Genomic DNA, 57,671 nt, shown 5'->3' on the forward strand with positions numbered 1-57,671 from the left:
GCGTTACTGTCAATGTGATCTCCCCCCTTGTGGGGGAGATGCCTGACAAGGCAGAGGGGGGTGAGCGTCGCCGGTTCGTGGTTCGTGGTTCGTGGTTCGACAGGCTCACCATGAGGGAGAGTGGTGGATGCAAGGATAATCGCCCATATTGCAGATCACAAAGGCCGCAGAATTTAGCGCCCCTCATCCTGAGCCTGTCGAAGGGCGGACCACAAACCTCACATCAAACAAAAAGGGCGCCATCTCTGGCGCCCTGATGCAGAAGCATACCGTAATCAGATGCTGCGGAAGATGCCGCGACCCGCATAACGGGCCTGCGGTCCAAGTTCCTGCTCGATACGGATCAGCTGATTGTACTTGGCGACCCGGTCAGAACGGGCAAGCGAGCCGGTCTTGATCTGTCCGCAATTGGTGGCAACGGCGAGATCGGCAATCGTTGAATCTTCCGTTTCACCCGAGCGGTGCGACATGACAGCGGTATAGGCCGCACGGTGCGCGGTATCCACGGCATCAAACGTCTCCGACAGCGTGCCGATCTGGTTGACCTTGACGAGGATCGAATTGGCCACACCCATCTTGATACCATCGCGCAGACGCGCCGAGTTGGTAACGAACAGATCATCGCCAACCAGCTGGCACTTGTCACCAACCAGATCCGTCAGATATTTCCAGCCTTCCCAGTCATCTTCGGACATGCCGTCTTCGATGGTGATGATTGGATAATCGGCAACCAGCTTGGCAAGATATTTTGCCTGTGTCTTCGGATCACGGGTCTTCTTTTCGCCCTCATAGACATAATTGCCGTCCTTGAAGAATTCGGTGGCAGCACAATCCAAACCAATGGCGATTTCTTCACCCGGCTTGAAACCGGCCTTTTCAATCGACTCAACGATGAAGTCGAGCGCAGCCTGCGCGGTCTTGAGATTTGGAGCGAAACCGCCCTCGTCGCCGACATTGGTATTATGACCGGCATCCTTCAGACGCTTCTTCAGCGTGTGGAACACTTCCGAACCATAGCGCACGGCTTCGGCAATGGACGATGCGCCAACGGGAAGGATCATGAATTCCTGAAAATCGATCGGATTATCAGCATGCGCACCGCCATTGATAATGTTCATCATCGGAACGGGCAGGACGTGGGCGTTTGGTCCGCCGAGATAGCGATAGAGTGGCTGGCCGGATGCTTCGGCAGCAGCCTTGGCAACGGCAAGCGATACGCCCAGGATGGCATTGGCGCCGAGACGGCCCTTGTTCGGTGTGCCATCCAGATCAATCATGGTCTTGTCGATATGAATCTGGTTTTCAGCGTCGAGGCCACCAATGGCATCAAAAATTTCGCCATTGACCGCATCAATGGCCTTCTGAACGCCCTTGCCGAGATAGCGTGTGCCGCCATCGCGCAGTTCAACCGCCTCATGTGCACCTGTCGATGCGCCTGATGGTACGGCAGCGCGGCCGAGAGAGCCGTCTTCGAGAATGACATCGACCTCAACAGTCGGGTTCCCGCGACTATCCAGAATTTCACGGCCAATAATATCGACAATAGCAGTCATAAGGCTTTTCCTTCAATTTACATTGGGCAGCATTCGCAACTGGAATAGCGAATGAAGATGACAAGGAAAATCCCCATTGAGACGATTTGTCGATCAAAACAGAAAAAAGGCCGTCAGAGACGACCTTTTTCCATAATAGACGGTCTGGCCGTCCTAAAAAGACTGTTTACGCCGCTTTGTAATAGGAAGCAGAGAGATCGCGCGCCTTGCGCCCGTCATTCTCCGTCAATTCCTTGATTGTATGGGTCGGCGCCTGTTCCAGCTGAGGCCGTGTGAATGGCACGACATATCCATCATTATTGGTATCATAATCCAGCATGGACCATGGAACGGCATGATATTTTTCGCCGATTCCAAGGAAACCGCCGAAGCCAACAACGGCAAACATGATTCCATCGGCTGATTTGTCCAGCATCACGTCTTCAATTTCGCCGATCTTTTCACCGGTTGTATTGTAGACATTCGTGCCAATAACGCGTGTGGCACGGATCGCTGTTGTATGACCTGAATTGGTTGGCATTTGCTCACTCCTTTTCTGTTGTCACTGAAAGGGGAATGAACAAAGCCGCCCATGGTTGCATAAAAATTCAGGTTTTTTGCCCGGAACCTTTCAGAGGCCCTTGGCGATGCGGTCGAATTTCAACAGTGTTTCCAGAAGACGCGGCATCTGGTCGAGCGGCACCATGTTGGGGCCATCGGAAGGCGCATTATCAGGGTCCTGATGCGTTTCAATGAAGACACCGGCAACGCCAACGGCAACAGCCGCGCGGGACAATGTTTCCACAAATTCGCGCTGTCCGCCGCTTGAGCCGCCCTGCCCGCCCGGCTGCTGTACCGAATGCGTCGCATCGAAAATAACCGGTGCGCCAAAACCTGCCATGATCGGCAGCGAGCGCATATCAGAGACAAGCGTGTTATAGCCGAAAGACGCACCGCGCTCGGTGACCATGACATTCGGATTGCCGCTTTCCGTCACTTTGGCGATGACATTCTTCATGTCCCAAGGCGCGAGAAACTGACCCTTCTTGATGTTGACAATCTTGCCTGTCTTGGCGGCAGCGATCAACAGATCGGTCTGGCGGCAAAGAAATGCCGGGATCTGCAACACATCCACCACTTCACCCAGAATGGCGCACTGCTCTTCYGTGTGAACGTCGGTCAGTGTCGGCAGGCCGAATTCCTTGCGGATATCGGCGAAAACCGGCAGCGAATTTTCCAGGCCAAAGCCGCGCTTTCCCGTAAGCGATGTGCGGTTCGCCTTATCGAAGCTTGATTTATAAACCAGTCCGATGCCGAGCTTGCCGGTCATCTCTTTCAGAGCGCCAGCCATATCGAAGGCGTGCTGGCGGCTTTCCATCTGGCATGGACCGGCGATCAGCGAAAACTGACCGGTATTGGAAAAGGCAACCGGGCCGGCGGATACGGTGGAATTCAGGGACATCAGGCAGCCTCAAATATAATGGCAGCGCCCTGTCCCGGTGCCTTATGCACAATCAGGCGGGAGCCGCGCTTTTCGGTGGAGATATTGTTGTTGGCAAGCAAAGTTTCAACCGCAGCCAGATCGCGCACGCCGACCACAAAAGCCTGCAGGCGCAGACCGCGCTCGTTCTCAGAGGCATCAAGGCCGAGGAATGAACGCAGACCCGCAGGCGTGAGCACAGTGATATTGGCATTGGCAGCACGAATATCCATGCCGAAGGAGTGCGCATTCACATCGCGCTGATTGACTAGCTCCTGCAACAGATACTGGAAATCCGTCGGATTGACCTCTGACAGCACAATCTCGCGCAGAGCCAAAGCACCATTTTTGTGGGTCTGTAGTGCCGTTCGATCAATCTTTGGCGTATTGATCCGCTGGCAGGTGAAGAAGAATGCGTCAGGCGCACGCAGGTCTGCGGCAAAGGCAAGACGAAAACCGGCAGTGTCTTCCTTGCCCTCAGGCGTTTTGAAAGCCCTTGAAAAATCAAGAACCTCGCCAGCTGAAATACCTGACTTCACAAATTCCCTGTGATCCGCTTTCGCATCTTCCGTGCCCAGCACCAGTCCAGAAAAACCATCCTGCCCATTGCGGAAACGGTAGGCTTGATCCCGGGCAACGAAGACATTGCCCTTGCGCGCTTCAAGTTCGCACGTCTCCCGCTGGCCAATAGCAAGCGGTTCGAGAAACGTATGATCGTTGAAGTACACGCAGGCATTCTCAGTGCCAAACGGATGTATACCGATAGGCGCAACCGTAAAACCCAGTGCTTCAAGACGGGCGCGAGCGGTATCCAGTTCCACGACGGGCAGAACCAGATGATCAACGGGACGAGATGTGCGGGGAGAGATTGTGGTCATGGGTAAAGGGTGTGCCTCAATGCTGATTGCAATTCAAGCCACACCCTTCTTCTGATCAAACCAACCGGCTCTGATCCATTGCCGCCTGGATGAAGGAAGCAAACAACGGATGCGGTTCGAACGGGCGGGATTTGAGTTCCGGATGGTACTGAACGCCGATAAACCATGGATGATCAGGATACTCGATGGTTTCAGGCAGAACACCGTCAGGCGACATGCCCGAGAATACCAGACCACACTCTTCCAGACGGTCCTTATAGTCGATATTCACTTCGTAGCGATGACGATGCCGCTCGAAAATATCCGTCGACCCATAAATATCGGCAATGCGCGTTCCGGATTTCAGCATGGCTTCATAGGCACCCAGACGCATGGTGCCGCCGAGATCGCCAGCCTGCGTGCGTTTTTCCAGCATATTGCCCTTCAGCCACTCGGTCATCAGACCGACAACAGGCTCCGTGGTCGGACCAAATTCGCTTGACGATGCTTTTTCAACGCCAGCCAGTGAACGGGCCGCCTCGATCACCGCCATCTGCATACCGAAGCAGATACCGAAATACGGAACTTTTTTCTCGCGGGCAAATTTTGCCGCCAGAATCTTGCCTTCCGAACCGCGTTCGCCAAAGCCGCCAGGCACCAGAATGCCATGCACCTTTTGCAGATAGGGCGTCGGGTCTTCCTGTTCAAAGATTTCTGACTCGATCCAGTCGAGATTGACTTTTACCTTGTTGGCCATGCCGCCATGGTGAAGCGCTTCAATCAGCGACTTGTAGGCATCTTTCAGGCCGGTATATTTGCCGACAACGGCAATAGTGACCTCGCCTTCCGGATTGTGAATACGGCTGCTGACTTCGTTCCAACGCTCCATGCGGGGCTTTGGTGCGGGATCAATGCCGAAGGCTGCCAGAACTTCCGAATCAAGGCCTTCCTTGTGGTAGGCCATCGGAACATCATAGATCGTATCGACATCCAGCGCCTGAATGACCGCTGATGAGCGGACATTACAGAACAGCGAAAGCTTGCGGCGTTCAGATTCAGGAATCTCACGATCCGCACGGATGAGCAGAATATCCGGCGCAATGCCGATGGAACGCAGTTCCTTGACGGAATGCTGGGTTGGTTTGGTTTTCAGTTCGCCCGCTGCGGGGATATAGGGCATCAGGGTCAGGTGGATATAAACGGCGCTGCCGCGTGGCAGATCATTGCCGAGCTGACGGATTGCTTCCAGAAACGGCATCGCTTCGATGTCACCAACGGTTCCACCGATTTCGCACAGGACGAAATCATAGTCCTGATTGCCATCAACGATGAAATTTTTGATCTCATCGGTGACGTGCGGAATCACCTGAACAGTCGCGCCGAGGTAATCACCCCTGCGTTCCTTTTCGATGATATTCCGGTAAATGCGTCCGGTGGTGATGTTATCCTGCTTGTTGGCAGGACGCCCCGTAAAGCGCTCATAATGACCAAGATCGAGGTCAGTTTCAGCACCATCGTCGGTCACAAAGACCTCGCCATGCTGATACGGCGACATCGTGCCGGGGTCGACGTTGAGATAAGGATCAAGCTTGCGAATCCGTACACGGTATCCACGAGCCTGAAGGAGGGCTGCCAAAGCAGCTGCGGCGATGCCTTTTCCGAGGGAAGAAACCACGCCGCCAGTGATGAAAACATATCGGGCCATGGGCTTATCTCGTTAGTCCTTTGTGAGTGATTTGGCCACAAAAAAATCGGCATGAAAGCCGTTTTTCCCGTCCAAATATTTTTTCAAAACAAACAAAACGGCCAGACGCGATGTCTGGCCGTTTCAATCTGGCGGTAATTAATTCTTACAGTACAACCACTTCGGTGCCAACATTGACGCGGTTGTAAAGATCGATCACGTGATCATTGACCATGCGGAAGCAACCGTTCGAAGCGGAGCTGCCGATAGTCCAAGGCTGCACGGTACCGTGAATACGGATATAGGTATCCTTGTTGCCCTGTGAAAGGTACAGCGCGCGCGCGCCCAGAGGATTGCCCGGACCGCCATCCATGCCGTTCTCGTACTGGGCATAATGCTTTGGTTCGCGCTGGATCATTTCCTTGGTCGGAATCCAACGGGGCCATTCGCGCTTGGTGCGAATTTCGGCAGTGCCCTTGAATTCAAGACCTTCCTTGCCGACAGCAATACCATAACGGCGCGCCGTGCTTGAAGATTCAACCAGATAGAGGAACTTTTCCTTCGGATCGATCACGATCGTGCCTGGCTTGTACCCGGTGAAGGCAACATCCTGCGGCAAATATTTGGGATCGAGCGAATAGTTGCGCTTGGCAGCAACACGCGCTGGCTTGCGAGCCTGCGAAACCTTGGTGGGCTTTGCCGTGGATGCTGTTGGTGTTGCATCGACAGCAGGCGCCGCTGTCTCGTTGATTACAGTTTGCGCGGATGCTGGTCCGGCCAATGCCAGAGCAGAGATTCCAATAAGCAGAGAGCGACGTGAAATCATAGTGTTAGTTCCCGGATAGTATGCATGCGCCATCAGCGGCGCTTGCCAGGCCCTCTAGGCCAAACCTGATTATGGCGTACCTGAAGAGCGCATTCTTCTCAATGCAAATCACCGTGAAGAATGAGGCAGACTGATTCTTCACCCGCAAGGGTTGCGGAAGCGCAACACATTTGCTGCGCGTCCGCAAAGATTCACTTTTTCAGCCCGTTACTGGGAATTTGGAACAGGATTGGCAGGTTGTGCCGGAGTAACCGGGGCTGTTGGCGCAGGCGTCGTTGATTCGGCAGGTGCCGGCGTTGCTGGCGCAGGAGCGCCCGAAGCCGGTGCATTTGCATCCGATGCCGGTGGTGTCGTCGTTGTCGCGGCACCCGGAAGCTGATTGAGAATACCGCCGGAACCTGCTGGTTGTCCGCCCGTTGCGGGCTGGCCACCGGTTGTTGTCGGAATACGGTTCAGAATATCCGTTGGGCTTTCGGCATAACGCGACATGATGCCGAGCGCCAAAGACGTAATGAAAAAGCCCGTTGCAAGGATAGCCGTTGCCCGTGTGAGCACATTGGCTGCACCGCGCGCGCTCATGAAACCTGAGCCACCGCCAATTCCAAGACCGCCGCCTTCAGAGCGCTGCATGAGCACAACTCCAACGAGGGCAAGTACAATCAGAAGATGAATGACGATAACGACGGTTTGCATGGGGTATTTTCTGCTTTCTAGGTGTCGGACGCGGCTCTTTACACCGTATCTCGTAATAAACCAAGCCCGTGAATTGACAGTTTTCTCGGCTGTTGGGGCCTTTTAGAGCGAATGATATGCTTCACAGATGGCCAGGAAGTCCGCAGCTTTCAAGCTTGCGCCGCCAACAAGGGCGCCATCCACGTTCTCAATACCGAGAAGTTCAACCGCATTGGATGGTTTGACCGAGCCACCATAAAGGATGCGCAGCTTCGCACCTTCTTCGCCAAAACGCGTGATCAAAGCCGCGCGGATTGATGCGTGAACCTCGCGTACATCGTCAGCAGTTGGCGTCAGACCCGTGCCGATGGCCCATACGGGTTCATAGGCAATAACGGTATTTTGGGCCACGGCCCCATCAGGAATGGAGCCTGCGAGCTGTGTCGCGATCACATCAAGTGTCGCACCGGATTTGCGCTGCGCCTCGGTTTCTCCAATGCAGATAATGGCAACGAGCCCCGCATCCCAGGCAGCAACGGCCTTGGCATTGACCATTGTATCGGTCTCGCCATGGTCGGTACGGCGTTCCGAGTGACCGACGATCACATGCGATGCGCCAGCGTCCTTCAGCATATCGGCCGAAATATCGCCCGTATGCGCACCTGACTTTTTCGCATGGCAGTCCTCGCCGCCAATGGCCAGCGCCTCGCCTTCAACGGACTGAGCCGCGCGAAAGACAAGCGTGGCGGGCACACATATCAGCCCGTCGATCTTATCGCCGATTGCCGAATTCGGCCTGTTGACGATCATGCGCAGTTCATCCAGAGACTCTCCGGTCCCGTTCATTTTCCAGTTGCCAGCGACGAGTGGACGGACATCAGGGGTCATTCGGCGTTCCTCAAGACGATAGATTTGATGATTTCTCGGTTATTTGATTGTCTGACTAGCAAATTCACTTGATAAAGCAATCGACACAAGCCCTCCATGACGCTATTCCCCTATGCAATTCTTTTGAGCCTCATACTTGTTACGGTGACTTTCTATGCTCGATTCCCTGCGCGACGTGGCCCAGACCTGGGTAGCCAAGGTACTTCTTGGTCTTCTTGGCATCAGTTTTGTTGGCTGGGGCGTGTCCAATACAATTCTCAGTGCCGTCGGCAATGGTTCAGCCATTAGTGCCGGTAGCTCGAAAGTTTCCCCAGTCGAGTATCGCCTTGCCTATGATCGTCAGCTCGCATCGCTGCAACAGCGGTTTGGCCAGCGGTTCACCCGTGAACAGGCTGATGCCATTGGTGTGAGCAATCAGGTGCAGTCGCAACTGGTTGCTGGTGTTGTCCTTGATGAAGAGGCCCGCAAGATGTCGCTGGGTCTTTCCAAAGATCGTCTGGCACAGCTTGCCGCTGAAGACCCTGCCTTTCAGGGCCCCGACGGTCGTTTCAATCCTGCACAGTTTGATGCCATATTGCGCAATGCCGGCATGACCCCGCAGGGTTATCTCGATAGCCGCAGCAAGATTGCGCGCCGCCAGCAGATCGTCGAAGCCGTGGCTGACGGTATTACCGTGCCCGATACGCTGCTCAAGGCCGTTGCGACCTATAAGGGTGAATCGCGCACCATCGATTATATCTCGATGCCGAAATCATTCATCACCGACATTCCCGCGCCAAGCGATGCGGATCTGAAGACCTATTTCGATGCAAACAAGGAAGCTTACGGTGCTCCGCAGTACCGCAAGATCACCTATGTAAAGCTTGAACCAAAGGATATTGCTGACGAGGCGTCGGTTTCGCCTGAAGAAATCAAGGCTGAATACGACAAGAACATCGCCCGTTATACCTCGCCGGAAACCCGCACCATCGAGCAATTGACCTTCGCCAATGCCGAAGCGGCCAAGGCTGCGCATGACCGGCTTGCCGCCGGAACATCGTTCGAAGACGAGGTAAAAGCTGAAGGCAAGACCATGAACGATGTGGGCCTTGGCACCTTCCAGCGTAACGCCCTGCCCGACCAGACCATTGCTGATCCAATCTTCAAAATGCAGGCTGGCAATGTCAGCGATGTGATTACCGGTGCTTTTGGCCCGGTCATTGTTCGCGTAACCGCTGCGACACCCGAAGTGGTCAAGCCGCTGGCTGACGTCGAAAAGGACATTCGCGAAACCATTGCCCTGACCCTCGCCGCTACATCGGTCATGTCCGTGCATGACGCCTATGAAAATGCCCGGGCTGATGGCGCAACCATGGCGGATGCTGCGGCCAAGCAGAATCTGAAAATGGTGACGATAGACGCCATTGATCAGTCGGGCCGCGGGCCGGACGAAAAGGAAATTCCCAATATTCCGTTCGGAGAAAACCTGCTGACCGCCGCTTTCCTTGCCGATCAGGGTTTTGACAATGAACCGCTCAATGTCGGACCGAACAGTTTCCTTTGGTACGACGTTGCAGGCATTACGCCAGCACGGGATCGCACGCTTGATGAAGTGAAGGCGCGTGTGACGGAAAACTGGCGCACAGCCGAGCTTGAAAAGCGTCTGAACGAGAAAGCCGAGGAAGTGCGCAAGCGCGTTGCTGCGGGTACCTCGCTTGACGATATCGCTGCCGAACTCAAGTTCACCAAGGAAACCAAGCGTGGCATTACGCGCCAGTCCAAGGATACGGATCTGGGTGAAGGCGGCGTTGCCTCGGTATTTGATGGCGCGGATGGTCTGGTAGGTGTAACCGAATCTGCGGCGGATCAGTCGAAGCTGATCTTCAAGGTTACGGAATCAATTGAACCGATGAATGTCGGTGCGGATTCACTGAGTAAAGCCGAGAAAGATTCGTTCACCTCGCGGCTCTCCGATGATCTGCTCGACCAGTTGGTCATGCAGTTGCAGACTGTCTACCCCGTGTCCATCAACAAGACTGTTATTGATCAGGCGCTCGCCCGCCAATGATTGCTGTGAGATCGAGAAATGGCTGAACTGAAACGTTTCATCGGTATTGCGGCGGCGGGAAAGGTTCTTTCCCGCGAGGAGGCTGTCGAGGCTTTCGATATCATGATGTCCGGACAGGCCACCCCTGCACAGATCGGCGCCCTGTTGATGGCCCTGCGGGTGCGCGGTGAACAGGTTGACGAGATTGCAGGCGCCGTCTCCGCCATGCGCTCGAAAATGCTCACCGTAAAGGCGGTGCCCGGCGCTATCGATATTGTCGGTACGGGTGGTGATCAGTCCGGCTCCTATAATGTTTCAACCTGCGCCGCCTTTGTGGCTGCCGGTGCCGGTGTGCCGGTTGCCAAGCACGGCAATCGGGCGCTGTCATCACGCTCCGGTGCGGCTGATACACTGGCTGCGCTTGGGATTAATATCGAGATCGGTCCGGATCTGATCTCCACGTGCATCAAGGAAGCGGGTATTGGCTTCATGTTTGCACCATCGCACCATCCGGCAATGAAGCATGTAGGCCCTGCCCGCGTTGAGCTTGGAACCCGCACGATTTTCAATCTGCTCGGCCCCTTGACCAATCCTGCCGGTGTTACGCGCCAGTTGGTTGGTGTTTATGCGCCCGAATGGGTAGAGCCCATCGCGCAGGTGCTGAAGAATCTCGGTTCTGAATCCGTGTGGGTTGTGCATGGTGATGGTCTTGATGAAATCACTACCGCAGGTGTGACCAAGGTTGCGGCGCTTGAAAACGGTGTTATCCGTACATTCGAGATTGAACCGGAGACGTTTGGATTGCGCCGCGTTGATCCACAGGATCTCAAAGGTGGAACCGCCGATGAAAACGCGGTTTCGCTGCTTTCCGTTCTTGATGGTGCGCATGGCGCCTATCGCGATATCACCCTGTTCAATGCCGGTGCCGGACTGGTTATTGCGGGTGCCGCAGAAGATCTGAAAACCGGTATCAGCATGGCTGCCCATTCAATCGACAGCGGTGCAGCGCGAAATGTGCTAAAGAAGCTGGTCCACGTATCCAACAGCGAGGCAGTCTGATCATGGTCGATATTCTTCGCAAGATCGAAGCTTACAAGCGCGAAGAAATTGCCGCCGCCAAGGCGCAGTTTACCGTCGATGAGCTGAAGGCGCGGATCAAGGATCAGGAAGCGCCACGCGGTTTTCACAGGGCCCTGCTGGCAAAGCGTGCGGCCAATGAATTCGGTCTGATTGCTGAAATCAAGAAGGCCAGTCCTTCCAAAGGCTTGATTCGTCCGGATTTCAATCCACCTGCATTGGCAAAAGCCTATGAAGAAGGTGGTGCCGCCTGTCTTTCCGTGCTCACCGACGCGCCTTCGTTTCAGGGGGCACCGGAGTTTTTGACCAATGCCCGTGCGGCGGTAAGTTTGCCTGCGCTGCGCAAGGATTTTCTCTTCGACACTTATCAGGTGTTTGAAGCCCGCAGCTGGGGTGCCGACTGTATCCTGATCATCATGGCCAGTGTCGATGATGCATTGGCAAAAGCTCTGGAAGAGACCGCCTTTTCATTGGATATGGATGTGCTCGTTGAGGTACATGATGAAGCCGAGATGGAACGGGCGCTTAAGCTCACCTCGACGCTTCTTGGAATCAACAATCGCGATCTGCGCACGTTCAATGTTGATCTTGCCGTATCGGAACGGCTTGCCAAAATGGTGCCCGCCGACAAGCTGCTCGTCAGCGAAAGCGGTGTGTTCACCCATGCGGACTGCCAGCGTCTGGCGAAATCCGATATCGGCACCTTCCTTGTTGGTGAAAGCCTGATGCGTCAAAGCGACGTGGCCGCTGCAACCCGTGCGCTTCTGCATGGCTCATCGGAACAACAGACAAGCGCCGCATGAACACGACAAAGCTGACCCATCTCGACAGTTCTGGTGCCGCCCATATGGTCGATGTCGGTGACAAGGCCGAGACCGAGCGGGTTGCTGTCGCCGAAGGTTATGTGCGGATGCGGCGCGAAACGCTTGATCTCATCCTTTCCGGCAATGCCAAAAAAGGCGATGTGATCGGTACGGCCCGTATTGCCGGGATCATGGCCGCCAAAAAGACCCATGACCTCATACCGCTCTGCCATCCGCTGCTGTTGAGCAAGATCACTGTTGATATCGACGCGGATAGTTCCTTGCCGGGCCTGCATGTGCGCGCGACGGTCAAACTATCAGGGAAAACCGGCGTTGAGATGGAAGCACTGACAGCCGTTTCCATTGCCTGTCTGACCATCTATGACATGGCAAAGGCTGCCGATAAGGGCATGATAATCCAAGGTATTCGACTTCTGGAAAAATCCGGTGGCAAATCCGGCGACTGGTCAGCGGACGGGAATTGAACATGGCAGGCCTTCTTCCCGTTGACGAAGCGCTGCGGCGCATCCTTGCCAATGTTGATCTGCTGAACTCCGAGACTGTCGCGCTTGGTGAAGCGGGCGGCCGCGTTCTCGCTGCTGATCTGCATGCCAAACGCCAGCAACCACCTTTCGCGGCCTCCGCGATGGATGGTTATGCCGTGCGTGCTGATGATGTGGCCAATGTGCCCGTTCGTTTGAAACTTGTGGGCCAGTCTGCCGCCGGACATGCGTTTCAGGGCTCGCTGAATACTGGCGAGGCGGTGCGCATCTTTACCGGCGCGCCAGTACCTGATGGTGCTGATAGCGTGGTCATTCAGGAAAACACCATTGCTCATGGCGATGAAGTCGAAATTTCCGAGACCATTGCCTTTGGCCGCAACATCCGCAAAGCGGGTCTCGATTTTAACAGTGGCGACGTGCTGCTCGACGCTGGCCGCCAGCTTGACTCGTCCGCGCTTGCCCTCGCCGCATCGGCCGATCATCCGCAATTGTCCGTTATCAGGCGTCCGCGTGTAGCTATATTGGCAACCGGCGATGAACTCGTCAGCCCCGGTGAACCCTATCGCCCTGATCAGATCATCGCATCGAACGGTTTTGGTCTGGCTGAAATCGTGCGCAATGCGGGCGGCATCGCTATTGATCTTGGCATTGCAGAAGATCGTCTGGAAGCCTTGAGCGATGCGCTTGATCGTGCCATTGCCGCCAAGGCCGATATTCTGGTGACACTGGGTGGTGCTTCGGTCGGTGATCATGATCTGGTGCAGCCAGCATTGGCGGCGCGCGGCATGGAACTGGATTTCTGGAAGATTGCCCTGCGACCCGGCAAGCCGCTGATGTTCGGCCATCTGCAAGGCATGCGCATTCTCGGGCTTCCCGGAAATCCCGTTTCGAGCCTGATCTGCGCGCATATTTTCCTGACGCCGCTTATCCGCGCGTTCATGGGATTGCCACATGCGCCTGATCTTCGCGCTGCAGTTCTGGGCATCGACATGCCTGTTAATGACCAGAGGCAGGATTATATCCGCGCCCGCATCGTCACCGGCGCTGATGGCACACTGACCGCAACGCCGTTTCCGCTGCAGGATTCGTCCATGCTGAAATTTCTCGCCGACGCCAATGGCCTGATCATTCGCGAGCCGCATGCAACTGCCTTAGCGGCGGGTTCGCCCTGCACCATCCTGATGCTGCGATAAACCAGACCTCTGGAGTCATGGGTCAGTCCACAACTCCAGAGCGGCATTGCCTGAGAGCAACCCAAGGCAATTTTGGTACGAGAATCAGGCGGTTATCCGGTGCTCTTTCCGGTCGCTTTCCGTTACATTGGCAAGATCGATCGCCTTTTGCAACTTAGCCGCATGTCTAAATGATGGTTCCAAGGTCTTACCCTGTTTGACCGCCTCAACAAACCGCTGATAGTTCGTCGCAACCGGCTCAACCTCGACCTCTTTCCACGTTGCCGTTTCGATGTCCTCGCCAAGGCAGACAAGCAGTTTCGAACCGTCATGACGATGCACTACCTCGAACGCACCCTTGTCGCCATAGACGCGCAGACGCAGTTCGTTGACATGCCCCGTGGCCCAGCGGCTTGAATGGACAACGCCAAGCGCGCCATTGGTGAAGCTCACCGTCATGGTAAAACTGTCATTGGCATCGAGTTCATATTCGCCAATGCGGTTGTGGGGCGCCTTGTCGAAGGCTTTGAGACGGCAAAAGACCTCGTCGATTTCCGTATCGGTGCCATAGACAACGAAATCGAGAATGTGAACACCAACATCGCCGAGCGTGCCATTGGAGCCGTGCTTTTTCGACAGACGCCAGAGCCAGCGGCTTTCCGTCTGCCAGTCGCCCCACATTTTCGCGACAAGCCAGCTTTGCAGATAAGACGCTTCGACATGCTTGACCTTGCCGATCTGGCCACTTGTCACCAACTCGCGTGCTGCCTGCAACTGCGCGACATTGCGATAGGTCAGGTTGACCATGCCGACGAGGTTGGCCGCCTCGATCTTGTCGGCCATTTCCTTGGCATCCTCGTAATTGGCCGCAAGCGGTTTTTCGCAAAACACATGCTTTCCTGCCGCGATGCACTGCAAGGTTGTGGCGTGATGGATACTGTCGGGCGTCACATTGGCGACCGCATCAAACTCACCCCATGCAAGTGCTTCTTCGAGCGATGTAAAAGCCCGTTCGATATTGTATTCGGCGCGGAATGCTTCGGCACGGCCGGGATCGACGTCAACTGCGCCCGCCAGTGTTACCCCTTCGATAGCAGCGAAAGCCTTCGCGTGGGAATTGGCCATACTGCCGGTACCCAAGATCAAAAGACGCATTGGTCCAGTCCTTCAAATGAATGTGCCGCGCACTGAAGACAGGCGCAGGCATTGATATGACAGCTGTTTGAGGTGGCCGCGCAAACGGCCACCATGTCGGATCAAAATCCTAGCGGAAACCTTCCTCGCCAGCTTCATGCAGGCTGCCGCCGCGTGCGGTGATTGGCTCAATGGCCTGTTCAACCGGCACATTGGGCGCGGTGTTGAGCAGCGGATAGCGATTGGGGTTGTATGCCCAATTCACCGCATTGCGCAGCACCAGCCCGACATTTGCATCGTGATAGGTTGGATAGGTTTCATGGCCAGGGCGGAAGTAAAATACATTGCCCGCCCCCTTGCGATAGGTCAGGCCGGAACGGAACACTTCGCCGCCCTGGAACCATGACACGAACACTGTTTCAAGCGGCTCCGGCACGGAGAATGGCTCGCCGTACATCTCTTCGTTTTCCAGCTCGAAATAGCGTGGCAGACCCTTGGCGATGGGATGACCGGGATTAACCACCCAGAGCCGTTCACGTTCGCCAGCTTCACGCCAATGCAACGCGCATGGCGAGCCCATCAGGCGTTTGAAAATCTTGGAGAAATGGCCGGAATGCAGGACGATGATGCCCATGCCTTCCCAAACGCGCTTGGCAACGCGTTCAACGATTTCATCGGCAACATCACCATGGGCGCGGTGACCCCACCAGATCAGGACGTCGGTCTCATCCAGTGCCTTCTCAGTCAAGCCGTGTTCCGGTTCCTGCAAAGTGGTTGTCTTGACAGAGATATTGCCATCGGACTTCAGCAGCTTGGCAATCTGGTTATGCATGCCTTCAGGATAGATTTCGGCGACGGTCTTGTTCATCTTCTCATGAACATTTTCGCCCCAAACGAGCGTGCGGATAGTCATTTTGTCTTCCTATTCATTGCGTATGCGTGGTTGGGAGGATGCTTTGGTTCAGTCTTAGTTTGACGCCGCCGGCCTGCCCGATTGATCGAAGCGGTGGACATTGTCGTTGATCGGCGAAATATGGAGCAGTTCGCCGGGCTGCTGGCTTGCAGTCCCGTCTTGCCTGACGACAAGCGGGTCCTTCGCGCCAATATCGATGTAGAGATAGGTTTCAGAGCCGAGATTTTCGGAAAGGATCAGCTTGCCATTCCAGGCGCCATCCTTCGGCTTGATTTCAAGATGTTCCGGCCGCACGCCGAGCGTATGGGCACGATACGTATCCGCGTGCTTTTCCGTCAGGAAGTTCATTTTCGGCGAGCCGATGAACCCGGCAACAAAGACCGATTGCGGCTTTTCATAAAGCTCAAGCGGTGTACCGACCTGCTCGACTATACCGTCACGCAGCACGCAGATGCGGTCGGCAAGCGTCATTGCCTCCACCTGATCGTGGGTAACGTAGATCATTGTGGTTTCGTGCATCTTTGCATGGAGTTTGGCGATCTCAAGCCTTGTCTGCACGCGCAGCGCCGCGTCAAGGTTGGAGAGTGGTTCATCGAACAGGAACACTTTTGGGTCGCGCACGATGGCCCGGCCGATGGCGACACGCTGCCGCTGGCCACCGGAAAGCTGCTTTGGCAGGCGGTCGAGATAGGGGGTGATCTGCAGCATTTCTGCCGCTTCGTTCACCCGCCGCTTGATCTCGTCGGCACCGCCTTTGGCGAGCTTCAAACCGAAAGCCATGTTGTCGAACACGGTCATATGCGGATAAAGCGCATAGGACTGGAACACCATGGCAATCCCGCGCTGGGACGGGGTCAGGCTGTTGACCACCTTGTCATCAAAGGCGAGCGTTCCGGCGGTGATGTCCTCAAGCCCTGCAATCAGGCGCAGCAGAGTTGACTTTCCGCAGCCTGATGGGCCGACGAACACCATGAATTCGCTTGGGCTGATTTCGAGATCAACGCCCTTGATGACATCGAACGTACCGAAGGACTTGCGAACATTATTGAGATGAATAGCTGTCATTTGAATTACCCCTTCACGCCACCGGCTGTGAGACCGGAAATAATCTTGCGTTGGAAAATCAGGACGAGAACAACGAGCGGCACCGTCACAATGACGGAGGCGGCCATGATCGTGCCCCACGGGATTTCATGTGCGCTGGCTCCTGATAGGAGCGCAATGGTGACGGGCACCGTGCGCACCTCTGTCGAGGAGGTGAATGTGAGTGCAAACAGGAACTCGTTCCACGCCGCGATGAAGGCGAGCAAGCCTGTCGTCACCATGGCTGGCCACATCAGCGGCAGAAAGACCTTGGTGATGATGACCCATGGCGTTGCCCCATCGACAATCGCTGCCTCCTCAATTTCAATTGGCAGGTCCCGCATGAAGGTGGTCAGCACCCAGACGGTGAACGGCAATGTGAAAATCGTATAGGAGAAGACGAGGCTCCACAGCGTGTTGTAGAGGCCGAGAAAGCGCACCACTTCGAAGAGGCCCGCGAGCACCGCAATCTGCGGAAACATCGATACGGACAGGATTGTCAGCAGCAGCAGCGAGCGGCCACGAAACCGCACACGCGCCAGTGCAAAAGATGCGGTGATGGCAATCAGCAGGGCAAGCAGCACCACCAGAGTGGCAACGATAAGCGAGTTCAGCAGATTGCGGGTAAAGCTACCGGCGTTGATGACCGAAACATAGTTCTCCAGAGAGAACGATGTCGGAAAATACTCGACGGTGAAAAGCGCACTGCCGGTTTTGAAGCTGGTGATGATTGCGTAATAGAACGGAAAGACCGCCAATACGACAATCAGGGTGACGAGCGCATAAAACGCCGTGTTTTTGGTGAGATTCCAGATCATCAGCGGTCTCCTCCATCGAGGCGCACGCGGCCAAGCCAGATCGCCAGAACGGTCATCAGGGCAATCGTCAGGAACAGCAACGTCGATTGTGCCGAGCCATAGGCGAATTTGTCAAACTCGATCAGGTTTTCACGCGCCAGCACCGACATGGTTTTTGTCTGCGAACTGTTGGGCGTAAGCACATAGATCAGATCGAAAATGCGCATGGCATCGAGCAGGCGGAAAATGATGGCGACCATTAGTGCCGGCCTGATCAATGGCAGCGTAATGCGGAAGAACTGGCGGATCGGATGAACACCATCGATGTGCGCGGCTTCATAAATGTCCTTGGGCACCATTTGCAGGCCCGCTAGAATGAGCAGCGCCATGAATGGTGTGGTTTTCCAGACATCGACAATCAGCACTGCGGTCATCGCCGTATCGGCGCTTGCTGTCCAGGCAATGGGCTGGCTGATAAAGCCGAGCCGCAGGAAAAGATCATTGAGAATGCCGAACTGGTCGTTCAGCATCCAGCCCCAAAGGCGGGCCGACACGATGGTCGGGATTGCCCATGGGATGAGAATAGCAGCACGGACAATGCCCCTGCCCTTAAACTCGGCATTCAGCACAAGCGCAACGATCATGCCGAAGAAGGCTTCGAGCGCCACGGAGATGATGCTGAAGCGCACGGTATTCCACACCGCGTTCCACCATGTTGGATCAACCAGCAGGCCCGAAAAGATTGTGCGGCCGCTTTTCAGCTGTATCCATGAGAGGTAATTCTTGAACCCAACCCATTTCGCCGCGCTCATATTGGTGAGCGAAGCGTCGGTGAAAGAGAAATAGATCGTCCGAAGCAATGGCCAGCCGGCAACAATGGCAAGCGCAATGATCATCGGGATGAGAAACAGCTGCGCTGAACGGGCGCGCTGTCGCATAAGTTCTGAACGTGCGGTGGAAGGCGTCATAATCGTATTCCTGCCCGTAAGGTTCTGGTTGAAACGAAAACGTCAGGCAAACGGTGCGAAYGGGGTTCGGGAGGTGATGAATACCATCCGCACCGTGCCCTTCTGCCGGCAGATATCTACCAGCTGTCTCCTTTGAGTTCGGTCAGCTTGGCTTCCAGAACCTCAAGGTTTTCGGCCGCAGTGCCATTGCCCGACAATGTGTCGTGCACGGCGCTCCAGAACATGTTGGACACTTCGTTATACTTCACCTTCGTTGGTGCCGAAGGACGCGGAACCGAGTTTTCAAACACGGCTTTCCAGTTTGGGATCAGCGGTTGGGCTGCTGCGACATCCTTGTCATCGTACAGCGCCTTGATGGTTGGCATGCTGGCAAGAGCAATCGCCCGCGCCTTCTGCTGTTCGGGCGAGCCGAGGAACATGGCAAGCTTGATCGCCTCCTCGGGTGATTTCGAATATTTGGAAACCGCAAGATTCCAGCCGCCGAGCGTTGCCGCAGAATTTTGACCTTCCTTGCCGCTTGGCAAAGGTGCCACATCGAATTTGCCCTTGATCGTGCTGCCATCGGCACCGCCAAGCGCATAGGCGTAAGGCCAATTGCGCATGAAGACAGAATTGCCCGTCTGCCAGACCCCGCGTGCTTCTTCTTCCGTATAGGCGAGCACACCCTTTGGCGAAATGGAATCGACCCAGCCCTTGGCACGGTCTATGGCAGCGGCCGCGTCGGGATTGTTTATGGAGATGGTACCATCAGCCTCAACGATCTGTCCGCCACCTGATGATTTCACCCATTCAAGCGCATTGCAGGTCAGGCCTTCATAGGCATTGGCCTGAAATACAAAGCCGTAAATGCTCTTGTTACCGGCAGCGCGCTCGCCATCCTGAATTTCCTTGGCGGTAGCCGCCATCTCATCCCAGGTCTTTGGCACTGCTTTCTTGTACTTCTCAAGAAGGTCCTTGCGATAATAGAGCGCCGGAGCATCCGTGAACATCGGCAATGCTACCAGCTTGCCATCCACGGTCTGGCTTTCGATGATCGAGGGAATATGCTGATCAATGACGTCTTTGGCTGCGGGCTTCAGATCGAGAAACTGGTCGGCCAATTGCGGTGCCCAGATCACGTCGGTGCGGTAAACGTCAATATCGGTATTTCCGGCAGCAAGCCAAAGGCGGTACTGGCCGAAATTATCGGAACTATTGGCAGGCATGGCAACAATTGAAACCTTGTTGCCCGTTGCCTTTTCAAACTGGTCGAGCTGGCTGCGCAGAAACTCGCGTCCATTGCCTGTATCACCCGAGACGATCGCAAGATTTGCAGCGAATGCACCCGAAGCCAGCAAAGTGGTGGTCAAAAGGGTTGCAATAAATGATTTGGCTTTCATGATTTCCTCCCAAAAATCTGATGGAATCGGATCACTTGCATCGTGGTGACGCCAGTTTCCCCTCGTAAAACTCCTCCTGAAGCGCTTTGGTAAACTCTTTCAAATCATAAATTCAAAGCGCTTTGAATGAAAAATGGCAAAGCTGTTTTGAACTGTCAAGCCGCAAATTGGCTATTGCCTTGGAGCCTTACATTCCCAGATTGATCATTTTCCAATATTATTATTGAATAACAATGTATTGTATTGCGATGCTCACATCATAAAAAGCTGGTATTTGCCTTGTCGAAACTCGGGGCTGATAACCGTAGATCACAATGTTGCGAGAAATTACTCAAAGCGCTTTGAATTTTTGCTCTGGTTGTGTTTATTATTTGCAGTCATATCTGCGCTGCGGACATAGCGTTCCGGTCACCGGAATGTTTGGCTGCCTTGCCTGATCGTATTGAATACTGGATTGCTGCCATGAAACTTAAGGAACTGGCCGACCAATTGGGACTTTCGCAGACAACAGTCAGTCGCGCCCTGAACGGCTATCCTGAGGTTAACAAGGCAACGCGTGAGCGCGTCAGTGAGGCCGCTCTCAAATTCGGTTACAGTGCCAATGCCAATGCACGCCGCCTCGCCATTGGTCGCATCGGTGCTATCGGCATTTTGATGCCGCGCGACCGCAGCGAACGCTTTGGCCCGCACACGAGCGAGTTTTTCTCCGGTCTGGCCGAGCAGCTTTCCCTGCATGAGATGGATTTGCTGATGAGCCCGAGCATCAACAATGATGAACTGGCAGCCTACAGGCGACTGATTTCCAGCAAGCGCGTCGATGGCATTATCATAACCGGCCCTACCCTGATGGATGAACGGGTTGCCATGCTCACCGAGGCGAAGTTTCCTTTTGTGCTGCATGGACGCACCAACATAACAGCGCCGCATGCCTGGCTCGATATCGACAATGCCGGTGCATTCCGTCAGGCAACATCGCATCTGCTTGATCTTGGTCACCGTCATGTCGCGATGATCGACGGCCTCAAGGGACATACATTTTCCGAGCATCGCGAAATGGGGTATCGCGAGGCGCTGGTGGAACGCGGCCTTCCCGTTGATCCGCGTTTTATCGTGCATGAGCGCTTTTCTGATGAGACGGGCTTCCACGAGGCGCAGCGGCTTTTATCCTACGCGCCGCATCCAACAGCTATCCTTGCCGGTTCCATGATGACAGCGCTTGGCGTCTTCCGCGCCATTCGCTCCAAGGGTTATGAATTGGGCAAGGAAGTCTCTGTCATCGCCCATGATGACGTTTTTCCCTATCTCAACGCCAGCAACATGGTCCCTGCCATGACGACAACCCGCTCCTCGATCCGCTCGGCCGGTTCGCGCATTGCCGAATTGCTGGTACGGGTGCTGGACGGCGAGCCGGTGGAAAACATCCACGAGATATGGCCCGTCGAGCTTGTCCTGCGCCAATCCAGCGGACCGCCCATCGCCCCGCGCCGTTAACCCAGTCGATGATGGTTACAAGTTCGGAGCTCTGAGCGATTCTGACGATAGGTGTTCTGCAGTTGATGGATAACATTCCCGAAATTGTCACTTCCACGACGAAACGAACCTTCATTTTCGCGCAGAATTTTTGGCATCGGCCTCCGCCAAAGCTCGTGTAGCGTCAACATAATCTTGAGCAGAGGCTTTCTGCCATAGTTCCTTGGCTTTGACCTCATCCTTAGCTAAACCGTCGCCTTGAAAATACATAAGACCAAGGTTGTATTGAGCCATTGCCAATCCCTGATCAGACGCTTTACGTAACCACACTTCGGCTTGCTCATTATCTTTTGGGATATCGACGCCAGTGATATATCTGAGTCCGAGTTCGGCTTGAGCTTGTGCGAGACCTTGGTCGGCGGCTTTTTTCAACCAGCTGAGCGCTAAAACATCGTCTTTGGTGACACCTTGGCCGGAAAAGTAATGTAGTGCGAGGTTGGCTTCGGACATCGCCAATCCTTGTTCGGCGGCCTTACGGTATAGTTCCACAGCTTTTTCATCGTCCTTAGCTATTCCGGTACCGCTTTCATATCTTCGCCCAAGCTCATTTTGTGCCACAGAGAGTCCTTGTGCTGCAGCTCGCGCGAACCATGCGACAGCTTGCACGTCGTCCTTTGGGAGACCCTTGCCACTCGTATATTGCTGGCCCAGATTAAACTCCGCCAGGGCCACTCCTTGATCAGCGGCTTTCCGGTACCATTTCACCGCATAGACTTCGTCTTGGGATACGCCGAGTCCTCGTGAATAATAAAGGCCGAGATTAAGTTGCGCGAAGGCATTTCCCCGATCCGCAGCTCTTTGAAACCATTTGACCGCCTGTACAAAGTCTTGCAGCGTGGCTCGACCTTCTTGATACATAATTCCCAGCTGAAATTGAGCTTCCGGAAGTCCTTGTTCAGCTGATTTTCGAAACAGGTCCAATGCTGTATGAATATCGGCTGATACACCGGATCCTTTGTTATAGAACAAGGCAAGATTATACTGAGCTCGGGCATCGCCAGCATCTGCGGCTTTTTTGTACCATTCAGCGGCCGATACAAAATTCTGTTCTGTCCCTAATCCGCGTTCATACAAGACACCGATTGTAAACTGAGCGTCAGTATCGCCATTCTTAGCCAGCGGTTGCAGTTTGAAAAAAGCCTTGTCGTAATTCCCGGCAGCGATATCGTTATTTGCACCCGCTAATCCACCTGCTACTGCTGGGGATGATATGGCAAGCACCAACCCTATCATCAGAGCTGAGCGTATGGATTGCATAAAGCTTCCAACTGACTGTCGCCAGATCACCGCAAGGTTTGATTTCATAATGTCCCCCGACACATAGGTCCGCCACATGTGTTCAATTTGGCAGACCCATCATATATAACTTGGCGACCTATCCAGCCAATACCAAATGCTGCGGTATAAACTTTGCTGATTCTAGGCTTTCAGTGCGGTGTTTGTTCACGGCAAACGTTATGCCCCACGGACACTGAAACGAACTGCTGAACAGATCATCAGCGCCAGAATGAAGCTAATTGCAAATTGTTGACCATCACGCCGAGCGTATGCAACGGAATATTAAGCACTTGTAGAACAATGCTGGAACAGATAGTGTTTGTTCTGGTTTTGTTTTTCCGATTCCCTGCTAAAGGATCGCCGATGCTCACGCGTAAACAACATGAACTTCTTCTCTTCATTCATGAGCGTCTGAAGGAGACGGGTATCCCGCCATCCTTCGACGAAATGAAGGATGCGCTGGATCTGGCTTCCAAATCCGGCATTCACCGGCTGATCACTGCGCTCGAAGAACGCGGCTTCATTCGCCGGCTTGCCAACAGGGCACGCGCGCTGGAAGTCCTGCGCCTGCCAGACTCCATTGCTCCGGGTCTCAACGCCCAGAGAAAGTTCGAGCCAAGCGTCATCGAGGGCAGTCTCGGGCGCAATGTTGCGCCGCCAAAGCCGCAGCCGCGTGCTTCCAACGACATGGATATGCCTGCCAATGTCAGCATTCCTGTCATGGGCCGGATTGCTGCCGGTGTGCCCATTTCCGCCATCCAGAACCAGACCCATATGCTGAGCCTTCCGCCGGATATGATCGGCAGTGGCGAGCATTATGCGCTTGAAGTTAAAGGCGACTCGATGATCGAAGCGGGTATTTTTGATGGCGATACCGTCGTTATCAAGCGCGGTGATACGGCCAACCCCGGTGAAATCATCGTGGCGCTTGTCGATGATGAAGAGGCAACGCTCAAGCGGTTCCGTCGCAAAGGAGCATCGATTGCCCTTGAAGCAGCGAATCCTGCCTATGAAACCCGGATTTTTGGACCGGATCGCGTGCAGGTACAGGGTAAACTCGTCGGACTCATCAGGCGTTACTGATCCGGATCGGCATCCCGTTCGCCGCTGTTCGGGATGCTCGCTTTTGTTTTTGGCTTATGTACACGTTCCGGCATGTTGCGTGCCGCTCGTGAGTGAACACGGTAAGTGTTCCATGGCCGATCTGGCGGTCCAATGGCATAGGTCAGGCTGGCTGAGATCAACCTTTGATCGAATGTTTGTTCGATCCTGGAAGCATTCATCGCTTCCCCATGCCCCTGTGTGACCGGCCCCTGTGTGACCGGGCCCAAGCGGATTTCCGCGGCGCCATTCAAAGCAAGATCGTGCAATGTGACCACCAATGTGCCGGGATTTGTGCACGCCGCATCCCTCCCCGCAAAGGCCAGCACGACAATATTTCCTTCACTGCAGGCTGCATTCTTTTGCGCCGGTTTATCCGTATAGGCGATGATGAGCCCGCCGGGTTCGCGCGCCGTACAAAGCTTGTCTGCGCATTCAAACATGCCGTTTGCAGCTTGTGCATTGGCCTTGACTGGTTTGATGATCTGCGCAAGCCCATAACCTTGCTGCCAGTTGTTCAGAATGAATGCGCCACCTTGCGACCGATTGATCATCAATGTTTCGCCATTACGCAGTCCCACCAGTCTGCCATCCTCCGATATGACAATATCCGGCGGTACGCTGCGCATCATGACGAGCGCGCCGATGGCCAATAGTGGCAGGCTGCACAGGCGCAGCCATGACGACAGGAACAGGAGGACAATCAATCCCGCACTCAGGAACAGCAGGCTCACTTGCGGCATTGGACCGAGATGGCCGCTGGGCGAAAGAGCCGCGACATGATTGGCAATAACAGTGAAGAGTTCAATCCCGCGCTCCATGACACGGAAGGGTAGCCAGTCCATATCGAAAGGCATGAGCAGCAACGCCAGAACGGCAAAGGGCATGACAAGGATGGATACCACAGGCAAGGCCAGCGCATTGCCGATCAAACCCAGTGGTGCCGTATTGTTGAAATGATAGACGGCAAAGATCGCACTGGCTGAACCGGCGACCAAAGACGTCATGGCGATGCCATTGATATGATCGATGATCTTGTCCGGCAATTGCAGAAGCAAACCATTGCGGCGTTTGCGTCGATTGTTCCGGGTTGCTTTGCGGGGTGACCACCAACCATAGAATGCGATCAGCGCCGCGGTGGCCGAATAAGACATCTGAAAACTTGGTCCCAGGATTTCATGTGGTGCGATGGCGATTGTAACGAGTGCCGCCAAGGCAACATTGCGCAATGAAAGCGCGGCGCGGTCCGCGATCATCGCAATAAGTATCACCGCCAGCATGACGAAGCTGCGCTGGGCGGCGACATCGAGACCAGAGAGTAGCAGATAAAATGCGCAGGCCAGCAGCGCGACAAAGGCTGAAAACTTCTTGATCGGATATCGTGCGGCGAATTCCGGGAAGAAGGCCAAGGAGGCACGCAAAGACCCCATGACGATGGCCGCAACAAGCGCCATATGGAACCCGGATATAGACAGGACATGCGACAAGCCGCTGAGCCGCATGGCATTGTTCGTCGCCTCACTGATGCCGTCACGCTGTCCGGTGATCTGCGATGCAGCAATTGCGCCCGGCTCGCCCTTGATCTGATGCTGAATATGGTTGGTGAGTTGCTGGCGCATGCCCGCCACCATCAGCAATATCTTGTCGGCGATCCCGGCAGGTTCCGTAAGCGATACAATTTCCGGCTTACCCAGAAAGAACCCGTTACCGCCGACACCATGGTAATAATTATGGAATGCGAAATCATAATTGCCCGGCCGTACAGGCCCCGATTGCGGACGCAGATGCACCAGACCTTGCAGGCTGGTGCCCGGCCCGGCATCGGCTGGCAATGAACGGGCTGATATAACAAGCCTTTCGGGCCTGTAGAGAAGCTGCGGGCGTTCGGTTGCAATGACATCCATAGTCAACCGCCAGCCGCCACGCTCGGGCCGACTGATGGCCACAATGCGGCCGGTCAAACGGGTGGTAATGCTTGAGCCAAGCATAGTTGTATCAAGGCGCATGGTTTCAAACTTGGCGCACAGCATGCCGGCGACGATGCACAGCACGATGGTCAGGCAGAGACTTACCAAGCGCCGGTTCACAGCCAGAAGTTTTAGCCCTGACAATGCGGTCAATCCAAAGAGAATGGCACTCAGTCTGGGTTCTGTTGGCAGGCTGAAATAGAGAACAGCGCCGCCACCGGCAAAGACAGGTACAAACAGAAAGAAATTGCCCCGATCATATTCCCGGCTGAATGCAAGAAGAACGCGCGATGGTATTTTCCGAACCCAATGCCATCCGGCAGCCACAGCGCGGCGTATCTTTGCAACAAGATTGCCCCGCTCGGGAAAATCAGGCTCGTCTTGGGGTATTTGAGTCGCAAAATCGGGCTCATCGACCGCTGGGCGATCAAAAAAGTGCCGTTCACTCGTTTGTGTACTGGTGACAGGGCGCCGCATTTGCCTCCAAATCTGCCAATGCCCTTGCACAGCAGCGCTCCTATGCTACATCAACGCCAGATCAAATCGATTGGATGTTAGGCTAATAGCCAAAGCCTCCGCTGGAGTACTTATGTCATCACCCGTTGTTACCCGTTTTGCACCCTCCCCGACCGGTTACCTCCATATTGGTGGTGCCCGCACGGCCCTGTTTAACTGGCTCTATGCCAAGCATACGGGCGGCAAGATGCTGCTGCGCATCGAGGATACGGATCGCGAACGCTCATCGGAAGCGGCGGTGACAGCTATTCTCGATGGCCTGAAGTGGCTCGGTCTCGAATGGGATGGCGATGCGATCTCGCAATATGAGCGTGCGCCGCGCCACCGCGAAGTCGCCGAAGAGCTGGTTGCCAAGGGCAAAGCCTATTATTGCTATGCTTCACAGGCCGAGCTTGAGGAAATGCGTGAGAAAGCCCGCGCCGAGGGCCGTCCGCCCCGCTATGATGGCCGCTGGCGCGATCGCGACCCAAAGGAAGCCCCTGAAGGCGTCAAGCCGGTTATCCGCATCAAGGCGCCGCAAGAGGGCGAAACCCTTGTGCGCGACCTCGTACAGGGTGATGTGCGCTTTCCCAACAAGGATCTCGATGATTTCATCATCCTGCGCTCCGATGGCAATCCGACCTATATGCATGCGGTTGTGGTTGATGATCATGACATGGGCGTCACCCACATTATCCGTGGTGACGATCACCTGACCAATGCCGCACGTCAGACGGTTATTTATGATGCCATGGGCTGGGATGTGCCTGTGATGGGCCATATTCCACTGATCCATGGTGCGGATGGTGCAAAGCTGTCCAAGCGTCACGGGGCGCTCGGCGTCGAGGCCTATCGTGCGATGGGCTACCTGCCTGCCGCCTTGCGCAACTATCTCGTGCGTCTTGGCTGGAGCCATGGCGATGATGAAATCATGTCTGACGCCCAGATGATCGAATGGTTCGAAATCTCCGATATCAATCGCGGTGCTTCGCGTTTCGACTTCCAGAAGCTGGAAGCGATCAACGGTCACTATATGCGTTTCTCCGATGATGCCGATCTGGTGAAGGCCATGGTCGACATTCTGCCTGAGATCGAAGGCGGCGCGGAGATTTTGGCGCGGCTGAATGATCGCACAAGACAGCAACTGCTGGCAGCAATGCCCGGCCTGAAGGAACGCGCCAAGACACTCGTGGAACTGGCGGACAGTGCAAAATATCTTTTTGCGCAGCGCCCGCTTGGTCTGGACGAAAAAGCGGCTGGCCTGCTCAATGACGAGGGCCGAAGCGTACTATCGGGCGTTTTTCCGGCACTTTCCGGGGTTAATGACTGGACTGCCGAGGCTCTGGATGCTGCAGTGCGTGTTCATGCGGAAAATACCGGCCTGAAACTTGGAAAAATCGCCCAGCCGCTGCGTGCCGCATTGACCGGAAGAGCAACATCTCCCGGTGTTTTTGACGTTTTGGCGGTGCTCGGCCGTGAAGAGTCATTGGGCCGTATTGAAGACCAGATAAAAGGTTAATCCATAGCCCCGACGGTGCATTTTTTGCATTGCAACATTGCGCCGTTCGGGTACGGTGACGTGCCTGAGACAATCAGGAGAAATACCTCGTAAAGAGGGTCAGTGCTTTGGGCCAGTGTGAAGCATACTGGAATTTGAAGTAACTCGTGTCCTTTCGTTTCCGAAGCTCAACGAGAGCCTATTGCTCAAGCAGCGGGTTTTGGAATTGGTACACGGGATGTCAGCGGGAGCTGAAGCAAGAAAGGAACGGCAATGTCTGAGAATAGCGTCAACATCGATCTGAATGGTCACGAGTTTGCGTTACCGATAAAACAAGGCACCATCGGACCTGATGTCGTGGACATTGGAACACTCTACAAGAACACCGGTGCGTTCACTTACGATCCGGGTTTTACATCCACAGCCTCCTGCGAGTCGCAGATCACCTATATTGACGGTGATGAAGGCATTTTGCTGCATCGCGGCTATCCAATCGAACAACTCGCTGAAAAAGGTGATTTTCTCGAAACCTGCTATCTGCTGCTTTACGGCGAACTGCCGACAAAGAGCCAGAAGCATGATTTCGATTACCGTGTGACGCACCACACCATGGTGCATGAACAGATGTCGCGCTTCTTCAGCGGCTTCCGCCGTGACGCCCATCCCATGGCTGTCATGGTTGGCTGTGTTGGCGCCCTGTCCGCCTTCTATCACGACTCAACCGATATTTCCGATCCGCATCAGCGCATGGTCGCGTCGATCCGCATGATCGCGAAGATTCCGACCCTGGCTGCGATGGCTTACAAGTACCACATCGGTCAGCCCTTCGTTTATCCGAAGAACAATCTCGATTTCGCAACCAACTTCCTGCACATGTGCTTTGCTGTGCCATGCGAAGATTACGTGCCGAATCCGGTTCTTGCCCGCGCAATGGACCGGATTTTCATTTTGCACGCTGATCACGAGCAGAATGCATCGACATCAACGGTCCGCCTTGCCGGATCATCCGGCGCCAATCCGTTCGCCTGCATCGCGGCCGGTATTGCCTGCCTCTGGGGCCCTGCCCATGGCGGCGCCAATGAAGCAGCGCTGAACATGCTTGGCGAAATCGGTACGGTTGACCGCATTCCCGAGTTCATCAACCGCGCCAAGGACAAGAACGATCCATTCCGCCTGATGGGCTTTGGTCACCGCGTTTACAAGAATTACGATCCGCGCGCCAAGATCATGCAGCAGACGACGAAGGAAGTTCTGGCCGAACTCGGCATCAAGGACGATCCATTGCTCGATGTTGCGATGGAACTGGAGCGTATTGCGCTCACCGATGAATATTTCATCGAGAAGAAGCTCTATCCGAATGTCGATTTCTACTCCGGCATCACCTTGAAGGCACTTGGCTTCCCCACCACCATGTTCACGGTTCTGTTCGCCGTTGCCCGCACGGTTGGCTGGATCGCCCAGTGGAAGGAAATGATCGAGGACCCGCATCAGAAGATTGGCCGCCCGCGCCAGCTTTATACCGGTGCGACCCAGCGCGATTACGTGCCAGTCGGCAACCGCAAGTAAGCGCAGTCGAAACTCATGAAAAAGGCGCCGATTGGCGCCTTTTTTATATTCTCCGTCACGATTGCTGTTTTATGTATTCGAGCACTTTTTCAGCGGCAATATCGCCGGAAGGCCTTTCTGTTCGCATCAGGTCGGCGATCTCGTCAAAACCGTCGAGTTGTAGCGAACGGGCGTAGCCCGGCCGCAGCAACTGTTCGATTTCCCGCGCGAGTGGACCGGGACGAACAAACTGGTTGAAATATTCCTGAACGACACGTTTATCGGCAATGATATTCGGCAGGGCCGCGCTCCAGACCTTGATGCGCGGCGCAATGAACATCCGCGCCAACCAGTCGGGCCTATAGGATAAAACCGTCGGAATGCGCGCCAATGCGAGTTCGAGTGATACGGTGCCTGAAGCTGCCAAAGCGGCATCGGCTTCGGCAAAAGCTTTCAATCGTTCCGCTTCGCCCACCACAATGTTGGGCTGGACTTTCCAGTCCGCTGTCAATTGCCGCACGAGTGGCTCAACTTTGGGAAGTGTCGGCAAGGTCAGTGTGAAGCGGTTTCCACGGCTCGCCAATAGTTCAATAGCTTCGCCGAAGGGTTTGGAAAGACTGGTAATTTCCGCTTTGCGCGAACCTGGCAGCACGATAATGCTGTGTTGCGCCCTGTCACCCAATTTCCCTTCCCGCGCGCGATTCGTTTTCGCAGCCTCCAGCAAGGGCGCATGCGTGACGAGACGGTGACCAACATAGGTGGCGGGTGGTCCGTCAAGGTCTTTCAGCGCCTGCACTTCGAACGGCAAAATCGCCAGAACATGATCGATGTAGCCGCGCATGGCTTTGGCGCGCTCCGGTCGCCACGCCCAGACCGATGGGCTGATGTAATTGATAATGGGAATAGCCGGGTCGGCAGCCCTCACCTTGCGCGCCACCCGGTGGGTGAAGTCAGGACTATCTATAATAATAAGGCAATCGGGTTTTGCCGCAACGATTGCGCCAGCCACCTGCGATATGCGGCGGATGAGCTGCGGCAGTTTCGTGACGATTGCCGTCAATCCCACCAAGGCAATTTCATGCTGATCAAACAATGAGTTGAGACCAAGGGCCTGAAGATGTTCGCCGCCGACACCCATTAGCGTCACTTCGCCGGGATATTGCCGCCGCAAGGCCTGAACCAGATCGGCACCAAGCAAGTCGCCAGACTCTTCACCCGTGACGATGGCAAGGCGTAGCGGCTTTGACGTGGCCATTATTCGGCCTCCTGCGCGAAGGTCTCGATAAAAATACCGGCTTCATTGGCCGCGGCAATGGTTTCGGAGTAACCCAGGATCAGCGTCCGCCGGGATTCGATGGCAATGCCCTTCAAACCGGCTTTGACTGCATTCTCAACGGTGCTGATGCCAATGGCGGGCAAATCCGCGCGCACTTCCTGCTGCGGCTTGGCGCATTTCACCAGCACCCCGCCCTTACGGTTGATCCGTTTGGCGATACGCAGTTCGGCTACCCGCTGCAGCATGGCGTCAGTACCCTCCACGCCCTCAAGTGCCACCACACGCCGGCCAACGGCAATTGCAGCCTGCCCGATATCGAGTGAACCGATCATAACAGCTGCTTTACGGGCCGCCTGCATATCGGCGATGCTCTCCTTGTCGGCTTTCTTCCGGGTGATGGTTCCCACATCAGGCGCAAGAATATCCGGAACAATTTCGTGGGCGCCAACGACCCTGAAACCATAGGATTCGATGGTTGAAATCACCGCTTTGAGCAATCCGTCATCGCCAAGCCTGAATGCGCGCATGAAGCGGTACAGGGCAACGAGGTTGCCATTGCCCGGATGCAATGCCGCTGAGAATTCCGGCCTGTGGCGTATGCCGCCTGCCAGAACCACATTGGAAATATCTGATGATTTCAGAATCTTCATCAAGCCACCAAGCTCGACAATCGAAATCTCCGCATGTTTGCGTGCGTTGATTTCAGGCGAGGCTTCTCCTTTGATTGCTATGATCAAGGGATCAGCACCCTGCCTGTGCAAGCTTTCGGCTATTGCAATGGGAAGAAGCCCATTGCCGGCAACAATCGCTGTACGGCCTGTTATGGCCGCTGGCAACGCTGGATCGGTGGGTTTAGCTGTTGTCGTCACTGTCGCTGGTCTCGATTCCGGAACCGAGGGGCGGCGTGCAGTAGTGACGTTTGGTATCAGCGAGAATGAAATCGATCAGATCGATAACCGCTGGCGACTGAGAAAACTCAAGCCGCACATCTTCCGCCCGTTTGTAAACCGGTTTGCTGCGGTCAAACAGCATACGCACCGCGTGACGAAGATTGTGAATCTCCGGGCGCGCCATCCCCGAGCGTTTCATGCCGACAATATTCAGACCGGCAAGATAGGCGTGATTGCCGATAGCCATGCCGTAGGGCACCACGTCTTTGGCAACGGCCGCAAGGCCGCCAATGAAAGCATGATGACCAACACGCACAAACTGATGCAGCGCTGCCCCACCCCCGATAATGACATTATTACCAACCGTGACATGACCGCCAATCATCACATTGTTGGAAAAGGTCACGTTATCGCCAATGTCGCAATCATGCGCCACGTGCGAATAGGCCAAAAACATGCAATTGTCGCCAACGGTCGTATATCCACGGCTGCTATCCGTGCCACGATGCATGGTGACACCTTCGCGAATGGTGCAGTTCCTGCCGATGGTGAGCGTCGTGTGTCCGCCCTTGTGCTTGGTGTTTTGCGGGTCCCCGCCCAAAATAGCATTTGGATAGACTTTGGAACCATCGCCAAGCGTCGTCGCGCCTATAATGACCGCATGGCTTAATATGCTGACATCGTTGCCGATGACAGCTTCCGCGCCAATATGGCAGAATGGACCGATATTTACCCTGTCGCCAATCTTTGCGCCCGCTTCAATAATCGAAGTGGGATGAATGCTGGAATTGGACATCAAGCGCCGGTCTCGTCGTCATCGGGGAAGCTGACCATGGCTGCAACTTCGGCTTCTGCAACCTTGACGCCATCCACTTCGGCCACGCAGCTGTATTTGTGGATATTGCCACGCTGCTTGACCTTGGTCACGCGCAGCTTGAGCTGATCACCGGGTACCACAGGCTTGCGGAACTTGGCACCATCAATGGTCATGAAGAAGACCTTGCCGGGCTTACCGCTGCCATTATGGAACAACACGATTGCGCCAGCAGTCTGGGCCATAGCTTCAATGATCAGAACACCGGGCATGATTGGCAATTCGGGAAAGTGTCCGGCGAAATGCGGCTCATTGATGCTGACATTCTTGATGCCCGTTGCTGACTCATCGCGATCAATATCAACAATACGATCAATCAACAGAAAGGGATAGCGATGCGGCAGGTTTGCCAGAAGCTTCTGGATGTCCGCGACGCCAAGAGTGCTCGCCTGTACATTTTCATTCATCTGAACTGCTCTCCTTCTTGGTTCGGGACATCGCGCGAACACTCGCAATCTCGCGGAACCATTGCTTGAACGGCTGGGCGGGCGCACCGGCCCACCGCTCGCCATCCGGAATATCATTCATAACACCGCTTGCAGCAGCAATTTCAACGCGTGAACCGATGTTGACGTGATCCTTGATACCGACACTGCCACCGAGCATTGTCATATCACCGAGCACGACACTGCCGGAAATGCCACATTGCGCAGCAATCACGCAATGGCGTCCAATACGAACATTGTGGGCAATTTGCACGAGATTGTCGATTTTCGTACCTTCACCGATAACCGTATCCGCCAAAGCGCCGCGATCAACCGTGGTGTTGGCACCGATCTCGACATTATCCTGAATAATAACGCGGCCAAGCTGGGGCATCTTGTCGAGTCCGGCTTTACCCGGAACATAGCCAAAGCCGTCCTGCCCGATACGCACTCCGGGATGAAGGAGAACGCGATTACCGAGAAAGGCATACTGAACCGAGCAGCTTGGTGCGATATAGCAATCGCGGCCAATCTTGCAGCCATTGCCAATCACCACATTGGCGGCAATGACAGTTCCCGCACCGATAGAAACAGCCTTGCCAATGATGACGCCGGGTTCGATGGTAACACCCGCTTCGATCTCAGCGGTCGGATCAATGATCGCATGGGGCGAAATGCCAGTCTCGTCGCCGCTCCAAAGATGCGCATTTACCGCCCGTGGATAGAGTGCGCGGCCAATGGCAGCAAAATCCTGCTGTGGATGGCGGGTAACGATAATGGCAACGTTTTTTGGGATGCTTGGCTTGACTTCGTCGGTACACAGAACACCTGCCGCCTTCAAACCTTCAAGGTTTTGCGCATTCTTCTTGCCATCGATGAAGACAAGGGCATCTGGTCCTGCGTCTGCCAGAGAAGCAAGACGCGTCACTGGCCTGTTGGCCAGAGAACTGTCCACAAGAACGCCATTGGCCAGATCGGCGATCTGACCAACAGTCACGTTCAATAGTGCCTCATAAAAAATCGGATCGGCCATCGACTAACTTTCTCCCCCGGGGAAGTATGCTCCCCCGGGAGGTCAGCAATCTATCAGAATTTGCTCGACATGCCGAAGTTGAAGTTCTGCACCTGATCGCCGTCCACTTTCTTGACTGGGAAAGCGTAGTCGAAGCGCAGTGGTCCGAACGGCGACGCCCACATGATACTTACACCTGCAGAAGCACGCCATTCCATGCCGTCGTCGGAAACATACCGTTTCCCATCCCGGTTCTTGAGCTCGTTGCCATACAGCGTCGCAGCATCGGCGAACAAGGCACCACGAATACCAAGGCTCTCAGGAACGATCGGCAATGGGAACTGGGTTTCCACGCTAGCATTGAAGTATGTTGTGCCGCCGAGGAAGCTACCATCGTTATCTCTAACACTGGTATCCCGTGGACCAATACCCGCATATTTGAAGCCGCGGATCATTTCCTGATTGTTCTTGAACAAGTCAAACACGCGCAGATCGTCACCAAATCCTTCAATGTGTCCGGCGCCTACGCCAACCAGACCGACAATGTCCATTTCCTGGGAAAGCGTCTTGTAATAGCTACCCTTGAACGTTGTCTTCAGGAAGTTGGCATCGCCACCAACACCGGCATATTCCTGATTGAATTTGGCATACAAGCCGTCATGCGGATTTTTACGATCATCAATCGTATCATAAACCAATGACCAGCTAACCGACGATTTGATCCAAGACCCATGTTCAGCCGCATCGATGAAGGCTTGCGAAATCTGCGACGGATCTGGGATATCCGTTCCCGGAATCTTGGCATCGCTATCAATCTCATATTTTTCCTGCGAGAGGTTATACGCAACACCAGCAGTCAAAGTTTCAGTGATTGGCAAGCCAAAGCGGATCGTACCACCGGTCAAATCGGTTTCGTACTTGTTGTTAACGCCAGACTGACGCTTGAACAGATCAAAACCAGCAGAAATACGCTGACCGAGGAAATAAGGCTCGGTGAAGGACAGCGAATAGGTACGGTTGTTATTCAGACCGCCGCCGGCACCGATACGAATATACTGACCACGACCAAGGAAGTTGCGCTCGGTGATGGAGCCTTCAACTGTTGGTCCGGGGCTTTCACCACCGGTCGTATAACCACCACCGATGGAGAATTCACCCGTTGATTTCTCAACCACATCCACAACGAGCACGACCTGATCAGGCTGCGAGCCCGGAGCAGTCGAGATGTTGACGGTCTGGAAGAATTCAAGGTTTTCCAGACGCTTCTTGGCGCGCTGGATCAGAACCTGATTGAATGCATCGCCTTCGCTCACATCGAATTCACGACGGATAACGTAGTCGCGTGTCTTCTCGTTGCCGCGAATTTCAATGCGCTCGAGATAGGCGCGCGGACCCTGATCGATGTTGTAGACGACCGAAATCGTGTGGTTTTCGAAGTTGCGGTCGCCGCGTGGCTCGACCTTGGCAAAGGCATAACCCTGACCAGCAACCTTTTCCGACAGCTTGATGATCGAATCTTCAACTTCCTTGGCGTTGTAAGTATCGCCTTCGGATGTCTGCACGAGACCGTTCAGCTTGGATGTATCAACACCCTCAACCGAGCTCTGGATTTCAACGCCGCCGAACTTGTACTTCTCGCCTTCATCAACCGTGACGGTGATCGTGTACTCATTGGTCGCTGCATCAAGATTGGCTGTCGACGAGACAACGCGGAAATCCGCATAACCACGATTGTAATAGAACCGACGCAGTGATTCTTCGTCAGCGCGCATGCGGTCTTCACTGTACACGTCATTGCGTGTCAGCCAGGACAGTGGGTTGGAGCGCTTTGTCGAGATAACGTCGCGCAGACGGCGTTCACCAAAAGCCTGATTACCGACAAACACGATATTGGCGATCTTGGTGCGGTCGCCTTCATTGATTTCGTAAACAACGTTGACGCGGCCCTGACCCAGATCCATCAGGCGCGAACTAACAGTGGCATCACTGCGACCGACATTGCGGTAAGCGGCGCGGACGGCTTCGGTGTCGGCATCAAGTGTTGTCTGGTTGAATGCATCGCGTGACTTCAGCTGTACGGCCTGAGCCAGCTGCGCGTCCTTGATCTTCTTGTTGCCCTGGAAAATGACCTGATTGACAACCTGATGCTCGGACACGGTGACGATAAGCGCGCCGCCGCCTTGCGTAATGCGCACATCGCCGAACAGGCCCGTTGCGAACAGGCGCTTGGTGGCGGCATCAATATCATTGTTGGAGAAAGGCTTGCCTGGCGTAATGCCGAGATTGTCCTTGACCGTCTGGGCATCAACACGGGTATTCCCGCGCACTTCAATGCGGCTGACTGTTGCTGCATGTGCTGCTGTAATCCCCGCAATCGTGGTGACGATTGCTCCCGAACTTACAAGAGCCGCTGAAATGGCGAGCGCCGACGCTGCACCAACGAATTTTGAACTTGCCGCCATAGGCCTACTAAACCTTTGTTTCTCGTTGTCCCCGGGCGAGATCCCGGACTAAGCACTTACTCGCACACCGTCATAGCCGGTTTTTACATACACGCAAGGCTTACGGTTAAAATCTGTTTACTTCACACGAAAGCGTGGCATCCATGCCACGCCATTCACCGCTTATAGTAAACAGATCATGACGCTTTTCCAGCCCACGCCTGTAATTTTCACTAATGTTTAATTTTCGTCACCGACAGGCGAAAAGATCATTAAACACAACAAATCCCATAAATCCGAGCACCAAAAGGAAGCCTGCACGGAAAAACAGCTCCTGAACAGCGGGTTTTACCGGCCTTCTGATGACAGCTTCAACCGCATAAAAGATCAAATGTCCCCCATCGAGCGGTGGCAAAGGGAAAAGATTGAGCAAACCAATGCCGATCGACAGCATCGCGGTCAGCTGAATCAGCCAATCAACCCCCTGACTGGCCGCCTGCCCCGCCATTGTGGCAATTTTCACCGGTCCACCGAGTTGGCATTTGTCCTCGCGTCCGGCAAAGAAGCGGCCAAAGAACTGGCCGGTGCGGGCAATAATGAAACCGCTTTCACGCACAGCCTGACCGACTGATTCGATTGGGTTATAGGTAATGCGGCGGAAATTACCGAGTTCCTGATTGTTCACGACCCCGATAACGGCCACTTTCACCGTGTTGCCCAAGGCGTCTTTTTGTTCTGCAAGTTCCGGTGTTGCGGTCAGGTTCACTTCCTGCCCGTTGCGTTCCACAACAAATTTCAGAGAATCGCCTGCCCGTGCAGAAACATGGCGCTGTACGTCGGCAAAAGTTTGAACTTTGTCGCCATCCACACTGATAAAGCGATCGCCAGGCTGAAATCCCGCCACGGCGGCGGGGCCACCCGGACGCACTTCAGCGACCATGGGATCTGCAACCATGCGACCATAGAGAGCGAAAAAGACGGAAAAGATTGCAACGGTCAGGAGAATATTGAACGCAGGTCCGGCAAAGACAGTTGCCGCGCGCTTCCAGACCGGCTGGGTATGAAAGGCAACTGCCCGCTCTTCGGCGCTCATGTTTTGTGTCGCAGCGACCGGTGAACTCGCAACGCTCTCGTCACCAGCAAACTTGACATAACCGCCCAGGGGGATCGCCGACAGTTTCCAGCGCGTGCCGCTGCGGTCATTGAAGCCGAACAGTTCCGGGCCAAAACCAATGGAAAAGGCTTTCACGCCGATGCCGCACCAACGCCCGACGAGATAGTGTCCCATCTCGTGAACGAAGACCACAACCGTTAGTACAATCAGAAAGGGTAAAATCGTACCAATAAGCAAACTGTGCGTGCCGAAAAGATAGCTCAGCATATCCGTCAAAATGTCCTCCGGGCCTCGCCCAACCCATCAGAGGGTGACCGGGTTTGGCCTGCTAGAAAAGAATATCGTAAGGCGTTTCCGGTTTCACCAGAATTGCCCCGATGAGGTACAGCAATGCCGCAGCCGCCACAAGTCCATCCACCCGGTCCATCACGCCACCGTGACCGGGAATCATCTGGCCCGAATCCTTCACACCAAATTTGCGTTTGACCCATGATTCGCCGAGATCACCGATTTGAGCTGTTACCGACAGCACAAAAGCGATGAGCGGAATGGGAACACCGCCAGCCGGTGTTATAAATGCCGCACAGGCTACGCCAGCTGCAATACCAGCTGCGGCGCCGCCGATTGCCCCTGCCCATGTCTTGTTGGGTGAAAAGCGCGGCGCAAGCTTTGGGCCACCGAGCGCGCGCCCGTTGAAATAGGCAAAAATGTCAGTCGACCAGACAACGGCAAAGAGGAACAGAATGGCTGCAAACCCATCGCCCGTGTCGCCGCGCACAAATGTCAGGGCTATGGACGGAAATCCCGCATAGAGCAGTCCTGTAGCCGCCCAGATGCCGTATTGCCTGCCGCCGAGGATAGCCACCAGAGCCGATCCGGCCAGCAAGACAGCAATGATCAGCAAGCCATTGTGCGACAGCATCAGCATACCAAGCACGATGATGAGACAGACCCAGGAAACGCTGCGGGTCAGAGCATTTGAACGTGGTTCCGTAATGGCATGCCATTCATAAAGAACGCCGAGCCCGATAGCGCAGGCCATCAGCGTGAACGGCAAGCCGCCAACCCATGTCAGCGCAACCGCAATCGCGATCAGAATAATCGCACTGAACGTGCGCTTGTACAGATTGGAAAAACGGCCGGGGCCCTTATCCGGTGCAGATGCCCCCGAAGCCGTCACAGGGCGATTTCCTGCTGATTGACCCCGCCAAAGCGCCGTTCGCGCATGTGAAATGTCTCAATCGCCTCGGCCAGATGCGTCGAGCGGAAATCTGGCCAGTAGCACGGCAGGAACATAAATTCCGAATAGGCCGCCTGCCACAGCAGGAAATTGGAAAGCCGCATCTCGCCGCTGGTGCGGATGATCAGGTCAGGATCGGGGATATCCGATGTATCCAGCCGCGCCGCAATGGCCTCAGCAGTGACATCCGCCTGCGCCAAAGTGCCTGAGGCAACTTCAGCGACGATTTTCTGCACTGCCCGCGTGATTTCGTTACGTGAACCGTAATTGAAAGCGATGACAAGGGTCAGCGCGGTGTTCTTCTCGGTCAGGGTCTCGGCTTCACCAAGCAGACCGCGAATATCCTTGGCCAAGCCTTCGCGCTCGCCAATGACGCGCACACGCACATTTTCACGGTGGAGATCAGCCAGATCACGCCGGATGAACAGTTTGAGCAGGCCCATCAGATCAGAAACTTCAGAGCGCGGGCGTGACCAGTTTTCCGAGGAGAATGCGAACAGGGTCAGAAACGGAATGCCCATTTTTCCGGCGGCGCGAATGGTTTCACGCAAAGCTTCCACACCGGCCTTGTGTCCGGCCGCGCGCGGCAGACCGCGTGCCTTTGCCCAACGGCCATTTCCATCCATGATGATGGCAATGTGGCTCGGATTGGACATGACACTCAACCTCCGGTGGTATTAAAGGGCGAAAGCGACCTAAACCTGCATGATTTCCGCTTGCTTGACGGCAACGACCTTATCCATCTCGGTAATCGTCTCATCCGTCAGTTTTTGTACTTTTTCGGAGAGAACCCGGTTATCGTCCTGGCTGATTGCGCCGTCCTTTTCGAGCTTTTTCAGCTCATCCATACCATCACGGCGAACATGACGTGCGGCAACCTTTGCCTGCTCGACATATTGATGCGCAATTTTCACCAGTTCCTTGCGGCGCTGTTCGTTAAGCTCAGGCAAGGGAATGCGCAGATTATTGCCGTCCGTGATCGGATTAAGACCAAGGCCAGATTCGCGAATGGCGCGCTCGACCTTGCCGACCATCGACTTGTCCCAGACCGATACGGCGAGCATGCGGGATTCAGGCACGGTGATATTGGCGACCTGATTGAGCGGCATATTCGAGCCATAGGCTTCCACAGTGATGGGTTCAAGCAGACTTGCCGACGCACGCCCGGTGCGCAGACCATTAAGGTCATGTTTCAATGCCTGCACAGCACCGTCCATACGGCGCTTCAGATCATTCAAATCGAGTGCATCACTCATGTTCACTGCTCCTATATTCTTTCTGCTCGTCTGGCCGGTATTCCGGTCAGCCTGTGCCAGAATGATTGATCAATCGTCGGATACGATTGTCGCCCGCCCTCTGCCCTGCAGAATTTCGGCAAAACCACCCTTTTCGTGGATTGAATAGACAATTATTGGGATATTGTTCTCGCGCGCAAGGGCTACTGCCGTTGTATCCATAACAGTAAGCCCGCGATCGAGCATCTCCTTGTGGGTAAGTCGGTCAAAGCGCACTGCATCGGGGTCTTTTTTGGGATCGGCGGTGTAAACGCCATCAACCTGGGTGCCCTTGAACAGGGCATCAGCCCCAACTTCGGCAGCGCGCAGGGCTGCAGCCGAATCTGTCGTGAAGAATGGATTGCCCGTGCCGCCTGCGAAAATAACCACTTTCCCCATGTCCATATAGGCTGTCGCCTGTCTCTGGGAGAAAGTTTCGCACAATTCAGGCATGGCGATGGCGGAAAGAACGACCGTATCGATACCGATCTTGACCAGAGAGGTCCGCAAGGCCAGCGAATTGATCACCGTAGCCAGCATGCCCATATGGTCGCCGGTAACCCGGTCGCCGCCTTTGGAAGCGACAGCAACACCGCGGAAAATGTTACCGCCGCCGATAACAACGCCAACTTCGACGCCCAGAGCTCGCGCCTCAGCAATATCACTGGCAATACGGTCGGCAACCGCAACATCGATACCAAAACCCTGATCGCCCATAAGGGCTTCACCGGAGGCTTTCAGCAGAACGCGTTTATAGACAGCCGTACCAACCATAAGACCTCCCGTAGAGTCGTGCATTTCAGATATTCGAAGCCCGGATACACCAAGGGCACCGCGTTGTCACGCGGTGCCCTCTGATTTCATCAGTTGTGAAATTACTTCTTCACAGCTGCTGCAACTTCGGCTGCGAAATCGGTGGCTTCCTTCTCGATGCCCTCGCCCAGAGCAAAACGGACAAATGCCGTGATCTTGGCTGGTGCGCCGATTGCCTTTTCCGCATCCTTGAGCGCGGCTTCAACAGTCAGGTCAGGATTGATAACGAAAGCCTGCGACAGAAGAACAACCTCTTCATAGAACTTGCGCAGACGACCTTCGACCATCTTTTCGATGATGTTTTCTGGCTTGCCGGACTGGCGGGCTGATTCTGTGAACACAGCCTTTTCGCGCTCGACGGCAGCTGGATCAACTTCACCCGAAGTCAATGCAAGCGGGTTGGTTGCAGCAACGTGCATGGCAACCTGACGGCCAAATGCGTTTGCAGCATCTGCGTTACCTGATGTTTCGATAGCCACCAGAACACCGAGCTTGCCGAGACCATCGGAAACACCGTTATGGATATAGGTAGCCACAACGCCTTCATTGACGCTGAGCGCTGCCGAACGGCGGAACGACAGGTTTTCACCGATCGTGCCAACCGCATCCTTGATGGTGTCGACAACGGACTTGCCTGTCGACGGATAAGTTGCAGCGGCAACAGTTGCCGTCACGCCGTCAGTGCCAAGCGCAACGTTAGCAACATTGCGAACGATCTCCTGGAACGCGTCGTTGCGGGCAACGAAGTCAGTCTCGGAGTTGACTTCAACAACAACCGACTTCTTGCCGTTCGTTGCAACGCCAACCAGACCTTCAGCAGCCGTACGGCCAGCCTTCTTGTCTGCCTTCGAAATACCCTTGGCACGCAGCCAGTCAACAGCAGCTTCCATGTCGCCATTGGTTTCAGTCAGGGCTGTCTTGCAGTCCATCATGCCAGCGCCGCTGATTTCGCGGAGTTCTTTTACCTGTGATGCAGAAATGCTCATTGTGTCGCCTCTTCTCAAAGCGAAGGCATACTGGAGAAACCAGCATGCCAACTTTGCGGCGCGTCATGCGCCAATCCAATTGTTTTTAGTCACCCGTTACGACGGGTATATGAAGCCTCAAGCGGAGGCTTCACCGTCCTGTACAGGAGCCTGTGCTGGCTCTTCGAGTGCTGGCTCGACAGGAGCTTCTTCCTGCGCGCCGACATCGATGCCCATCGAGCCCTGCTGACGCAGAATGCCGTCGAGTGCAGCCTTGGCAACCAGATCGCAATAGAGCGAAATAGCGCGCGACGCATCGTCATTGCCAGGGATCGGGAAATCGATCTGGTCCGGATCGCAGTTGGAATCGATAACAGCGACAACCGGAATACCAAGACGCTTGGCTTCCTGAATCGCAATCGCTTCCTTGTTGGTGTCAACGATGAAGATCAGATCCGGGATCGAACCCATGTTCTTGATACCGCCGAGAGCGCGGTTGAGTTTTTCGCGTTCACGATCGAGGTTCAGGCGTTCCTTCTTGGTGAAGCCCTGTGCATCGCCAGAAAGAAGTTCGTCCAGCTTGCGCAGACGCTGAATAGAATTCGAAATCGTCTTCCAGTTGGTCATCATGCCGCCGAGCCAGCGGGCATTGACGTAATACTGAGCCGAACGGGTAGCCGCATCGGCAATGATATCGGAAGCCTGACGCTTGGTGCCGACGAACAGAACGCGGCCGCCACGGGCTACGGTGTCGGAAACCTTCTGCAACGCGCGGTGAAGCAGCGGAACAGTCTGGGCCAGGTCAAGAATGTGAATGTTGTTGCGGTCACCATAAATGTATGGTGCCATTTTCGGGTTCCAGCGATGTGTCTGGTGGCCGAAGTGAACGCCAGCTTCAAGGAGCTGACGCATGCTGAAATCAGGCAATGCCATCTCTTAGTTTTCCTTTTCCGGTTTAACCTCCACAGGAAAGAGGCGGGAGACCCGCCACCGGAGGCCATATCGGATTTCTCCCGATATCAACCCAAATCCCGTGTGTGGAATGAAGCGGCTGTTAATCGATATTCCCGGCAAACGCAAGAGCAAGCGCGAGAAAAGGCGATTTTAGCCGCTTTAGGCACTGCTGCCATGGCTTACGACTGTGGTTCAATATTCAATCTCGGGATTGTTCGCTATTCTCTTATGGACGATGGCCAAGGAGATTCTCTGATCAAACCAATCAAATGTGAAGGCTTTTCGAATATCTGGGACGCTTTGGAAGCCAATCCTCGAGAAGTTGCCAGCATGTCCATGCGATCCAGTTTACTCGTAGCGATTGAGCAAGAGGTAAGGAGCTGGAAACGAACGCAAGCCGCAGCAGCATCGCGTCGGGGAATAACACAACCTTGCCTGACTGAGCTTTTGTGAGGCCCGCATGATTTTTTGCGAGGACGGATCACTCACTTCAGTTCGGATACGCTTGTCAATATCGCAACCGAAGCCGGACTTCCAGTCCGGCTCGATATCAGCGGTTGTTGGGGAGTAGGTTGCACGAATGTGGTGCGTGGTTCGTGGTTCGTGGTTCGACAAGCTCACCATGAGGGGGAGTGAGGATGCAATGATAATCGCAGAGGTTGAATCGCAGAGATTGAATCGCAAAGATTGCGGCTTAACGGGTGCAGAACTTGACTCCCTTTCATCACCTCTCTCCCTCATGGTGAGCTTGTCGAACCACGAACCACGAACCATGCTGCGGTGGTGCTCACCCCCCTCTGTCCTGTCGGACATCTCCCCCACAAGGGGGGAGATCACATTGACATAAACGCTTTCCCACAACTGGAAACGTTGCAGATTGTGCAAGATTGTATTGAAGGCTGATCTCCCCCCTTGTGGGGGGTCCGAAGGACGGGCGAGACCCGTGGCTCGCCCCGGTAGTCCGACAGGACAGAGGGGGGTGATTGCATCTCCAACATTGCAGTTGCAGAACGTATCTCCCCATCACCAAAGCAGCGTAATTCTTATTTCGTACATTTCGGTGCGTCGAAAAGCTCGAGGTTGACGAGTTTTCCGGTCATGGAGAAATCGCCGTAGTCCATCTTGAGGTCGCGGGTGACGCCATTGCGATAGAGTTTGAAATTGATGCGGTAGCTTGGAAGGCCCTCGGATTTGTCTGAATCATCGAAGTAAGCGATGGACACCGGCCAGGTGTTTTCCTTCTCAAGCGGTCCCATCTTCTTCGTTTCGTCATCCGGATCACTCGTGGCTGGCTTGCCGATGACCACCGTCGTTGCCATCACCTTGTCGGCATCCTCCGAACCATCAAACAGTTTGGTCTGGTAGAACACGTCTCCGGCAATCGCCTTCCCGATCAGTTCCTGCATGTGGCGCGTGGGAAACTGCGACAGTTCCAGATTTTCCTTGCTCGCATCGGGCTTGGTCAGGGAAATTTCCGTCTTGTCTTTTGCCAATAGCGCATCGCCGCGCACTTCCTTGGTCAGGCTCTGGTCGACAAACGTCTTGTTGACGAAACGAAATTTCGCCCCATCACCCGACTCAAAAGTTGTGGTCTGCTGATCGGTGACCCGTTGTGGCTGTTCTTCCATGTCAACGCGCGTCACAAAGCGAAAATTTGTCGTGTAACCTTCACAATCCGAACCATTGAACTCGTATACCATGCGGCCTGTTAGCCCCGTGATACCACTGCTTTCCTGCGCATTATCAAGCTTGAGATCATAGATGGCGCGGTGTGGTACGAGAGTCGCTGTTCCAGCAGCAAGGGCCATGGATGATCCGGAAAGACCGAGGGCGCTCATGCTGAAAACGAGGACGGGGAATAGACGCATTGACAAGATTCTCCAGTTTTCGAATGTGCATATTAAAAAAACTCTTGGCGGAAGCGAGGCAAAAATCGCAACTTCATTCACAATCAATTGCGATTCCGCAACATAAGGATAGGAAATCCCATGAGCAGCACCATCGACAGCCGTCTAAACGAGCTTGGCATCACCCTCCCCGTCGCCGCGGCACCGGCAGCCAATTATGTCCCGTTTGCACAAAGCGGCTCCTGGCTTCTGACATCAGGACAGTTGCCACTGGCAGGCGGTAAACTCATTCACACGGGTTTGCTCGGTGCTGATCTTACGCTTGCACAGGGTCAGGAAGCGGCAAAAGCCTGTGCCATCAACATTCTCGCACAGGCAAAGGCAGCGCTTGGCGATCTGGAAAAGATCGAGAAAGTTGTAAAGATCACTGTATTCGTGGCCTCATCTGCCAATTTCACCGAACAGCATCTCGTCGCCAATGGCGCTTCCGATCTGCTGGTCGCGGTACTCGGCGATAAGGGTCGTCACGCGCGTTCGGCTGTTGGCACTGCCGTTCTGCCACTCAATGCGCCTGTGGAAATCGAAGCCATTATTGAGGTTCGCTGATTATGGCATCTTTGGACTGGCTGACGAAAACGCCGATTGCCCACCGCGGATTGCATGACCTCAACAAATCCCGGTGGGAAAATACGCTTTCTGCGTTTGACGCTGCGGCAAGCGCCGGTTTTGCCATTGAATGCGATGTGCATCTGTCTTCCGATGGCGAAGCCGTTGTTTTCCACGATGGCACACTGGATCGCCTGGTTGGCAAATCAGGCAATATTCACGACGTTTCGGTTGCCGATGCCGCAGCCTTGCGGGTCGGTGGCACCAAAGATCATGTGCCGACACTGGCTGAAGCGCTAAAACTTATTGCCGGACGCGTGCCCATTGTCATCGAACTCAAGGGCATTCCGGGACGTGATGATGGTCTCGTGAAGGCGGTTGCCAAGGATTTGGCCGGTTATGAGGGCGATGCGGCGATCATGTCCTTCGACCGTCACCTGATCAGATTGTTTGGCAGGGATGCCCCCGGTATTCCCGCCGGGCTCACTGCCGAGGGGCTGAAGGACAGCGATCTGGAAGAACATTTCGCCATGCTTGCCTACGATATCGATTTCGTTTCCTACAATGTCCACCATCTGGAAAATCGATTTATCGGTTTTGTGAAGGGCAAGCTTGGTCTGCCGGTGATTTCCTGGACGGTGCGCAGCCCTGACGACAAGGCGATAAGCGATGCGCATGTTGATCAGATCACGTTTGAGGGATTTGATCCACGAACGGCTTGAATGAGCTTATCTTATGCCTCGCCGCCTCTTGTATCGCCGGGTGAAATACCTAGTTTAAACAAAGGCAGCGAGGCGATTTTATCCTGCCGGCAACGTCGGGAATCTAATTCACCAATGTCAAATCTTGATCAGGGCGAGTTTACCTTGCGCGTCGGCGATGGTATCGGCGCGTTTACAGCGCAGGAATGGTCGCAGCTTTCTGGCACATCCAGAGATGCACCTGATTATAATCCCTTTCTGTCATACGCCTTCCTCTCCGCATTGGAAGATTCCGGCTGCGTCGAGCGTAAATCCGGCTGGCTTCCGCAATTTCTCCGCCTAGAAGATGCGGCCGGAACCGTCATAGGCGCGGTGCCGTGCTATCTGAAGGGGCATAGTCAGGGCGAATATGTCTTTGACCACGGCTGGGCCGACGCCTTCGAGCGCGCAGGTGGACGATACTATCCAAAGTTGCAGGCGAGTATTCCTTTCACCCCTGCGACCGGCCCTCGCCTGCTTGCACATCGTGATTGGGATGGTCCTGCTGTTCGCGCTGCCCTTGCCAATGGTCTGCGGCAATTGACAGGACAACTTGGCGTTTCCTCAGCGCATTCAACCTTTGTGAATGATGACGACCTGCCAGCTTTCAACGAAGCCGGGTTCCTGCATCGTATCGATCAGCAGTTTCACTTCTTCAACGAAGGCTATGAAACCTATGATGATTTTCTGGAAACTCTGGCCGCACGCAAACGCAAAGCATTGAAACGCGAGCGGCGCGAGGCGCTTTCCAATGGCATTTCAATTGATCATCTGACTGGCGGTGCCCTGACCAAACCTGTCTGGGACGACTTTTTCACCTTCTATACGGATACCGGCAACCGCAAATGGGGTCGCCCTTACCTCAACCGTGAGTTCTATCGTCTCATCGGCGAGCGCATGCCCGATGACATCGTTTTAATGATGGCGCGGCGCGACGGTCGCTATATCGCTGGTGCCATTAATTTCATTGGTTCCAACAGGCTTTTTGGCCGCCACTGGGGTTGCATTGAGGATCATCGATTTCTGCATTTCGAAGTCTGCTACCATCAGGCCATTGATTTCGCCATTGCGCACAAGCTGCATGTGGTTGAAGCGGGTGCGCAGGGTGAGCACAAACTTGCACGCGGTTATTTGCCGGTAACAACCCACTCCGCCCATTATATCGCGCATGAGGGTCTGCGCCGTGCCATTGCGGGCTTTCTCGAACAGGAGCGCAATGAGGTTGCCATGATGAGCGAAGTTCTCAATGAACATGCTCCGTTCAAGAAATCCGACTGTTGAACGCTTGACCTTGTAGCGTCACATGGCAAACATCCGATTCATCACTGAGACAAAACGGGTGCCCCATGAGCCAGACCTATGACGACAACAATGTGTTCGCAAAAATCCTGCGCGGTGAAATTCCTTCGCACAAGCTTTATGAGGATGTCGACACTTTTGCCTTCATGGATGTGATGCCGCAGGGCAATGGCCACTGTCTGGTAATACCGAAGGTACCGTCGCGCAATATTCTGGATGTTGCGCCAGCCAGCCTCGCGGCGGTGATCGCCACGACGCAGAAACTCGCGCGCGCTGTTAAATCAGCGTTCAATGCGGATGGCGTGACTGTGATCCAGTTCAATGAACCGGCCTCCGGCCAGACGGTCTTCCATCTGCATTTTCACATTATTCCACGTTTTGAGGGTGTCGCATTGAAGCCCCATACCGGACAGATGGAAGATCAGGGCGTGCTTGCGGCAAATGCGGACAAGATCAGGCAGGCGCTGGCTTAGGGGTTCAGCTAAGTTGTCGCGAAAACGCCCTGCGCCGAACTTTTTATGGTGCCAAGCGTCGCCCTTGCGCTGAAAAGAGCCGTAGCGAAAACGGCTACTCCGGCGATGACGTCGACCAGATTGTGTCCACCCTGGATAATAATTGCCGGGATCATCAGGATATTGATCACGACAAAAATCGGAAACAGATAGTGAATTCTGCGTGTAAACCAAACGGATAAACAAGCCATCACCGTATGAAACGAAGGAAATGAAATCAGTCCGAGAGTATCGCGCGGTGAAATGAAACGGACACCTTCCTTGGCAAGCCGCACGAGTTCCAGTCCGTAGGTATGGTCAACTGCGGGTTGGATAATTCGTGCCGTTTCATCGGAAAGCACGTAGTAGGCAGCTGGCGTGGAATTTGGAAACATCCACCAGATCAAAATCGCTATGAAAGCCGAAATCATACCACACAGCAGGAATTGATGTAGATTCCGAGCTTCTCCCCTAAAGCCCAGAAGTAAAACAACCAAGATCAGCTGCATCTGCGAACTCGCATAGACAACCCGCAAAATAAGACTCAATAGCGGCACTTCCGCCGCGGCATTCAGAAAATCGAGCCATTGGAAGCCGAATGCGCGGTCCAAGACAATGAACGCCATATCGTGAAGTTCGCCAACTGGCAGCAGCAGGTAATTGAAGACTGAGCCCACAATCGTGAAAAGAATGAACAGACCCGACGCGGTTGCCGCCAAAGCAATCTTTTCTTCCGGACGCACTGTGCGATAAAATTGCCCAACACCAATTGCCGTTAGCCCGATTGCGGACATCAGGGCATAATTAATCCAGTCTACGCCAACGCCTCTGACAGGAATGAGGATGGCGTCGAAAACCAACAAGGTGGCAATGATGCCAGCGCAAATCTTTTCAGCCGGATGCAAATTCATCTTGGAGCCCTTTATGTGGGTCCAATATACCCAGCCTCGTTTAAGGATGGCTGAATCCAAATGATTCAAGTTTTATAAAAAATAGAGCCCCGTAATAAGAACAATTTCGGCAGCAATCACACTTACAATGACATGACGGCCAAGACGCAAATAGGCCAGAAACCCGACGGCGGCTGCGCCAATACGCAGGAAAATCGAGGACTCGGCAAGCGATCCACTCGGATAGAGAATAAGCTGGGCAATCACGCCGGCAACAAGTGCTGTGGCAACAGCGCGCACAGCGATGAGCGCATCGGAATCCTCGCGCACCTTGCCGCCGATCAAAACACCGAGATAGCGCCAGATATCGGTCGGCAGCCAGCCAGCCAGCAGAATGAAGAGATAGGGCCACCACCAGTCGGTCAGGCTGTGCCAGGTCATGATGCGCGCGCCCTCGCCCACCTGACATAAGCCATGGTCGCCGCGCCCCCGGCAAAACCTGTCAGCAAAAGATCATAGGCCGGTGCCAGATGATGAATGAGCGGAAACAATACGAGGCCGGACACCATGGCCACATGGATAGACCGGTCACGCGCCGACCCCCATAGTGATGTCAGGAAATACATGGGCGTTAAAAAGAACAGCGCTGCAAAGACAATCGGCGGAAAGTCCGTCGAGAGAAAATAGACAAGCGCGACAACAAGCGAATTGGTCGCAGTCAGCGTCATGCCGAGCCCGGCAAAATAACTCGTACGCATATTGCGCGGAATGTGCTGGAAGCGCTCCATGCCCATCACCCAGGCGGTAACCGCAATGAAATGCGACAGGAACAGCAGCGTAATCCTGCGCGTCTTTGGACCGCGCATTTCCGGAATGAACGCAGCCACCATCGGCATCAGCCGTATTGATGACAGGGCGACAGCAATGGCTGCTCCAAGAAGTGAATAGCCTCCTGATATTGCGCCGATCAGAACAATATTGGCCGGAAGCGCCCAGATTGCCGCGACCATGAAGCTCGCCTGCAACAGGGAAACGCCGTTCTCGCTGGCAAAACCGGCAAAACCCACATGCGCCGTCATGAGGATGAAGGCCGGTATGCTGAAAATCATCGATGCGCCGGAGAGAAACCATGAGAACCGTGTTCTCAGGCTATCGTCTTCCTGTTCTGGCAAGGGAGAAAATTCGGAATCGGCCATATCCAACCGATAACCCGATCCTGTCATGCCAGCAAGAAAAAGGCCGCCCAAGGGCGGCCTTTTCATTATTTCTTGCGTGGTACTTTCGGCACCGATGCTTTGCCGCGTGATGGCGGTGTCGGATCATCGGCAATAGATGGTCCGGCCGTCACCTTTTCGAGCACCGGCTTCTTCGGAGAAGGCTTCTTCTTCGCCACCGGCTTTTTCGGAGTTGCAATCTCCTGCTTGGGCTTCACCGCCACTTCATCGGCGATGTAATCCAGAACAAGCCCCTTCGAGCCATCGGCCTTCTCGGCAACCGAGACAACAACCGTGCCACCCTTCTTCAACCTGCCAAACAGGACTTCATCAGCCAATGGCTTCTTGATGTATTCCTGAATGACACGGCCAAGCGGACGGGCGCCCATACGGTCGTCATAGCCTTTCTCGGCCAGCCAGGCGATTGCTTCAGGCTTCAGATCAAACGTCACGCCGCGATCGGCAAGCTGTGCCTCAAGCTGGATGACGAATTTCTGCACAACCTGGTGGATGACCGGAATCGGCAGCGGACCAAACGGAATGATGGCATCGAGACGGTTGCGGAACTCCGGCGTAAACAGCCGGTTGATCGCTTCCATATCATCGCCTTCACGACGCGAAGAGCCGAAACCGATGGCCGAACGGGCCGCATCGGACGCACCGGCATTGGTTGTCATGATCAGAATGACATTGCGGAAATCAATCTGCTTGCCATTATGATCCGTCAGCTTGCCGTGATCCATGACCTGCAACAGGATGTTGAACAGATCCGGATGGGCCTTTTCGATTTCATCGAGCAGCAGCACGCAATGCGGATGCTGATCAACGCCATCAGTCAAAAGACCACCCTGGTCAAAGCCGACATAGCCGGGAGGTGCACCAAGCAGACGCGAGACCGTGTGACGCTCCATATACTCAGACATGTCGAAACGCAGGAGTTCCACGCCGAGCGACGCAGCCAACTGTTTGGCAACTTCGGTTTTGCCGACGCCGGTAGGACCTGAGAACAGGTAGGAGCCAATTGGCTTCTCCGGTTCGCGTAGGCCAGCGCGGGCCAGCTTGATCGAGGATGACAGGGCTTCAATCGCCAGATCCTGACCATAGACAACGCGCTTCAGTTCAGCCTCAAGATTGGACAGAACCGCTTCGTCATCCTTGGACACGGTTTTTGGCGGGATACGGGCCATCGTGGCAATGGTTGCCTCGATTTCCTTCACGCCAATGGACTTCTTGCGCTTCGACTCAGGCAGAAGCATCTGGCTCGCACCCGTTTCATCGATCACATCGATTGCCTTGTCGGGCAATTTGCGGTCGTTGATATAGCGTGCCGATAATTCGACCGCCGATTTGATCGCTTCCACCGTGTATTTGACCTTGTGGAAGTCTTCAAAATACGGGCGAAGACCCTTCATGATCTCAATGGCATCCGGGATGGATGGTTCATTGACATCGATTTTCTGGAAACGGCGAACAAGCGCCCGGTCCTTTTCGAAGAACTGGCGGAATTCCTTGTAAGTCGTTGAACCGATGCAACGAATGGCTCCCGACGATAGCGCAGGCTTCAGAAGGTTGGACGCATCCATTGCGCCGCCTGAAGTAGCCCCAGCACCGATGATCGTGTGAATCTCGTCGATGAACAGGATGGCACCCGGAAACTCCTCGAGTTCTTTGATGACCTGCTTCAGACGTTCTTCGAAATCACCGCGATAGCGTGTTCCGGCAAGCAGCGTACCCATATCGAGCGAAAACACCGTGGCATCCGCCAAGACGGAGGGAACCTTGCCTTCGACAATCCGCTTGGCGAGACCTTCGGCGATGGCTGTCTTGCCAACACCGGGATCACCGACATAGAGCGGGTTGTTCTTCGAACGGCGGCACAGAATCTGAATTGTCCGGTTGATCTCCTGATCACGGCCGATCAATGGATCGATCTTGCCTGCTTTCGCCCGGTCGTTCAGATTATTGCAATAGGCCGTCAGGGCATCCTGCTTCTTCTTTGTTGCGCCCTCTTCCGACTCGGCAGCGTGGTTTTCTTCATTATTGCTCTCCGCACCCAAGGGGGTGCGCGGCTCGGCAGCGCCGGGGCGCTTCGAGATGCCATGGGAGATGTAATTGACCGCGTCGTAACGCGTCATCTGCTGTTCCTGCAGGAAGAATGCCGCATGGCTTTCCCGCTCGGCGAAAATCGCCACAAGAACATTGGCGCCGGTTACTTCTTCACGGTTGGAGGATTGAACGTGAATAACGGCGCGCTGGATGACGCGCTGGAACGCGGCAGTTGGCTTTGAATCCTCGTCATACCCGGTGACAAGGTTATCCAGCTCGTGATCGACATAATCGGTCACGGTGCGGGTTAGCTGTGCGAGGTCAACATTGCAGGCGCGCATGACACTGCTCGCGTCCTGATCATCAATGAGCGCAAGGAGCAGATGCTCCAGCGTTGCATATTCATGATGATGCTCGTTCGCGATTGTCAGCGCCTGATGGAGGGCCCGCTCCAGACTAGGTGAGAAAGATGGCATGAAACCTCACTTTTTCTCCATCACGCATTGCAGCGGATGTTGGTTTTGCCGCGCATAGTCCATGACTTGGGTCATCTTGGACTCCGCGACCTCATAGGTAAAGACACCACACTCTCCGACTCCATGATTATGCACATGAAGCATGATGCGCGTGGCATCTTCTTTGTTTTTCTGGAAAAAGCGTTCCAGAACGTGAATGACGAATTCCATGGGAGTGTAATCGTCATTCAGGAGCAACACCCGGTAAAGACTCGGCTTCTTGAGTTTGGGCTTGGTTCTTGTGATGACAGCTGTTCCCCGGCCGGGGCCATTGCCGCTGCCTTTGTCGTCATCTTGCATTGTTGGTGCAAACCGCTTCATCTCTTCCAATACCCGCATTTGGTGGTCATGTGTTGCCCTGTGTATCCTATGTAGGTTGCAACGCGTCGATTTTAAGCCCTCTCTCGAAGCATGCAATATCAACTTGCCGCTGCACAGCCTGTTTTGGGCGTTAGAAACAAAAAAAGTCCGGTTGCGCGCGCAACCGGACCTTGTCAGACCCAGAAATAAATCTGGAATTATTTGGTGACCTTGGCAACCGCAGCCTCGTAAGGCTTGTAAGCTTCCTTGGCGAGGTCAGCATAAAGCTCGCCGAACTTGGTGGCCTGAGCAACAAAAGCCTCGTAAGCCTTCTTGGAGAATGCAGTCTGCGCTTCGAAAAGCTGCTCTACCGACTTGGTGGTGCCGAGCTTTTCAACGAGCGCTGTACCGTCTTCGAAAGACTTCTTGGAGTAGTCAGCGGCTTCATTGGCGATCGTCTGCAGGCCCTGCGAAAGAACGGATACGCTCTTCAGGGAGTTGTTGACGAATTCCTTGCCGGACTCATTGAGAGTTTCAAACGGATTGGCCATGATAAATCCTTCCTTGGATGAATTTTCCTCTTGGCCCTCATTTAGGGTGCGATGCACAAAAAGTCAATTTTATTGTGCACTGCAATAATTATCAGCAATTTTAAAAGATCGAACGCCACGGAATTCGTGAACTTCCCGGTTACCATAAACAGTTTGGTAACGCTGTTGCGTCTAAAGTCGCACGATCCGTATCTGACGAAACATTACGTCAGTTAAATTCCATATATGCTTCAGTATGAGCAGGTGTTGATTGTGCTTTATCCAGCCCGCCAAGGTTCCAGACTTTATACCAAACTATCACATGCATTCCTGGCCTTGGCGCTCGCTTCCGGAATAGGCTTCATTGAAGCCCCGAAAGCTGAGGCATCATCAAAGGCTTCTGCCATTGTTGTAGATGCCAACACCGGCAAGACGCTCTATTCATCCAACGCGGATGCGCAGCGTTTTCCAGCGTCGCTGACCAAGATGATGACGCTCTATATGCTGTTTGAAGCCATGGAAGCCGGCAGGGTATCAAAGTCGACGCCAATTCCGGTTTCAGCCTATGCTGCGGGCCAGCCACCGACAAAGATCGGCTTCAAGCCCGGTCAGACGATCAGCGCGGAAGCAGCGATTCTCTCCGTCATCACCAAATCGGCCAACGACTCAGCCACCGCGATTGGCGAGTATCTCGGCGGTTCAGAACAGCGCTTTGCGCAGATGATGACCAACAAGGCGCGCCAGCTCGGCATGCGCAACACCACATTCCGCAATGCATCGGGGTTGCCAAACCCGCAACAGCGCTCATCGGCGCGCGATCTGGCTCTGCTCGGCATCGCCCTGCGTGAGCATTTCCCGCAATATTACGATTACTTCTCGACCCGCGCCTTCAACTATCGCGGTCGCCGCATTGCCGGTCACAACCGCTTGCTTGGCAAGGTACGCGGTGTTGACGGTATCAAGACCGGCTATACGCGTGATTCCGGTTTCAATCTCGTCTCCTCGGTCAATGTTGACGGCAAGAAGATGGTTGCTGTTGTCATGGGCGGCACAAGCGGCGGTGCCCGTGATGCCCAGATGGCCAAGCTGATCGAACAATATCTTCCGGGCGCATCGCGTCGTGACGGCGGCAACCTGCTTGCCTCCCGCAAGAACAGCAAGGTTCAGGTCGCAGCGGTGGATCTTCCTGATGAGGAAGATGCCCCAATGCCGGTCCAGCGTGACGAGGTTGTGGCGCAAACCAACAATGTCGTGACTGCAACCGCCTACGCCTCCGCTCCGGCGCAATCATCTCCAGCCGCCCAGATCCTGCGTGTTCCAACTCCAACAGCGCGCGTTGATACAGCTGAAGAAGACGTTGCCGAGGTTGATCCTGTGACCACTGCTTCGGCTCCGGACAAGGGTTCGGCCAGCGGCTGGATGGTGCAGATCGGCTCAATGGGCAGCGCTGACGAAGCCAAGGCAATTCTTTCCCGCGCTGCATCTGAAGTCGGTGGTCCTGTGGCGTCACTCTCGATCTATACGGAAAAATTCCAGAAGGGTTCGGCGACTTACTACCGCGCCCGTTTTGCCGGGATTGCTTCTGCCAAGGCGGCGAACAGCGCGTGTGTTGCGCTGAAGCGCCAGAATTTCAACTGCTTTGCGATTGCGCCGCAATCGTAAGGCAAACGATCCGAAAGACCCAAGTGTCTGAAGTAGAGGGTTTTGCGAATGTCTATTGTCAATGATTTCCATCGCCCCGCCGGTATCACCGGCAAGGAATCACGGTCGCTGTTTGGCGGTTTGCAACAGGCGGCGCAACGTATTGCCGATCTCAGGCGTGGCAATTCGCCGTTCAAGACAATGGATCTGGTGAATATTCTGCTGTGTCAGGCGGCCAGAACCCGCCGAGCAGCACTGCCGCAAGTCAATGTGCGTATTCACTCCGGTAATCGCAACGGCGTTTCGGCAGTCCGTTTGAAAATTTCCTGAGACTCGACTGAGCTTGTTTTAAAGCAGTCCCAATGACGCGAGTTCGTTGCGCAGTTCCGGCGGCAATTTGGCCCGGCCTTTGCCCTGCCCTTCATCTGCAGGCGCATCTTCGCTTGTCAAATACCGCCACCCCTGAAATGCCCGGCGTGGTTGCCATTCCGTCACGATAATTCTTGGATCAAGCACCAGATGACAGCGGGAAATTCCCTCATCATCAGTAAAGGTGCGGATATCAGTCAGTATCTGTCGGCATTGGACATTGCCCTTGATCACCCAATAGAGCGATCCGCCCGCCAACAATTCCTCGACCCGCTTGGGCACCATGCGCGTGGTGTGAAACTGTTCCGGCGACAGACCGGCGCGCCTGCGCTCATCGAGCCGAAAATCGATCCATGCTGCAAGATCTTCGATCGCAGTGCAGCCGACGCAAAGTTTAACAAGATTGAGAGCCATGGGAGAGAATTGACGCTTTCGCGTGCCAAGGTCAACCAAAACCCATGGGTTCTCCACAAAGGGTCAGCGAACGCGGTGATTTCGTCCGCCGACCTCGGTAAACACTTAGTGACCGGTTGCCGCGATGGCGCTTCCACCCGGAGTCTGCCGCTTGGAAACGACCGCCGGGTGATCCGGCGCAACAACAGGCACTTCCGTTCCCTGCGCATCATATAGCTTGCCGTTGAGAAAATAATCGCCATCGTGCAGCTCGGCGATATCCTGATACCGCAGCACGCGCTCTGTTCCCGCAACAAAAACCGACTGCTGATCCGAATTCCCGGCGGTCAAATGGTTGAACACGATGTTCAATGTAATTGCCATGAGCGCTGCCGAGCTGATGCCCGAGTGAAAAATCGTGGCAAACCAGCTGGGGAAATGATCGTAGAAGGTTGGCGAAGCAATCGGGATCATGCCAAAGCCAAGCGATGTGGCGACAACAATCAGGTTCATATTGTTTTTGTAATCGACCTTGGAGAGTGTCCTGATGCTACTTGCGGCCACCGTGCCGAAAAGAACCACTCCGGCACCACCAAGCACAGCACTTGGCACAGCGGCGACAACGCGGCCCATGACGGGCAGCAAACCAAGGCCGACCAGAAATAGCCCACCCGTTGCCACCACATAGCGGCTCTTGATGCCCGTTACCGCAACCAGTCCGACATTCTGAGCAAAGGCGCTTTGGGTGAACGAACCGAAGACCGGCGCGATCAGGCTTGAAAGCATGTCGGCGCGCAGACCATCGCCGAGGCGGCGCGAGTCCACCTTGGTCTCGATGATCTCGCCGACGGCCAGAATGTCAGCCGATGTCTCGACCAAAGTCACCATAATGACAATGAACATGGAAATGATCGCCGCAAGTTGAAAGGTTGGATAGCCCCACTGAAAAATCGTCGGCAGGGCGACAATCGGTCCGTCGCTTACTTTCGAGAAGTCGGTCATGCCAAGTGCCAGTGCAATGAGCGTTCCGATGACGATGGCCAATAGAATCGAAAGCCGTGAAATCCTGGCACTGCCGACCTTGCTGAGCAGAAGCACGATAACCAAAGTCAGAGCCGCCAGCTCGATGTTGGCCATGCTGCCAAAATCCGGCGCCTTGCTGTTGCCGCCCATCGCCCAGCGCGCTGCAACAGGCATAAGCGTCAGGCCAATAGTCGTAATCACAATTCCGGTGACCAATGGTGGGAAAAACCGGGTGATTCTTGAGAAGATTGGTGTGATTAACAACCCTATGAACGAAGCGACCATGACAGCACCCAGTACGGCCCCGATCCCTCCATTGCCTGTTATGGCAACCATTGTGGCTACACCCGAGAACGATACGCCCTGAACAAGGGGCAATCGGCAGCCGAAAAAGGGCAAGCCTATCGTTTGCAGGATCGTGGCCAGCCCTCCAGCAAAGAGCGATGCGGTGATTAGCAGGCCGATATCGTTCGGCGACAATCCTGCCGCCTGTCCCAAGATCAACGGAACGGCGATGATCCCGCCATACATGGTCAGGACATGTTGAAAGCCGTAGGCCAGATTGGCCGCTATTCCCAGATTTTCGTCTTCAGGTCGTTCTTGCGGTGTATTCCCATGTAAATTTGATGCCAAGGTAGTGTCCTCCCAATACCTTTGTGCAGCCCAACCAGATGTCACTGATCGGGCGGGATGAAACTATGGCACCATTTTGGGATTTGACTGTATCTGATTTATTGAAAGTGTTTTCGGCAATGCACGGGTATTGTCAGCACTCGACCACATTCACCGCAAGACCGCCGAGGCTGGTTTCCTTATAACGCTCGTTCATGTCACGCCCGGTCTGGCGCATGGTTTCGATGCACGCGTCCAGCGGTACGAAGTGCGTGCCATCGCCTTTGATGGCGAGCGAGGCAGCAGTCACAGCCTTAACCGCTCCAAGCGCATTGCGCTCGATGCAAGGCACCTGCACGAGACCGGCGACGGGATCGCAGGTCATGCCAAGGTGATGTTCCAGCGCGATTTCTGCAGCATTCTCGATCTGGGCAGCGGATCCGCCCATAACGGCGGCAAGTCCGGCTGCCGCCATGGCAGAGGCGGAACCAACCTCGCCCTGACAACCGACTTCAGCGCCTGAAATGGACGCATTGTGCTTGATGACGCCGCCAACGGCAGCTGACGTCAGCAGGAAGTCGCGGATACCATCGGCATCCGCATCATCATGGAAATGCAGGTAATAGCGCAGCACCGCCGGGACGACGCCCGCAGCGCCATTGGTTGGTG

At 54.6% G+C, this 57,671-nt stretch carries 54 protein-coding genes and 1 pseudogene (1 of these 55 running past the window's edge); 16 read left to right on the top strand and 39 right to left on the bottom strand.

What is annotated here, in order from left to right; translation table 11 throughout:
• Nucleotides 1-275: 275 nt before the first annotated feature.
• The 8 genes from eno to tpiA form a co-directional block, all read right to left on the bottom strand.
• Nucleotides 276-1,553, bottom strand: coding sequence for a phosphopyruvate hydratase (gene eno / locus AB4Y96_RS14785; protein WP_441918241.1), 1,278 nt, complete (start codon nt 1,551-1,553; stop codon nt 276-278).
• A gap of 166 nt (nt 1,554-1,719) precedes the next feature.
• The gene (locus AB4Y96_RS14790; protein WP_112530000.1) at nt 1,720-2,073 is read right to left on the bottom strand and encodes a PRC-barrel domain-containing protein; all 354 of its coding nucleotides are present in this window, start codon (nt 2,071-2,073) and stop codon (nt 1,720-1,722) included.
• A gap of 90 nt (nt 2,074-2,163) precedes the next feature.
• Nucleotides 2,164-2,997, bottom strand: a complete 834-nt coding sequence (kdsA, locus tag AB4Y96_RS14795; RefSeq protein WP_441918307.1) for a 3-deoxy-8-phosphooctulonate synthase — start codon at nt 2,995-2,997, stop codon at nt 2,164-2,166.
• Nucleotides 2,994-3,890 carry a VOC family protein gene (locus AB4Y96_RS14800; RefSeq protein WP_441918242.1) on the bottom strand — a complete coding sequence of 299 codons (897 nt, stop codon included), beginning with the start codon at nt 3,888-3,890 and terminating at the stop codon, nt 2,994-2,996. Before AB4Y96_RS14800 ends, kdsA begins: the two co-directional genes overlap by 4 nt.
• A 55-nt stretch (nt 3,891-3,945) precedes the next feature.
• On the bottom strand, nt 3,946-5,574 hold the full coding sequence (locus AB4Y96_RS14805; protein ID WP_091886070.1) for a CTP synthase: 1,629 nt from the start codon (nt 5,572-5,574) through the stop codon (nt 3,946-3,948).
• Between the two features lie 145 nt (nt 5,575-5,719).
• Nucleotides 5,720-6,379, bottom strand: a complete 660-nt coding sequence (locus tag AB4Y96_RS14810) for a L,D-transpeptidase (protein WP_441918243.1) — start codon at nt 6,377-6,379, stop codon at nt 5,720-5,722.
• A gap of 207 nt (nt 6,380-6,586) precedes the next feature.
• A complete protein-coding gene (gene secG, locus AB4Y96_RS14815; RefSeq protein WP_441918244.1) occupies nt 6,587-7,072 on the bottom strand; it encodes a preprotein translocase subunit SecG in 486 nt (161 codons plus the stop codon).
• 102 nt (nt 7,073-7,174) lie between these two features.
• Nucleotides 7,175-7,939, bottom strand: a complete 765-nt coding sequence (gene tpiA, locus AB4Y96_RS14820; RefSeq protein WP_441918245.1) for a triose-phosphate isomerase — start codon at nt 7,937-7,939, stop codon at nt 7,175-7,177.
• A 154-nt stretch (nt 7,940-8,093) separates the two neighbouring features.
• Between tpiA and AB4Y96_RS14825 the strand changes: the two genes are divergently transcribed.
• The 5 genes from AB4Y96_RS14825 to AB4Y96_RS14845 are packed head-to-tail and all read left to right on the top strand — an operon-like array spanning nt 8,094 to nt 13,541.
• Entirely contained in the window at nt 8,094-9,986 is a 1,893-nt protein-coding gene (locus tag AB4Y96_RS14825) for a SurA N-terminal domain-containing protein (RefSeq protein ID WP_441918246.1), read from the top strand.
• An 18-nt stretch (nt 9,987-10,004) separates the two neighbouring features.
• Nucleotides 10,005-11,024: an anthranilate phosphoribosyltransferase gene (trpD, locus tag AB4Y96_RS14830; RefSeq protein ID WP_091886085.1), complete on the top strand. Its 1,020-nt coding sequence runs from the start codon at nt 10,005-10,007 to the stop codon at nt 11,022-11,024.
• Entirely contained in the window at nt 11,024-11,845 is an 822-nt protein-coding gene (trpC, locus tag AB4Y96_RS14835) for an indole-3-glycerol phosphate synthase TrpC (RefSeq protein WP_441918308.1), read from the top strand. Before trpD ends, trpC begins: the two co-directional genes overlap by 1 nt.
• Nucleotides 11,842-12,330: a cyclic pyranopterin monophosphate synthase MoaC gene (gene moaC, locus AB4Y96_RS14840; protein ID WP_441918247.1), complete on the top strand. Its 489-nt coding sequence runs from the start codon at nt 11,842-11,844 to the stop codon at nt 12,328-12,330. The genes trpC and moaC overlap by 4 nt, the downstream gene beginning before the upstream one ends.
• Nucleotides 12,331-12,332: 2 nt before the next feature.
• Nucleotides 12,333-13,541: a molybdopterin molybdotransferase MoeA gene (locus AB4Y96_RS14845; RefSeq protein ID WP_441918248.1), complete on the top strand. Its 1,209-nt coding sequence runs from the start codon at nt 12,333-12,335 to the stop codon at nt 13,539-13,541.
• Between the two features lie 84 nt (nt 13,542-13,625).
• On the opposite strand, the gene AB4Y96_RS14850 is transcribed toward AB4Y96_RS14845, so the two are convergent.
• The 6 genes from AB4Y96_RS14850 to AB4Y96_RS14875 form a co-directional block, all read right to left on the bottom strand.
• Nucleotides 13,626-14,675 (bottom strand): Gfo/Idh/MocA family protein, encoded by a 1,050-nt coding sequence (locus AB4Y96_RS14850; RefSeq protein WP_441918249.1) that lies wholly within the window; start codon nt 14,673-14,675, stop codon nt 13,626-13,628.
• 109 nt (nt 14,676-14,784) lie between these two features.
• On the bottom strand, nt 14,785-15,567 hold the full coding sequence (locus AB4Y96_RS14855) for a ThuA domain-containing protein (RefSeq protein ID WP_113094776.1): 783 nt from the start codon (nt 15,565-15,567) through the stop codon (nt 14,785-14,787).
• Between the two features lie 54 nt (nt 15,568-15,621).
• Complete coding sequence (locus tag AB4Y96_RS14860) at nt 15,622-16,632, bottom strand: ABC transporter ATP-binding protein (RefSeq protein ID WP_441918250.1); 1,011 nt, start codon at nt 16,630-16,632, stop codon at nt 15,622-15,624.
• A 5-nt stretch (nt 16,633-16,637) separates the two neighbouring features.
• Nucleotides 16,638-17,468, bottom strand: a complete 831-nt coding sequence (locus AB4Y96_RS14865; protein ID WP_441918251.1) for a carbohydrate ABC transporter permease — start codon at nt 17,466-17,468, stop codon at nt 16,638-16,640.
• Nucleotides 17,468-18,415 (bottom strand): carbohydrate ABC transporter permease, encoded by a 948-nt coding sequence (locus AB4Y96_RS14870; RefSeq protein ID WP_091886107.1) that lies wholly within the window; start codon nt 18,413-18,415, stop codon nt 17,468-17,470. The genes AB4Y96_RS14865 and AB4Y96_RS14870 overlap by 1 nt, the downstream gene beginning before the upstream one ends.
• Before the next feature lie 116 nt (nt 18,416-18,531).
• Nucleotides 18,532-19,794, bottom strand: a complete 1,263-nt coding sequence (locus tag AB4Y96_RS14875) for an ABC transporter substrate-binding protein (RefSeq protein WP_441918252.1) — start codon at nt 19,792-19,794, stop codon at nt 18,532-18,534.
• Nucleotides 19,795-20,256: 462 nt separating this feature from the next.
• Between AB4Y96_RS14875 and AB4Y96_RS14880 the strand changes: the two genes are divergently transcribed.
• Entirely contained in the window at nt 20,257-21,285 is a 1,029-nt protein-coding gene (locus tag AB4Y96_RS14880) for a substrate-binding domain-containing protein (protein WP_441918253.1), read from the top strand.
• A gap of 111 nt (nt 21,286-21,396) precedes the next feature.
• Here AB4Y96_RS14880 and AB4Y96_RS14885 read toward each other — a convergent pair whose 3' ends face one another.
• Entirely contained in the window at nt 21,397-22,629 is a 1,233-nt protein-coding gene (locus AB4Y96_RS14885) for a tetratricopeptide repeat protein (protein ID WP_441918254.1), read from the bottom strand.
• Nucleotides 22,630-22,965: 336 nt separating this feature from the next.
• On the opposite strand from AB4Y96_RS14885, the gene lexA reads away from it, so the two are divergent.
• Complete coding sequence (gene lexA / locus AB4Y96_RS14890) at nt 22,966-23,685, top strand: transcriptional repressor LexA (RefSeq protein WP_091886158.1); 720 nt, start codon at nt 22,966-22,968, stop codon at nt 23,683-23,685.
• Here the strand turns inward: lexA and AB4Y96_RS14895 are convergent.
• The gene (locus AB4Y96_RS14895; protein ID WP_441918255.1) at nt 23,679-26,147 is read right to left on the bottom strand and encodes a ComEC/Rec2 family competence protein; all 2,469 of its coding nucleotides are present in this window, start codon (nt 26,145-26,147) and stop codon (nt 23,679-23,681) included. The genes lexA and AB4Y96_RS14895 overlap by 7 nt on opposite strands.
• Before the next feature lie 112 nt (nt 26,148-26,259).
• On the opposite strand from AB4Y96_RS14895, the gene gltX reads away from it, so the two are divergent.
• Nucleotides 26,260-27,684, top strand: coding sequence for a glutamate--tRNA ligase (gltX, locus tag AB4Y96_RS14900; protein WP_441918256.1), 1,425 nt, complete (start codon nt 26,260-26,262; stop codon nt 27,682-27,684).
• Nucleotides 27,685-27,936: 252 nt separating this feature from the next.
• On the top strand, nt 27,937-29,229 hold the full coding sequence (gene gltA / locus AB4Y96_RS14905; RefSeq protein WP_091886125.1) for a citrate synthase: 1,293 nt from the start codon (nt 27,937-27,939) through the stop codon (nt 29,227-29,229).
• Nucleotides 29,230-29,284: 55 nt separating this feature from the next.
• Here gltA and lpxB read toward each other — a convergent pair whose 3' ends face one another.
• The 13 genes from lpxB to rpsB all read right to left on the bottom strand — a co-directional run bounded on the left by lpxB (nt 29,285) and on the right by rpsB (nt 42,465).
• Nucleotides 29,285-30,466: a lipid-A-disaccharide synthase gene (gene lpxB, locus AB4Y96_RS14910; RefSeq protein ID WP_441918309.1), complete on the bottom strand. Its 1,182-nt coding sequence runs from the start codon at nt 30,464-30,466 to the stop codon at nt 29,285-29,287.
• Nucleotides 30,463-31,353, bottom strand: coding sequence for an LpxI family protein (locus tag AB4Y96_RS14915; protein WP_441918257.1), 891 nt, complete (start codon nt 31,351-31,353; stop codon nt 30,463-30,465). Before AB4Y96_RS14915 ends, lpxB begins: the two co-directional genes overlap by 4 nt.
• Nucleotides 31,337-32,170, bottom strand: a complete 834-nt coding sequence (gene lpxA, locus AB4Y96_RS14920; protein ID WP_441918258.1) for an acyl-ACP--UDP-N-acetylglucosamine O-acyltransferase — start codon at nt 32,168-32,170, stop codon at nt 31,337-31,339. Before lpxA ends, AB4Y96_RS14915 begins: the two co-directional genes overlap by 17 nt.
• The gene (gene fabZ, locus AB4Y96_RS14925; protein ID WP_091886136.1) at nt 32,170-32,655 is read right to left on the bottom strand and encodes a 3-hydroxyacyl-ACP dehydratase FabZ; all 486 of its coding nucleotides are present in this window, start codon (nt 32,653-32,655) and stop codon (nt 32,170-32,172) included. Before fabZ ends, lpxA begins: the two co-directional genes overlap by 1 nt.
• The gene (gene lpxD / locus AB4Y96_RS14930; protein ID WP_441918259.1) at nt 32,648-33,706 is read right to left on the bottom strand and encodes a UDP-3-O-(3-hydroxymyristoyl)glucosamine N-acyltransferase; all 1,059 of its coding nucleotides are present in this window, start codon (nt 33,704-33,706) and stop codon (nt 32,648-32,650) included. The genes fabZ and lpxD overlap by 8 nt, the downstream gene beginning before the upstream one ends.
• A 53-nt stretch (nt 33,707-33,759) precedes the next feature.
• Nucleotides 33,760-36,147 carry an outer membrane protein assembly factor BamA gene (bamA, locus tag AB4Y96_RS14935; protein ID WP_441918260.1) on the bottom strand — a complete coding sequence of 796 codons (2,388 nt, stop codon included), beginning with the start codon at nt 36,145-36,147 and terminating at the stop codon, nt 33,760-33,762.
• A gap of 229 nt (nt 36,148-36,376) precedes the next feature.
• Entirely contained in the window at nt 36,377-37,507 is a 1,131-nt protein-coding gene (gene rseP, locus AB4Y96_RS14940) for an RIP metalloprotease RseP (protein WP_441918310.1), read from the bottom strand.
• A gap of 61 nt (nt 37,508-37,568) precedes the next feature.
• Entirely contained in the window at nt 37,569-38,420 is an 852-nt protein-coding gene (locus AB4Y96_RS14945) for a phosphatidate cytidylyltransferase (protein ID WP_091884527.1), read from the bottom strand.
• Nucleotides 38,417-39,136 (bottom strand): isoprenyl transferase, encoded by a 720-nt coding sequence (locus AB4Y96_RS14950; RefSeq protein WP_091884529.1) that lies wholly within the window; start codon nt 39,134-39,136, stop codon nt 38,417-38,419. Before AB4Y96_RS14950 ends, AB4Y96_RS14945 begins: the two co-directional genes overlap by 4 nt.
• A 39-nt stretch (nt 39,137-39,175) precedes the next feature.
• Complete coding sequence (gene frr / locus AB4Y96_RS14955; protein ID WP_091884531.1) at nt 39,176-39,736, bottom strand: ribosome recycling factor; 561 nt, start codon at nt 39,734-39,736, stop codon at nt 39,176-39,178.
• A gap of 69 nt (nt 39,737-39,805) precedes the next feature.
• Nucleotides 39,806-40,528: a UMP kinase gene (pyrH, locus tag AB4Y96_RS14960; RefSeq protein ID WP_091884534.1), complete on the bottom strand. Its 723-nt coding sequence runs from the start codon at nt 40,526-40,528 to the stop codon at nt 39,806-39,808.
• Between the two features lie 101 nt (nt 40,529-40,629).
• A complete protein-coding gene (gene tsf, locus AB4Y96_RS14965) occupies nt 40,630-41,553 on the bottom strand; it encodes a translation elongation factor Ts (protein WP_441918261.1) in 924 nt (307 codons plus the stop codon).
• Nucleotides 41,554-41,670: 117 nt separating this feature from the next.
• A complete protein-coding gene (rpsB, locus tag AB4Y96_RS14970) occupies nt 41,671-42,465 on the bottom strand; it encodes a 30S ribosomal protein S2 (RefSeq protein ID WP_441918262.1) in 795 nt (264 codons plus the stop codon).
• Nucleotides 42,466-42,714: 249 nt separating this feature from the next.
• Between rpsB and AB4Y96_RS14975 the strand changes: the two are divergent.
• Nucleotides 42,715-43,041: pseudogene (locus tag AB4Y96_RS14975) on the top strand (helix-turn-helix domain-containing protein); the annotation flags it as partial.
• A gap of 488 nt (nt 43,042-43,529) precedes the next feature.
• Here AB4Y96_RS14975 and AB4Y96_RS14980 read toward each other — a convergent pair.
• Nucleotides 43,530-44,354: a cell envelope integrity EipB family protein gene (locus AB4Y96_RS14980; protein ID WP_091884542.1), complete on the bottom strand. Its 825-nt coding sequence runs from the start codon at nt 44,352-44,354 to the stop codon at nt 43,530-43,532.
• Between the two features lie 120 nt (nt 44,355-44,474).
• On the opposite strand from AB4Y96_RS14980, the gene AB4Y96_RS14985 reads away from it, so the two are divergent.
• The 4 genes from AB4Y96_RS14985 (at nt 44,475) to AB4Y96_RS15000 (ending at nt 47,451) form a co-directional block, all read left to right on the top strand.
• A complete protein-coding gene (locus AB4Y96_RS14985; protein WP_091884544.1) occupies nt 44,475-44,939 on the top strand; it encodes a RidA family protein in 465 nt (154 codons plus the stop codon).
• 2 nt (nt 44,940-44,941) lie between these two features.
• The gene (locus tag AB4Y96_RS14990) at nt 44,942-45,661 is read left to right on the top strand and encodes a glycerophosphodiester phosphodiesterase (RefSeq protein ID WP_441918263.1); all 720 of its coding nucleotides are present in this window, start codon (nt 44,942-44,944) and stop codon (nt 45,659-45,661) included.
• 114 nt (nt 45,662-45,775) lie between these two features.
• Complete coding sequence (locus AB4Y96_RS14995) at nt 45,776-46,960, top strand: GNAT family N-acetyltransferase (RefSeq protein ID WP_441918264.1); 1,185 nt, start codon at nt 45,776-45,778, stop codon at nt 46,958-46,960.
• Between the two features lie 65 nt (nt 46,961-47,025).
• Complete coding sequence (locus tag AB4Y96_RS15000; RefSeq protein WP_441918265.1) at nt 47,026-47,451, top strand: HIT family protein; 426 nt, start codon at nt 47,026-47,028, stop codon at nt 47,449-47,451.
• Between the two features lie 8 nt (nt 47,452-47,459).
• Here the strand turns inward: AB4Y96_RS15000 and AB4Y96_RS15005 are convergent, their stop codons facing one another.
• The 6 genes from AB4Y96_RS15005 to AB4Y96_RS15030 all read right to left on the bottom strand — a co-directional run bounded on the left by AB4Y96_RS15005 (nt 47,460) and on the right by AB4Y96_RS15030 (nt 52,985).
• Nucleotides 47,460-48,440, bottom strand: a complete 981-nt coding sequence (locus AB4Y96_RS15005; protein WP_441918266.1) for a phosphatase PAP2 family protein — start codon at nt 48,438-48,440, stop codon at nt 47,460-47,462.
• 12 nt (nt 48,441-48,452) lie between these two features.
• On the bottom strand, nt 48,453-48,800 hold the full coding sequence (locus tag AB4Y96_RS15010) for an AzlD domain-containing protein (RefSeq protein WP_441918267.1): 348 nt from the start codon (nt 48,798-48,800) through the stop codon (nt 48,453-48,455).
• Nucleotides 48,797-49,555: an AzlC family ABC transporter permease gene (locus AB4Y96_RS15015; protein ID WP_441918268.1), complete on the bottom strand. Its 759-nt coding sequence runs from the start codon at nt 49,553-49,555 to the stop codon at nt 48,797-48,799. The genes AB4Y96_RS15010 and AB4Y96_RS15015 overlap by 4 nt, the downstream gene beginning before the upstream one ends.
• Nucleotides 49,556-49,620: 65 nt before the next feature.
• Entirely contained in the window at nt 49,621-52,095 is a 2,475-nt protein-coding gene (gene clpA / locus AB4Y96_RS15020; RefSeq protein WP_441918269.1) for an ATP-dependent Clp protease ATP-binding subunit ClpA, read from the bottom strand.
• A gap of 6 nt (nt 52,096-52,101) precedes the next feature.
• Complete coding sequence (gene clpS, locus AB4Y96_RS15025; RefSeq protein WP_112529287.1) at nt 52,102-52,455, bottom strand: ATP-dependent Clp protease adapter ClpS; 354 nt, start codon at nt 52,453-52,455, stop codon at nt 52,102-52,104.
• Nucleotides 52,456-52,652: 197 nt separating this feature from the next.
• On the bottom strand, nt 52,653-52,985 hold the full coding sequence (locus AB4Y96_RS15030; protein WP_112529285.1) for a phasin family protein: 333 nt from the start codon (nt 52,983-52,985) through the stop codon (nt 52,653-52,655).
• Nucleotides 52,986-53,210: 225 nt separating this feature from the next.
• Here AB4Y96_RS15030 and AB4Y96_RS15035 point away from each other — a divergent pair, with 225 nt between their 5' ends.
• A complete protein-coding gene (locus tag AB4Y96_RS15035) occupies nt 53,211-54,626 on the top strand; it encodes an SPOR domain-containing protein (RefSeq protein WP_441918270.1) in 1,416 nt (471 codons plus the stop codon).
• A gap of 48 nt (nt 54,627-54,674) precedes the next feature.
• Nucleotides 54,675-54,935, top strand: coding sequence for a hypothetical protein (locus AB4Y96_RS15040; protein ID WP_441918271.1), 261 nt, complete (start codon nt 54,675-54,677; stop codon nt 54,933-54,935).
• An 18-nt stretch (nt 54,936-54,953) separates the two neighbouring features.
• Here AB4Y96_RS15040 and AB4Y96_RS15045 read toward each other — a convergent pair whose 3' ends face one another.
• The 3 genes from AB4Y96_RS15045 to AB4Y96_RS15055 form a co-directional block, all read right to left on the bottom strand.
• On the bottom strand, nt 54,954-55,388 hold the full coding sequence (locus AB4Y96_RS15045) for a DUF1489 family protein (RefSeq protein ID WP_091884850.1): 435 nt from the start codon (nt 55,386-55,388) through the stop codon (nt 54,954-54,956).
• A 105-nt stretch (nt 55,389-55,493) separates the two neighbouring features.
• Nucleotides 55,494-57,023, bottom strand: a complete 1,530-nt coding sequence (locus tag AB4Y96_RS15050) for a nucleobase:cation symporter-2 family protein (RefSeq protein ID WP_441918272.1) — start codon at nt 57,021-57,023, stop codon at nt 55,494-55,496.
• A 133-nt stretch (nt 57,024-57,156) separates the two neighbouring features.
• Nucleotides 57,157-57,671: the 3' end of an L-serine ammonia-lyase gene (locus AB4Y96_RS15055; RefSeq protein ID WP_441918273.1), read on the bottom strand. Its footprint extends 886 nt past the window's final position; only the last 515 of its 1,401 coding nucleotides appear in the window; its start codon lies beyond the right edge, outside the window; the stop codon is at nt 57,157-57,159.

The sequence above is a fragment of the Phyllobacterium sp. TAF24 genome, from assembly GCF_052113785.1.
GTDB lineage: Bacteria > Pseudomonadota > Alphaproteobacteria > Rhizobiales > Rhizobiaceae > Phyllobacterium.

Excerpts from the sequence above, each read along its gene's own strand:
- eno (WP_441918241.1), bottom strand. The coding sequence starts at position 1,553 with ATGACTGCTATTGTCGATATTATTGGCCGTGAAATTCTGGATAGTCGC.
- AB4Y96_RS14790 (WP_112530000.1), bottom strand. The coding sequence starts at position 2,073 with ATGCCAACCAATTCAGGTCATACAACAGCGATCCGTGCCACACGCGTT.
- AB4Y96_RS14800 (WP_441918242.1), bottom strand. The coding sequence starts at position 3,890 with ATGACCACAATCTCTCCCCGCACATCTCGTCCCGTTGATCATCTGGTT.
- AB4Y96_RS14805 (WP_091886070.1), bottom strand. The coding sequence starts at position 5,574 with ATGGCCCGATATGTTTTCATCACTGGCGGCGTGGTTTCTTCCCTCGGA.
- AB4Y96_RS14810 (WP_441918243.1), bottom strand. The coding sequence starts at position 6,379 with ATGATTTCACGTCGCTCTCTGCTTATTGGAATCTCTGCTCTGGCATTG.
- secG (WP_441918244.1), bottom strand. The coding sequence starts at position 7,072 with ATGCAAACCGTCGTTATCGTCATTCATCTTCTGATTGTACTTGCCCTC.
- tpiA (WP_441918245.1), bottom strand. The coding sequence starts at position 7,939 with ATGACCCCTGATGTCCGTCCACTCGTCGCTGGCAACTGGAAAATGAAC.
- AB4Y96_RS14825 (WP_441918246.1), top strand. The coding sequence starts at position 8,094 with ATGCTCGATTCCCTGCGCGACGTGGCCCAGACCTGGGTAGCCAAGGTA.
- trpD (WP_091886085.1), top strand. The coding sequence starts at position 10,005 with ATGGCTGAACTGAAACGTTTCATCGGTATTGCGGCGGCGGGAAAGGTT.
- moaC (WP_441918247.1), top strand. The coding sequence starts at position 11,842 with ATGAACACGACAAAGCTGACCCATCTCGACAGTTCTGGTGCCGCCCAT.
- AB4Y96_RS14845 (WP_441918248.1), top strand. The coding sequence starts at position 12,333 with ATGGCAGGCCTTCTTCCCGTTGACGAAGCGCTGCGGCGCATCCTTGCC.
- AB4Y96_RS14850 (WP_441918249.1), bottom strand. The coding sequence starts at position 14,675 with ATGCGTCTTTTGATCTTGGGTACCGGCAGTATGGCCAATTCCCACGCG.
- AB4Y96_RS14855 (WP_113094776.1), bottom strand. The coding sequence starts at position 15,567 with ATGACTATCCGCACGCTCGTTTGGGGCGAAAATGTTCATGAGAAGATG.
- AB4Y96_RS14860 (WP_441918250.1), bottom strand. The coding sequence starts at position 16,632 with ATGACAGCTATTCATCTCAATAATGTTCGCAAGTCCTTCGGTACGTTC.
- AB4Y96_RS14865 (WP_441918251.1), bottom strand. The coding sequence starts at position 17,468 with ATGATCTGGAATCTCACCAAAAACACGGCGTTTTATGCGCTCGTCACC.
- AB4Y96_RS14870 (WP_091886107.1), bottom strand. The coding sequence starts at position 18,415 with ATGACGCCTTCCACCGCACGTTCAGAACTTATGCGACAGCGCGCCCGT.
- AB4Y96_RS14875 (WP_441918252.1), bottom strand. The coding sequence starts at position 19,794 with ATGAAAGCCAAATCATTTATTGCAACCCTTTTGACCACCACTTTGCTG.
- AB4Y96_RS14880 (WP_441918253.1), top strand. The coding sequence starts at position 20,257 with ATGAAACTTAAGGAACTGGCCGACCAATTGGGACTTTCGCAGACAACA.
- AB4Y96_RS14885 (WP_441918254.1), bottom strand. The coding sequence starts at position 22,629 with ATGAAATCAAACCTTGCGGTGATCTGGCGACAGTCAGTTGGAAGCTTT.
- lexA (WP_091886158.1), top strand. The coding sequence starts at position 22,966 with ATGCTCACGCGTAAACAACATGAACTTCTTCTCTTCATTCATGAGCGT.
- AB4Y96_RS14895 (WP_441918255.1), bottom strand. The coding sequence starts at position 26,147 with ATGCGGCGCCCTGTCACCAGTACACAAACGAGTGAACGGCACTTTTTT.
- gltX (WP_441918256.1), top strand. The coding sequence starts at position 26,260 with ATGTCATCACCCGTTGTTACCCGTTTTGCACCCTCCCCGACCGGTTAC.
- gltA (WP_091886125.1), top strand. The coding sequence starts at position 27,937 with ATGTCTGAGAATAGCGTCAACATCGATCTGAATGGTCACGAGTTTGCG.
- lpxA (WP_441918258.1), bottom strand. The coding sequence starts at position 32,170 with ATGTCCAATTCCAGCATTCATCCCACTTCGATTATTGAAGCGGGCGCA.
- fabZ (WP_091886136.1), bottom strand. The coding sequence starts at position 32,655 with ATGAATGAAAATGTACAGGCGAGCACTCTTGGCGTCGCGGACATCCAG.
- lpxD (WP_441918259.1), bottom strand. The coding sequence starts at position 33,706 with ATGGCCGATCCGATTTTTTATGAGGCACTATTGAACGTGACTGTTGGT.
- bamA (WP_441918260.1), bottom strand. The coding sequence starts at position 36,147 with ATGGCGGCAAGTTCAAAATTCGTTGGTGCAGCGTCGGCGCTCGCCATT.
- rseP (WP_441918310.1), bottom strand. The coding sequence starts at position 37,507 with ATGCTGAGCTATCTTTTCGGCACGCACAGTTTGCTTATTGGTACGATT.
- AB4Y96_RS14950 (WP_091884529.1), bottom strand. The coding sequence starts at position 39,136 with ATGTCCAATCCGAGCCACATTGCCATCATCATGGATGGAAATGGCCGT.
- frr (WP_091884531.1), bottom strand. The coding sequence starts at position 39,736 with ATGAGTGATGCACTCGATTTGAATGATCTGAAGCGCCGTATGGACGGT.
- pyrH (WP_091884534.1), bottom strand. The coding sequence starts at position 40,528 with ATGGTTGGTACGGCTGTCTATAAACGCGTTCTGCTGAAAGCCTCCGGT.
- tsf (WP_441918261.1), bottom strand. The coding sequence starts at position 41,553 with ATGAGCATTTCTGCATCACAGGTAAAAGAACTCCGCGAAATCAGCGGC.
- rpsB (WP_441918262.1), bottom strand. The coding sequence starts at position 42,465 with ATGGCATTGCCTGATTTCAGCATGCGTCAGCTCCTTGAAGCTGGCGTT.
- AB4Y96_RS14980 (WP_091884542.1), bottom strand. The coding sequence starts at position 44,354 with ATGCGTCTATTCCCCGTCCTCGTTTTCAGCATGAGCGCCCTCGGTCTT.
- AB4Y96_RS14985 (WP_091884544.1), top strand. The coding sequence starts at position 44,475 with ATGAGCAGCACCATCGACAGCCGTCTAAACGAGCTTGGCATCACCCTC.
- AB4Y96_RS14990 (WP_441918263.1), top strand. The coding sequence starts at position 44,942 with ATGGCATCTTTGGACTGGCTGACGAAAACGCCGATTGCCCACCGCGGA.
- AB4Y96_RS14995 (WP_441918264.1), top strand. The coding sequence starts at position 45,776 with ATGTCAAATCTTGATCAGGGCGAGTTTACCTTGCGCGTCGGCGATGGT.
- AB4Y96_RS15000 (WP_441918265.1), top strand. The coding sequence starts at position 47,026 with ATGAGCCAGACCTATGACGACAACAATGTGTTCGCAAAAATCCTGCGC.
- AB4Y96_RS15010 (WP_441918267.1), bottom strand. The coding sequence starts at position 48,800 with ATGACCTGGCACAGCCTGACCGACTGGTGGTGGCCCTATCTCTTCATT.
- AB4Y96_RS15015 (WP_441918268.1), bottom strand. The coding sequence starts at position 49,555 with ATGGCCGATTCCGAATTTTCTCCCTTGCCAGAACAGGAAGACGATAGC.
- clpA (WP_441918269.1), bottom strand. The coding sequence starts at position 52,095 with ATGCCATCTTTCTCACCTAGTCTGGAGCGGGCCCTCCATCAGGCGCTG.
- clpS (WP_112529287.1), bottom strand. The coding sequence starts at position 52,455 with ATGAAGCGGTTTGCACCAACAATGCAAGATGACGACAAAGGCAGCGGC.
- AB4Y96_RS15030 (WP_112529285.1), bottom strand. The coding sequence starts at position 52,985 with ATGGCCAATCCGTTTGAAACTCTCAATGAGTCCGGCAAGGAATTCGTC.
- AB4Y96_RS15035 (WP_441918270.1), top strand. The coding sequence starts at position 53,211 with ATGCTTCAGTATGAGCAGGTGTTGATTGTGCTTTATCCAGCCCGCCAA.
- AB4Y96_RS15040 (WP_441918271.1), top strand. The coding sequence starts at position 54,675 with ATGTCTATTGTCAATGATTTCCATCGCCCCGCCGGTATCACCGGCAAG.
- AB4Y96_RS15045 (WP_091884850.1), bottom strand. The coding sequence starts at position 55,388 with ATGGCTCTCAATCTTGTTAAACTTTGCGTCGGCTGCACTGCGATCGAA.